The 53,610-nt window shown below is 70.6% G+C and carries 37 protein-coding genes and 2 pseudogenes; 23 read left to right on the forward strand and 16 right to left on the reverse strand.

Annotation, left to right across the window (positions count from 1 at the left end; translation table 11 throughout):
- The 3 genes and pseudogenes from IF78_RS46975 to IF78_RS0138100 form a co-directional block, all read left to right on the forward strand.
- Positions 1 to 385 (forward strand): annotated as a pseudogene (locus IF78_RS46975) (serine hydroxymethyltransferase); the annotation flags it as partial.
- A gap of 98 nt (positions 386 to 483) precedes the next feature.
- Positions 484 to 1,851, forward strand: coding sequence for an L-serine ammonia-lyase (locus tag IF78_RS0138095; RefSeq protein WP_031487115.1), 1,368 nt, complete (start codon positions 484 to 486; stop codon positions 1,849 to 1,851).
- A 689-nt stretch (positions 1,852 to 2,540) separates the two neighbouring features.
- Complete coding sequence (locus IF78_RS0138100) at positions 2,541 to 3,359, forward strand: S1 family serine peptidase (RefSeq protein WP_031487116.1); 819 nt, start codon at positions 2,541 to 2,543, stop codon at positions 3,357 to 3,359.
- Here IF78_RS0138100 and IF78_RS0138105 read toward each other — a convergent pair.
- Complete coding sequence (locus IF78_RS0138105; protein ID WP_031487117.1) at positions 3,337 to 4,059, reverse strand: septum formation family protein; 723 nt, start codon at positions 4,057 to 4,059, stop codon at positions 3,337 to 3,339. The genes IF78_RS0138100 and IF78_RS0138105 overlap by 23 nt on opposite strands.
- A 211-nt stretch (positions 4,060 to 4,270) precedes the next feature.
- Here IF78_RS0138105 and IF78_RS0138110 point away from each other — a divergent pair, with 211 nt between their 5' ends.
- From IF78_RS0138110 to IF78_RS44320, 4 genes are read left to right on the forward strand one after another with little or no spacing between them, the layout of a single operon-like run.
- The gene (locus tag IF78_RS0138110) at positions 4,271 to 6,949 is read left to right on the forward strand and encodes a dynamin family protein (RefSeq protein WP_158751619.1); all 2,679 of its coding nucleotides are present in this window, start codon (positions 4,271 to 4,273) and stop codon (positions 6,947 to 6,949) included.
- Positions 6,946 to 10,377, forward strand: a complete 3,432-nt coding sequence (locus IF78_RS0138115) for an acetate and sugar kinases/Hsc70/actin family protein (RefSeq protein ID WP_031487119.1) — start codon at positions 6,946 to 6,948, stop codon at positions 10,375 to 10,377. The genes IF78_RS0138110 and IF78_RS0138115 overlap by 4 nt, the downstream gene beginning before the upstream one ends.
- Complete coding sequence (locus IF78_RS0138120; protein ID WP_158751621.1) at positions 10,374 to 11,795, forward strand: hypothetical protein; 1,422 nt, start codon at positions 10,374 to 10,376, stop codon at positions 11,793 to 11,795. Before IF78_RS0138115 ends, IF78_RS0138120 begins: the two co-directional genes overlap by 4 nt.
- Positions 11,792 to 12,745, forward strand: a complete 954-nt coding sequence (locus IF78_RS44320) for a protein kinase family protein (RefSeq protein ID WP_031487121.1) — start codon at positions 11,792 to 11,794, stop codon at positions 12,743 to 12,745. Before IF78_RS0138120 ends, IF78_RS44320 begins: the two co-directional genes overlap by 4 nt.
- On the opposite strand, the gene IF78_RS0138130 is transcribed toward IF78_RS44320, so the two are convergent.
- The 6 genes from IF78_RS0138130 to IF78_RS0138155 all read right to left on the reverse strand — a co-directional run bounded on the left by IF78_RS0138130 (position 12,740) and on the right by IF78_RS0138155 (position 18,220).
- Positions 12,740 to 13,564, reverse strand: a complete 825-nt coding sequence (locus IF78_RS0138130) for a hypothetical protein (protein ID WP_158751623.1) — start codon at positions 13,562 to 13,564, stop codon at positions 12,740 to 12,742. The two genes, IF78_RS44320 and IF78_RS0138130, sit on opposite strands and share 6 nt — an antisense overlap.
- Positions 13,561 to 14,400, reverse strand: coding sequence for a vWA domain-containing protein (locus tag IF78_RS0138135; RefSeq protein ID WP_031487123.1), 840 nt, complete (start codon positions 14,398 to 14,400; stop codon positions 13,561 to 13,563). The genes IF78_RS0138130 and IF78_RS0138135 overlap by 4 nt, the downstream gene beginning before the upstream one ends.
- A gap of 64 nt (positions 14,401 to 14,464) precedes the next feature.
- A complete protein-coding gene (locus tag IF78_RS0138140) occupies positions 14,465 to 15,382 on the reverse strand; it encodes a M48 family metallopeptidase (protein ID WP_158751625.1) in 918 nt (305 codons plus the stop codon).
- An 83-nt stretch (positions 15,383 to 15,465) separates the two neighbouring features.
- Positions 15,466 to 15,987: a hypothetical protein gene (locus IF78_RS48710; protein WP_158751626.1), complete on the reverse strand. Its 522-nt coding sequence runs from the start codon at positions 15,985 to 15,987 to the stop codon at positions 15,466 to 15,468.
- Positions 15,988 to 16,025: 38 nt separating this feature from the next.
- The gene (locus IF78_RS0138150) at positions 16,026 to 16,898 is read right to left on the reverse strand and encodes a hypothetical protein (protein WP_031487126.1); all 873 of its coding nucleotides are present in this window, start codon (positions 16,896 to 16,898) and stop codon (positions 16,026 to 16,028) included.
- Positions 16,899 to 16,945: 47 nt separating this feature from the next.
- On the reverse strand, positions 16,946 to 18,220 hold the full coding sequence (locus tag IF78_RS0138155; protein WP_324617302.1) for a TRAFAC clade GTPase domain-containing protein: 1,275 nt from the start codon (positions 18,218 to 18,220) through the stop codon (positions 16,946 to 16,948).
- A gap of 104 nt (positions 18,221 to 18,324) precedes the next feature.
- Between IF78_RS0138155 and IF78_RS45225 the strand changes: the two genes are divergently transcribed.
- The 3 genes from IF78_RS45225 to IF78_RS0138170 all read left to right on the forward strand — a co-directional run bounded on the left by IF78_RS45225 (position 18,325) and on the right by IF78_RS0138170 (position 21,544).
- Positions 18,325 to 20,436: a CHAT domain-containing WD40 repeat protein gene (locus tag IF78_RS45225; RefSeq protein ID WP_031487128.1), complete on the forward strand. Its 2,112-nt coding sequence runs from the start codon at positions 18,325 to 18,327 to the stop codon at positions 20,434 to 20,436.
- On the forward strand, positions 20,429 to 20,923 hold the full coding sequence (locus tag IF78_RS0138165; RefSeq protein ID WP_031487129.1) for a hypothetical protein: 495 nt from the start codon (positions 20,429 to 20,431) through the stop codon (positions 20,921 to 20,923). Before IF78_RS45225 ends, IF78_RS0138165 begins: the two co-directional genes overlap by 8 nt.
- A 63-nt stretch (positions 20,924 to 20,986) precedes the next feature.
- Positions 20,987 to 21,544, forward strand: coding sequence for a glycoside hydrolase family 25 protein (locus tag IF78_RS0138170; protein ID WP_031487130.1), 558 nt, complete (start codon positions 20,987 to 20,989; stop codon positions 21,542 to 21,544).
- A gap of 124 nt (positions 21,545 to 21,668) precedes the next feature.
- Here the strand turns inward: IF78_RS0138170 and IF78_RS0138175 are convergent, their stop codons facing one another.
- Positions 21,669 to 21,887: an EF-hand domain-containing protein gene (locus IF78_RS0138175; protein ID WP_031487131.1), complete on the reverse strand. Its 219-nt coding sequence runs from the start codon at positions 21,885 to 21,887 to the stop codon at positions 21,669 to 21,671.
- Positions 21,888 to 21,944: 57 nt separating this feature from the next.
- Positions 21,945 to 22,771 (reverse strand): annotated as a pseudogene (locus IF78_RS44330) (helix-turn-helix domain-containing protein).
- 56 nt (positions 22,772 to 22,827) lie between these two features.
- Between IF78_RS44330 and IF78_RS0138185 the strand changes: the two are divergent.
- On the forward strand, positions 22,828 to 23,463 hold the full coding sequence (locus IF78_RS0138185; protein ID WP_031487132.1) for a GNAT family N-acetyltransferase: 636 nt from the start codon (positions 22,828 to 22,830) through the stop codon (positions 23,461 to 23,463).
- A 31-nt stretch (positions 23,464 to 23,494) separates the two neighbouring features.
- Here the strand turns inward: IF78_RS0138185 and IF78_RS0138190 are convergent, their stop codons facing one another.
- The 6 genes from IF78_RS0138190 to IF78_RS0138215 form a co-directional block, all read right to left on the reverse strand.
- Positions 23,495 to 24,166 (reverse strand): ADP-ribosyltransferase, encoded by a 672-nt coding sequence (locus IF78_RS0138190; RefSeq protein ID WP_031487133.1) that lies wholly within the window; start codon positions 24,164 to 24,166, stop codon positions 23,495 to 23,497.
- A 116-nt stretch (positions 24,167 to 24,282) separates the two neighbouring features.
- A complete protein-coding gene (locus IF78_RS0138195; RefSeq protein ID WP_031487134.1) occupies positions 24,283 to 25,470 on the reverse strand; it encodes a YncE family protein in 1,188 nt (395 codons plus the stop codon).
- A gap of 200 nt (positions 25,471 to 25,670) precedes the next feature.
- The gene (locus IF78_RS0138200) at positions 25,671 to 26,174 is read right to left on the reverse strand and encodes an ATP-binding protein (RefSeq protein ID WP_031487135.1); all 504 of its coding nucleotides are present in this window, start codon (positions 26,172 to 26,174) and stop codon (positions 25,671 to 25,673) included.
- A 366-nt stretch (positions 26,175 to 26,540) separates the two neighbouring features.
- The gene (locus IF78_RS0138205) at positions 26,541 to 27,308 is read right to left on the reverse strand and encodes an enoyl-CoA hydratase/isomerase family protein (protein WP_031487136.1); all 768 of its coding nucleotides are present in this window, start codon (positions 27,306 to 27,308) and stop codon (positions 26,541 to 26,543) included.
- 88 nt (positions 27,309 to 27,396) lie between these two features.
- Complete coding sequence (locus IF78_RS0138210) at positions 27,397 to 28,638, reverse strand: L,D-transpeptidase (protein ID WP_031487137.1); 1,242 nt, start codon at positions 28,636 to 28,638, stop codon at positions 27,397 to 27,399.
- A gap of 206 nt (positions 28,639 to 28,844) precedes the next feature.
- The gene (locus tag IF78_RS0138215; protein ID WP_031487138.1) at positions 28,845 to 30,086 is read right to left on the reverse strand and encodes a L,D-transpeptidase; all 1,242 of its coding nucleotides are present in this window, start codon (positions 30,084 to 30,086) and stop codon (positions 28,845 to 28,847) included.
- Positions 30,087 to 30,245: 159 nt separating this feature from the next.
- Between IF78_RS0138215 and glgX the strand changes: the two genes are divergently transcribed.
- The 10 genes from glgX to IF78_RS0138265 all read left to right on the forward strand — a co-directional run bounded on the left by glgX (position 30,246) and on the right by IF78_RS0138265 (position 48,404).
- Complete coding sequence (gene glgX / locus IF78_RS0138220; protein WP_031487139.1) at positions 30,246 to 32,498, forward strand: glycogen debranching protein GlgX; 2,253 nt, start codon at positions 30,246 to 30,248, stop codon at positions 32,496 to 32,498.
- Positions 32,499 to 32,593: 95 nt separating this feature from the next.
- Complete coding sequence (locus IF78_RS0138225; protein ID WP_031487140.1) at positions 32,594 to 34,024, forward strand: sulfatase family protein; 1,431 nt, start codon at positions 32,594 to 32,596, stop codon at positions 34,022 to 34,024.
- Positions 34,025 to 34,130: 106 nt separating this feature from the next.
- Complete coding sequence (locus tag IF78_RS0138230) at positions 34,131 to 35,966, forward strand: ABC transporter ATP-binding protein (protein WP_031487141.1); 1,836 nt, start codon at positions 34,131 to 34,133, stop codon at positions 35,964 to 35,966.
- Positions 35,963 to 37,819 (forward strand): ABC transporter ATP-binding protein, encoded by a 1,857-nt coding sequence (locus tag IF78_RS0138235; protein ID WP_031487142.1) that lies wholly within the window; start codon positions 35,963 to 35,965, stop codon positions 37,817 to 37,819. The genes IF78_RS0138230 and IF78_RS0138235 overlap by 4 nt, the downstream gene beginning before the upstream one ends.
- A 20-nt stretch (positions 37,820 to 37,839) precedes the next feature.
- Entirely contained in the window at positions 37,840 to 39,552 is a 1,713-nt protein-coding gene (locus IF78_RS0138240) for an ABC transporter ATP-binding protein (protein ID WP_031487143.1), read from the forward strand.
- 41 nt (positions 39,553 to 39,593) lie between these two features.
- Positions 39,594 to 41,438, forward strand: coding sequence for an ABC transporter ATP-binding protein (locus tag IF78_RS0138245; RefSeq protein WP_078662748.1), 1,845 nt, complete (start codon positions 39,594 to 39,596; stop codon positions 41,436 to 41,438).
- Between the two features lie 84 nt (positions 41,439 to 41,522).
- Entirely contained in the window at positions 41,523 to 43,568 is a 2,046-nt protein-coding gene (locus tag IF78_RS0138250; protein WP_031487145.1) for an NAD(+) synthase, read from the forward strand.
- A gap of 313 nt (positions 43,569 to 43,881) precedes the next feature.
- Positions 43,882 to 45,948, forward strand: coding sequence for a M4 family metallopeptidase (locus IF78_RS0138255; protein ID WP_037642264.1), 2,067 nt, complete (start codon positions 43,882 to 43,884; stop codon positions 45,946 to 45,948).
- A gap of 210 nt (positions 45,949 to 46,158) precedes the next feature.
- On the forward strand, positions 46,159 to 47,823 hold the full coding sequence (locus IF78_RS0138260; RefSeq protein ID WP_031487147.1) for a M4 family metallopeptidase: 1,665 nt from the start codon (positions 46,159 to 46,161) through the stop codon (positions 47,821 to 47,823).
- A gap of 71 nt (positions 47,824 to 47,894) precedes the next feature.
- The gene (locus IF78_RS0138265; RefSeq protein WP_031487148.1) at positions 47,895 to 48,404 is read left to right on the forward strand and encodes a DUF1990 domain-containing protein; all 510 of its coding nucleotides are present in this window, start codon (positions 47,895 to 47,897) and stop codon (positions 48,402 to 48,404) included.
- Between the two features lie 46 nt (positions 48,405 to 48,450).
- Here the strand turns inward: IF78_RS0138265 and IF78_RS0138270 are convergent, their stop codons facing one another.
- Positions 48,451 to 51,072 carry a glycosyltransferase family 1 protein gene (locus IF78_RS0138270; RefSeq protein ID WP_031487149.1) on the reverse strand — a complete coding sequence of 874 codons (2,622 nt, stop codon included), beginning with the start codon at positions 51,070 to 51,072 and terminating at the stop codon, positions 48,451 to 48,453.
- Between the two features lie 341 nt (positions 51,073 to 51,413).
- On the opposite strand from IF78_RS0138270, the gene IF78_RS0138275 reads away from it, so the two are divergent.
- Complete coding sequence (locus tag IF78_RS0138275; RefSeq protein ID WP_031487150.1) at positions 51,414 to 52,616, forward strand: S8 family peptidase; 1,203 nt, start codon at positions 51,414 to 51,416, stop codon at positions 52,614 to 52,616.
- Between the two features lie 271 nt (positions 52,617 to 52,887).
- The coding region (locus tag IF78_RS0138280) for a maltotransferase domain-containing protein (protein WP_031487151.1) at positions 52,888 to 53,610 on the forward strand (723 nt) is incomplete at its 3' end.

A 53,610-nucleotide genomic window follows, 5' to 3' on the forward strand; every position in this document is an offset into this window, starting at 1 on the left:
CCAGGGCGGGCCGCTGGAGCATGTGATCGCGGCCAAGGCGGTCTCCTTCAAGGTCGCCGCCTCGGAGGAGTTCAAGGAGCGCCAGCGCCGTACGGTCGAGGGCGCGAAGATCCTCGCCGAGCGGCTGACGGCCGCCGATGCCCGTGCGGCCGGGGTGAACGTGCTCTCGGGGGGCACCGATGTGCATCTGATCCTGGTCGACCTGCGCGAGTCCGAGCTGGACGGGCAGCAGGCCGAGGACCGCCTCCACGAGGTCGGCATCACCGTCAACCGCAACGCCGTCCCCAACGACCCGCGCCCGCCGATGGTGACGTCGGGCCTGCGCGCGGAGGCCCTGAAGGCCCGGGTCAAGGCCCTGGCCGACAAGCACCCGCTGTACCCCGGACAAGTAGTTCCTTTTTGTGGGGTGTCCCGCACACTGGTCAGTGAGCGAGCGGGGCACCCCGCAGAACCTTCTGCACCACCCCGTATTGAGGAGTCCCCGTGGCCATCTCGGTCTTCGACCTGTTCTCGATCGGCATCGGCCCGTCGAGCTCCCACACGGTCGGCCCGATGCGAGCGGCTCGTATGTTCGCCCGTCGGCTGCGCACCGAGGACCTGCTGTCCTCCGTCGCGTCGGTCCGGTCCGAGCTGTACGGCTCGCTCGGCGCGACCGGCCATGGCCATGGCACCCCGAAGGCGGTGCTGCTGGGCCTGGAGGGCTCCTCGCCGCGGACGGTGGACGTGGAGACGGCGGACGAGCGGGTCGAGGCGATCAAGTCGTCGGGCCGGCTCCGGCTGCTCGGCGAGCACGAGATCGCGTTCTCCTTCGACGACGACATGGTCCTGCACCGTCGTAAGGCGCTCCCGTACCACGCGAACGGCATGACGCTGTGGGCGTACGACGCCTCCGGGGCGGAGCTGCTGTCGAAGACGTACTACTCGGTGGGCGGCGGATTCGTCGTCGACGAGGAGGCGGTCGGCGCGGACCGGATCAAGCTGGACGACACGGTGCTGAAGTACCCCTTCCGCACGGGCGACGAGCTGCTGCGTCTGACGAAGGAGACGGGCCTGTCGATCTCGTCGCTGATGCTGGAGAACGAGCGGGCGTGGCGCACGGAGGAGGAGATCCGCGCGGGCCTGCTCGAAATATGGCGGGTGATGCGGGAGTGCGTGTCGCGGGGCATGTCGCGGGAGGGCATCCTCCCCGGCGGCCTGAAGGTCCGCCGCCGTGCCGCGATGTCCGCCCGCCAACTCCGGGCCGAGGGCGATCCGTTGGCACACGCGATGGAGTGGATCACGCTCTACGCGATGGCCGTGAACGAGGAGAACGCGGCCGGCGGACGGGTCGTCACGGCGCCGACCAACGGAGCCGCGGGCATCATCCCCGCCGTGCTCCACTACTACATCGACTTCGTGCCGGGCGCGGACGAGGACGGGGTGGTCCGCTTCCTGCTGGCCGCCGGCGCCATCGGCATGCTCTTCAAGGAGAACGCCTCCATCTCCGGCGCCGAGGTCGGCTGCCAGGGCGAGGTCGGCTCGGCCTGCTCGATGGCGGCGGGCGCGCTGGCGGAGGTGCTCGGCGGATCTCCCGAGCAGGTCGAGAACGCGGCGGAGATCGGCATGGAGCACAACCTCGGGCTCACCTGCGACCCGGTCGGCGGCCTCGTCCAGATCCCCTGCATCGAGCGCAACGGCATGGCCGCGGTCAAGGCGGTCACGGCGGCGCGGATGGCGATGCGCGGGGACGGCTCGCACATGGTGTCCCTGGACAAGGTCATCAAGACGATGAAGGACACCGGCGCCGACATGTCCGTGAAGTACAAGGAGACGGCTCGGGGCGGGCTGGCGGTCAACATCATCGAGTGTTGAACAGTCCCTGGGAAATCCCTTGGTTTGAGTGGCGCTGCTGGGGCTATGTGTCGGCCCATCCCGCAGTGTTCGAGTAGGACTCGTATGAGTAGCGGGTGCTGCGGTGCCACTCCTCACCGGTGAAGGGTCTGTATGCCTCATCTGGCACGTAGAGCAGGCTCTCCGAGGAAGCTGTCGCTCGACAGGTCGTGTCGGCCGGCCGTCGGCGCCGCGGCCCACGACCCGTTTTTCTGCATCGCCACGGACCTCAAGCCCAACCGTGGACCGCGGCGGTCCGGCGCGAGACCCTTGCGATCCAGCGACAAGGATCAACCGTCGTTGTCGCGCGGGGTGATGCGGAAATCAAAATATGCGCACCCAACTGGGACACACGGTGTTGGCCCGCAAACCCTGAGGCCCGTAGTCCACAGACAGCGGCCGGGCACAACGTCGTGCCCGGCCGCCCGAAGCAGCCGTGTGGTTGCCGCACCGATCCCCGTTCCTCCCTCAGCCACGACCACAACACGCTGATCCAGCGTGGGCGTTCGGCCTCCTGTCACTATCGGATTGGAGTTCAGCCGAGTACTTGTAGGGACGCAACAGACGTGACGAGTACAGCGGGCCGGCGAAGCGACCGAACGCCTATGTGGCGAGGTCCCTGGCCGTGACGCAAGTCGGGCTTGCCAAACTGAATCCACAGGAGGGGGCTCATGCGACGGTTCACGGTGAGGCAGGTGGCCGCTGATCTCAGGGCCGGTGCCGGGCCCCTCGTCCTGGTCTGCGCCGGTGTGTTCGCGGGGTTGGCGCCCCTGCTGGGGCTGGACAGCTGGGTCTCACCGGCCGCTGCGGCAGTGGCGCTGCTGTCCGGCGTCAACGTGATCCGATCCGACGTGCTCGCGCCGGCGCGCGCCCGGGGCGTCGCGCGCGCCGTCCATCCTCTGCACACGGGTGTCGAGGGGAGCGCCTTCCGCCCGGTCGCGAACGCCCTGCAGATCGCTGCGGGAGTGTGGGTGGCTCCCGCGCATGTGCTGCACGAAGGGGGCGGCTACCAGGTCGTTCTGCCCGACGGTGCCGCCCTCCGGCTGCGCCCGTTGCACCGCGAAGCCGGACAGGACCTGGCAGTGTTCGGTTCGGACACCGACTGGCCGTGGACGGCGAGACCGCAATGGTCCCCGCCCGAGCCGGGTGAGCGGATCACCGTGGTGGGATGGCTGCTGGGCAGCGCCGTGGCAACCGTCCAGGCGGCCACGGATCTCACCGCCCAGGAGAGCCAGGCGCCCGGACTGGTCACCATGCTCGGCCCGGCGCCGCCGGCGGGCTCGTCCGGTTCGGCCCTCATCGCCGCCCGTACCGGACGGGTGATCGGCGTCCTCACCGGTGTGGGCGCACTCGACCGACGGCAGAGGCCTCCGGGAGCGGGAGACTCGGGCATCGTCATCGGCGTGCTCCTGGCGACGGTTCCGGTCCGGTTCCGTTCGCGTGCCGCGGCTTCGACCGCACCGTCCGTCAGCCGAAGAAGAAGTCGCTGAGCAAGTCCTCCTCCAACGCCTCGCCGTAGTAGGACTCCACGAAGCACACGACCGTACGGTCCCCCACCTCCCAGGTCTCCTCGATCGGTACCGCCTTGCTCCAGTCGAGGCCCTCCTCCACCTCGGACGGCCAGTTCTCCGCGGCATCCCAGTAGGCCTCGTTGCACAGCGCGGAGGCTTCCTCCTCGATCACGTCGTCACCCGGGTATCCGAAGCCGTCCTCGAGTTCCGTGTTGGCCAGGGTCTGCATGTCGTGGGGACCGTCACACGGCACGATCAGGACGTGGGTGAAGCTCTCCGTCTCGTCGACGCAGTCCCCGACGGTGAGTTCGTCGATGTAGGTCTGATCGGATTCGGGCTCCGGCTCGGGCTCGGGTTCGGACGGCTCGGGCTCGGGTTCGGACGGCTCGGGCGGCTCGGGCGGCTCGTAGGTGTAGTCCTCGTTAACGCTGTTGGTGGACTCGGTGCCACCACCCTGCGTGAACAGCACAGCGCCCGTCGAGATGCCCACCACGGCGACCAGTACGGCCGCGGCCCGTAGCCACGGACGTCTGCGCCGGGGAGGTGGGGCGGGCTCCGAGAAGTCGCCAGCCGGCGCGACGGCGGAGGGTGTGTACGGCAGTTGCTCGCCGGGCCAGGGCCGGTAGGGCGGCTCACGGTCCGGCGGTTCCCCCTGACCGGGGGCGTCGGGCGATCCCATGGAGCCATCGTGCACAGCGGGCGGATCCCGTCCACCGTCAACGCCCAATAAATCATGACTAATTATTTAGTACTCCACCATCCAAGATTGTTTTTCTATTTGCCTTTCTTCGGGTATTCCGCACCTCTACGGTGGTGCCGCTTCCGCTCGGGGGCGGAACGTTCACCGGCCGTGTCGACGGCCGGTGCGGGCCGGGAGGTGAGCTGTGTCTTTGGGGGAGTTGGCACGCTGTGCGTCGGATGCGTCGGAACTGTCCGCGCTGCTGACACGGCATCAGCCGGGCGGCGTCGGATCCGATCCGGCCGTCCGCGAGGCGCATCGCCGGGCGCTCGAAGCGCTGCGCAGGGCGGAGGAGAGCGCGCAGGCGCCGTTCAGCATCGGTCTGGTCGGGGAGATGAGCGCCGGCAAGTCCCTGCTGCTCGGCTTGCTGTTGGGGTTGCCCGAACTCCTTCCGGTGGGTGAGGAGGCGGTGACCGGGAACGTCACCCTGATCCATGCCAAGGCGGGGCCCGACCGGGCGCGCGAGTCGTTCGAGTCGGCCGTCCGCGTCGAGTACTTCAGCCAGGCGCAGGCGCTCGACTATCTGCGCCACCTCAGGGACGAGCTGGCGAACCAGGCCCAGGGCAGCCTGTCGGCACAAGTCGTCGACCAGTTACGGCAGTTGCCGATCCGGGAGCCCGACTGCGGCGAGCTGCTTCACTTCCGGGACACGTATCTGACCGGCACGCCGGCCCAGTCGCTCGCTGGAGTGCTCCAGGAACTCGGCTCGCTGGACCAGGCGTTGACACGGATGCACGAGTCCGGCTTTCCGCTGCTCGGGCACACCGCGGAACTCGACGACGAACTCGCGCGCGCCGCCGTCGTCCTGCCGGGAGCGGACGCCGAGCGCGGCTCTGATCCCCGCACCCGCCCGTGGTCCGGCGCATCCGCCCGCTCCAGCCTCGGAGCGCCGCTCTCCGCGGGACTGCTGCGCGCGACGCTCCCTCTGATCCGCAGGGTCGTCCGGGAAGTGCGGGTGGCACCGTCCGTCTGGGACCTCGGTGACTTTCCCGGCGCGGAGCTTCGCTTTCTCGACTTCCCCGGGCTCAACAGCGACTTCAGCGCCGTACGGGACCAGTACGTGTGCGGTGCGGAACTGCACTCGGTGCACACCCTGTTGATGCTGCTCAACGCCGGCGGCGGTGCCAAGGACACACCGCAGCGCATCTTCCGGATGTGGCGCGCGGCGCAGCGGGCGGACTCCATGGAGGACGCCGTCATCGCGCTGATCAGCCGGTTCCACGACCTTCGCGTCGCCGACCCGGTGCTCGAGCCCTACCTGCGCGGCACCCAGCCGCTCACCAGGGAACTGCTGCTGCGCGGCATCCCGGTCCTGCGGGACCTGCTCGCCAGCGCCGATCGGCTGGTGACCCCACAGCATCCGGCCCCGGCGGCCATGGGGTCGGCCGACCGTGTGCTGCTCACCTCGGCCATGCGGGCGCTGAGTACCGGCGGCCGGCACGAGCGGGTGAGCAAGGAGTTCCGCGACAAGTGCGATCTCGACGCCCAGATGCAGAAGGCCGACGGGCGTGCCGCGGTCTGGGGCGAGATCGGCCGGCGGCTCAGCACCGACGCCCTGAGCGGCGGCCTGGACCGGATGCTCACGGACTTCGCGGACGACGGGGGTCTCGCGCGGCTGCGCCAACGGCTGGGCGACCATGTGACCCGTCACGGTGCCGCGCTCTGCCTGGACCAGTTCGCCGAACGCCGCAAGGAGGTCGTCCAAGCGCTGCGCGAGCTGTACACGGTCCTGGAGGCGTCGGGCGGACGCAGCCGGGTGGACCACCGCTCCGAGACGGCGGTGAAGCAGCGCCTGACCACGCTGACGGCCGTGTGGACCGCCGTACGGGACCGGGCGGCCGTAGAACTCCTCGACGCCCACCGGCTGTACGCGCGGCGGACCGGAGACACTCCCGGTCCGAGCCTCTTCACGGAGCTGGAACGGGACACCGCCGAGCGGGTCTACACCTGGCCGTCCTGGAACCGGCTGCTCGACACGGTCCATGAGGAGCATGTGGACCCGCGCCGGCTCCGGGGCGACCACCGGGTGCCCGTGCGGACGGACGAGTTCTTCGCGGAGTTCCGGGACGCGTGCCGCGAGATCGAGGCGGCCGGTTCGGCACGGCTGCTGGCCGCGGTGGAGGCCTGGCTGCTAGGTCATCAGCAGCGGGTCGGGGCAGCCGCCCACGAACTGGCGACGGTGATCACAACCGATGTCTACGACCTGCTGCGCTCCTCGGCCGACGGTGAGCGGCTCGCCGCCCGGCTGCCCCGCGCCGCGTCCCTGCAGTGGCTGCGCGACGAGGCGGAGAAGGCGCTGCGCGACACGGATCCGGCGGAACCGCAGGCGGACGACGAGCAGGTGCGCCAGCGCTTCCCGCTGCGCACCGGGCACATCCTGCCCTGGCATCCGGACAACCTCGTCGGTTCCGCGGCGGACGTCTCGTCCGGGCACCAGACCACCATCGCACGCCACCGGCGAGAGCTGACGGCGATGGTGCTCCATCAGGCGCTTACGGGACTCGCCCGTCGGCAGCGGCTGGTGGCAGCCCATCTGTGGAGCCAGGCCGACGCCTTCGTCACCGACCTGCGCGCGCCGGCGCTGACCGGCGCGCTGGTCACCGCGGTCGCCGGGGGCAAGGAGAGCGAACGCGGCCTCACGGGCCTCGCCGAGCAACTGCGCCTGCTCACGGCGGACTCGGCGTACTCCTGGCAGCCGTCCGAGTGGGATTCGCAGGCCGCCAATCCCTGGGGGTCCGGCGCGCCGTTCGACGGACGGCCCTTTGGCAGAGGGCCTGTTGGCGGAGGGCCCTTCGACCGAGGGCCCCTTGACGGGGGAGCCACGCCATGACGCTGGAGACCGTGCTGCTGGGTACGGACCCGGCCGGCACCATCGAGCTGCGCCCCGACGCGCAGGGCCGGTACACGCTGCCCACGGTCCGGCTGGTGCCCACGGATCCGGGCGCCGGTCCGGTGTGGGTGGAGTACTTCACCTGCCGGGCCGAGGGGCTGCCGCCGTACGCCCGGGACTGGGCCGCGCGCCTGGCCGACGTGTGGGAGGGGGCCGATCCACGCGGCCGCCGCATCGAGGGAACGTACGACATACGGCCGGCCCCGGTCCCGCATCCGGGCTTCGTGGACGCGCACGGGACGACGGCGCTGCGGCTGGTGGTCGACGTGGAGTACTTCCACATCGACCCGCTGACCGGCCGCGAGGTACGGGGCATCCCCTTCCGGAGCGGCGCCTACGGCACCGTGTCCTTCCTCGCCCCCGCCGCGGCGCCGCCCGACCCACGGACGCCCGCGGGGCCGGCGCCGACCCTGGCCGTGGACGTCCCCGAGGCGCCGCTGTCCACCGCCGAGCCGGCCGCTCCGGCCGCCCGGTCGCGCAGCCGCGTTCGCGACAAGGACGACGAGTACCTGGGGCACGCGGCGATCGACTACGGCACCTGCAACTCCACGGTGACGTTGTACGACGGTCAGTTCAAGGTGCGCGAGCCCTTCTCGCCGGCCCGGGTGGCACGGCTGCGCGCGGGAGTCCTGAAGCATGTGTTGGGCGAGCCGTACCCGGATCTCGTCAGGGACGAGTGGGAGTCCGTGCTGGCCCTGGCCCAGGCCGGGATGAGCGACGGTGAGACAGCCCATCCCCGGTCCCCGGCCGAGCTCATCGGGGCGGAGGCCGGGACGGCACTGCTGTTCCGGCTGTGTCTGCTCCTGGAGCAGCGGATCCCGGACTGCTCCCATCTGCTGCGCGCCGAGCTCGCGACGCGTCTGCACCGGTGTTACGACGCCGCGTTCGACGTGCCGCCGCTGGAACAGATGCGGCTGTTCCCGGTGGAGCTCGGCGATGGTACGGCGGAGGTGTCCAGCCGCCTCGAAGTGCTGTCCACCGCCCCGCTCACCGTGCGCCTCGGAGAGCCCGAGCGGCTGGCCGGCTCGGCCATGACGCCGACGGGCGGCGTCGCACAGGGACCCCTGGCCGCCGTGCGCGGGCTCAAACTGGCGCTAGGCAGGGAACATGTCCTGGACCAACTCCCCGGGAATCCGCCGCCCACCTCGGACCTGCTCATCCAGTCCGCCCTGGGACATCTGGTCGACCGTGCCGACCGCTACATCTCCCGGCAGGATCCCGGCCGCCTCGGCTCGGGCCGGCTCAACGACTTGGTCGTGACCTACCCGACGGTCGCGACGCCGGACGTGCGGCGCGCCCTCAAGGCGCTGGTGTCGGAGGGGCTCGGTGTCGACCGGGTGTCGATGCACTTCGACGAGGCCGTGGCCGCCGTCATGTTCTTCGTGATGCGGGACTTCGGCGGCGATCCGAGCCTGGGCGTGGAGGCGTTCCGAGCCCGCTCCCGTCGGCTGGGGTCCGGGCGCGCCTGGACGCAGAACGTCATGGTCTCCGATCTGGGGGGCGGGACTTCGGACCTGGCGTTGCTGACGCTCACCCTGGAGGACACGACCCCCGTCGAGGTGCTGAGGCACCCCCACGCGGAACGGCTCGGCCGCCACTACACGCTGACGCCCACCGTGCAGGGGTCGAGCGGCCACACCGGCCTGGGCGGCGAGCTGCTGACCCTCTCGGTGTTCCACTGGCTCAAGTCGGAGCTGGCGGACCGGCTGATCGCCGCGCACCCGGAGCGGTTCCGTTCGGAGCTGCAGGAGGCCAAGTTCGTCTATCTCGACGAAGCCGGTCACTATGTGCCGGGGAGACTGGCCCAGGATGCCCACTCGGCGCAGTCCGCACTGCGTTCCCAGGCCCGCAGGCTTGCCGAGGCAGCCGTGCCGACCTGCTGGCGGGCGGGCCCCGCCAGCGAAGTCCAGAGGATGCTCTGGACCTTCGAGCACCTGTGGAAGCTGGCGGAACAGGCGAAGATCCATCTGGGCGGCTCCGAGTCCACGTCGGCGAGCGGTCCGTCGCCGTACCGCTTCGGCGAGCAGGAGCTGTCGGGTCTGCTGGACAGTCTCGGCTGGGGCGGTGGCCCGCGCACCGGCGTCGAGTTCGAACTGAACGCCGCCGGCTTCCGGAACCTCGTCAAGGACCATCTGGAAGCCCTCGCCGCCCTAGCCGACGGCCTGCTCAGCGAGCGGCTGCTCGAGGGCGATCCGCTCGACCGCGTGATCCTGACCGGCAAGTCCAGTGCCATGCCGCTGGTGCGCGAGGTGCTGATACGGCGTCTCGGAAAGGGCCGCGAACTGGACTGGGACCCGGCCAACATCGAGGTGGAGCGGGAGTACGCCAAGACGGCGACCTCGATCGGTGCCGCCTGGGCCGAGCAGGTGCGGCAGACCTCCTTCACCTCGGAGGGGGCCGTGGACGCCCTGAAGGACGGACGCACCATCGTCCAGATCGACGTCGACAACCTGTTCTTCTCACTCCCCTGCCGCTTTGAGCTGGGAATGCTGGAAGGCGTCGGGGACCGCACTCTGTTCGGTGCCAACACGACGCTGCACCACCGTGTCCACACCGCAGGCGAGCCCCCGGTCCTGGCGGTGCGCAGCGCGAAGGCCGGGTCCATCCAGGAAGTCATCCGTGTCGTCAGGGTGCGCCAGGGCGCGGACGACATCACGTGGGGGCAGTTCAAGTGTCCCGGACCGCGCGGACAACGGGCGAGCGACCCGGCCGGAGGGTCCCCGGCCCGGATCTGGCCGGACAGGATCAAGGCGCGGTACGAGATCACCGTGGACCTCGACGTGTACGCGTACTTCTCCCAAGGAGCCCCGCACTACACGGTCGACCCCCGGGGCCCGTCGATCGACGTGTGGAAGAGGCTGGGCAAGTCCGGGCTGCTGAAACGCGGTGAGCGGTCGGAAGCCGTGCCGATGGCGATCTACGTGAACTACACGATCGCCGGTTCCGCCCAGGCGGGCAATGGGCAGCTGGTCTTTGCCGCCGACAGCGCGTTCACGGAGGTGTTCCACGACTCCGACGCGCCGGGCACTCCTGCCCGACGGGGGCTGCTCGGAGTGGAGCCGCTGCCCGAGTCACCCGCCTCCGGAGAGTGGGAGTTCGGTGTGACGATCCAGGACAGGGACAGCGTCCGCACGATGACCCTCGGACGGCTGCCCCGGCCCGAGACGGAGGCCAAGTCCCGGGCGCTCTTCGTCGCCTCGCTGGACGAACACGGGGCGCTGCGCGTGCACTTGGGAGGCGTGCCGTTCTGGAAGGCACGGGACATGGAGCATGTGGAGGACGAACCCGGGCGCGTACTGCGGCATCTGATGACCGTCCAGGACAAGGGCAGGGCCGATCAGGACGATCCCTTCGGAGGCCTGCAGTGACCGCTCGACCGACTCAAGGGTCCGAGGGGCGGATTCCGTGGGAGGACCTGCTGCGCACCGAGGGCTCCCTGCTCGCCTCGGTGGCGGCCGCGGGGCTCGACGGGCTGCGCGGCACCTTGCGCGCGGCACTCGTCGCCGCGCCGGCGGACCGGGGTGCGGACGCGTGCACGACGCTGCTGCACGCACTGGAACGCCTGCTCGCCGAGGCCTGGCAGGGCGAACCGGCGCGGCCCGGGGTCACTCAGGCCGGATCCCCAACGGCCGGGGTCCACCAGCCTGGTTCCCCACTGACCGAGGCCCACCAAGCCGGATCCCCTCCGGCCGGGGTTCCCCAGGCCGGGTCGCTACCGGCCGGGTTCGCCCAGGCTGGAGGCCTTCCGGCCGGGGTACACCAGCCTGGTGCCCCACTGACCCAGGCCCACCAAGCACGATCGCTACCGGCCGGGTACACCCAAGCCGTATCCCCAGCGACCGGATCCCCAACGGCCGTGGGCCCAACAGCCAGTGCCCCGCAGCAGGCCGACGACCCGAACGGCTCGGCCGGCCCGCGTGTTCCACCCCGCCCGGCCGCTCCCCCGCGCACCGCGGCCCCGGCGATCCTTGGGCTGGCCGCGGAGTTGGCCGGCTCCCCGGAGGTCGACGACTTCGCGATCGGTGCGGTGCCGCCCGCGGCGGACGGGCCGGGCGGCACGGACCGGGTCCGCCGCTGGTATCACCTCACGCTGCTGAGGCTGCCCGACCGGCATGCCGGCGTCTGGCGCACCCGCGCGGCGGAGGCCGACCCGGCGCCGCCGGAGCCATGGCAACAGCCGCTGCGCGGATGGGCCGACGAGATACTGCTGCCCCCTTCCGACGACGGGCGGCGTGGTATCCGCACCGTACGGACGAAGGTGACCGAGCCGTCCGACCTCGCCGGACTCGTGCTCGCGTTGCTCGAGCACGACGAGGCTCTGTGCCTCCTCCTCGACGGTGTGTGGACGGGCGGTTCCACCCGGTTGTCGGATCCTCAGGTGTCCCAGGCCTACCGCGGTGAGCTGGCCAAGCGTCTGAAGTCGCTGGAGCGCAGCCCACAGGGCGGCACCGAACGCCTTCGGGCCTCGGTGTCCGTGGACGAGGCGCTCTGCTCGGTCACCCATCTGCCACCGGGGGCGCCGGGCAGCTGGTGGAACCGGCTGGCGGAGGAGTCGCACGCGGTCCCGCTCGATCTGTGCCGTCAGCTGCTCGCGGCGGGCCGGAACGTGGAGGCCGTACTGCCGCCCCGGTCGTACCGCCAGGCCCGCCCTCACACCCGGGCCGGAGACGACATCCGGCTCGGTGTCGGCGGACGCCCGGGCGACACACTCGCCTGTCTGCGGCTGTGGTTGCGCGTCGACGACCAGGTGTTCCCGGGCCGGGTCGTCCACCGGGGGCAGGAATGACGTCCCCCGCCGCATGGCCGGCCAAGCCCCAGTACGCATCGGCGGTGCGCGGGCCCGCCGAGGTGTTCGGCGACCCGCGGCTGACCGGCTGCGAGATCCTGTTCGGGGCCACGGGGATGCCGCTCGCGTCCACCGGACGCAACGCGATCGTCTTCGCGGCCCGGACCCCGCAGGACGAACGCGTGGCCATCCGGTGCATGTCCCGTGAACCGGTCTCCGGCGGCGAGCGGTACCGCGCGCTGACCGCGCACCGGCACGCCCAGCCCGTCGACCACGGCACCCCCCTGGTCGAGGCCGAGTGGATCGAGCACGGCATCAGGCTGTCGGGGCAGTGGTGGCCACTGGTGCTGATGCCCTGGATCGAGGGCAGGTTGCTGGACGAGGCGGTGTCGGACCTGTGCGGGGACCATGCGGCGCTGCACCATCTCATCGGCAACTGGCGCGTGGCCATGGGCCAGTTGGCGTCGTCACAGATCTGCCACGGCGATCTGCAGCACGGCAACATCATCGTCGGCGACGATCTGCGGGTGGTCCTGGTCGACCTGGACGCCGTGTGGGTGCCGTTCGCCGCGCACCTGACCCCCGGCGAGTTCGGGCACCGCAACTACCAGCACCCGCACCGGGACATCGGTCACTGGGGTCCCGGTGCCGACGCCTTCCCGGCTCTGGTCATCCTGCTGTCGTTGCGGGCCGTCGCCGCGGACCCCTCGTTGTGGGAGACCCGGCCGGACGGGGAGCATCTGCTGTTCACCCGTGACGACCTGCTCGCACCCGGACGCACGAAGATCTGGAAGGGACTCGCGCGTTCACCCGACACCGCGGTGCGGCGACTGGCCGAGCGTCTGGCCGGCCTCTGCGCCGGTCCGCCGGACGCGGTGCCGCCGCTGGAGGACGTACTGCGCGGATCGGCAGCGGGCGGCCCTCCCCACGCGGCGTACGCAGCGTCATGACGCTTGCGCGGGCGTACGGGCGGCGGCCCGGGCGGTGGCGACCGCCCGGCAGCGCACCAGGGAGACGTCGTCCTCCTTCATCGCCCGCGAGGCGCGCAACTCCCGTACTCTGACGTCGAATTCGTCCCGGCTGGCATGCTCGAGGAACGTCCAGACCGTGCTGCCGCTCTCGGCAGCCGCCTCGAGCGCCCACTGCGCCAGCGCGTCGGTCATCAGCAGCAGGACGTCGTCCGGGCCGCAGGCACCCTCGGTGATCCGCAGCACCGGGGCCAGGGACTCCAGCACCTCCGCCCGGGTCGGCACCAGGTCTGGATGGGTGTCGAACCGGTCGGGCCGGTCCAGCGGGAACAGCACGGTCGGCCGGCCTTCGCGCAGGTGGAACAGACATGAGTCCCCCACGGCGAACGCCCGGTACTCCATCAGTGGTCCGGTTCCCGCACGGGTCGAGCTCACGTCCCGGGTGTCCACTCCGACGAAGGTCGCCGCCGAACCGCGCGCCAGGGCCCCGCGGATGTAGACGGGAACCTCGGCGGTCTGAGCGGTCTGCTCCGCCCACAGCCCGCGCGACTCGTGCAGCCAGCGGTCGAGCACCTGTGCCCCGCTGGGGTCCGGACCGTCGAGTGCGGTGACGAGGAAGGTACGCGCCAGAAGCGCCGCCCAGCGTCCCGAGGCGAAGGCTCGGGACGCGCCGTCGCAGACCGCGGCCCGGTGCGCGTTCCAGGCGTGGGCGTCCTCGCACTCCGCCGCCCTTCCCTTGGGCACGACGAGCGCCTCGCAGAGCAGCACGGCGCGCCCCGGGACCGGGCCGTCCTCACTCAATGCTCGCCGATCAGAGAGGTGGTGCTGGTCCCGATGCGCAGGAAGTCCATCAGGGCCGTCGCACCACCGTTGAACACGAACCCCCGGGCACCGGGCGCGATCCGGCCCCCGTACCCCGACGCCTGGACGAGCGAGCCCGGCAGGGCGCTCGACATTTCGAAGAGCAGCTCGGCCTGGGGCACCTCCGTCGGCGCCAGGACCGGGAAGGACATGGGCGTCCCCTGTGCCTCCGACAGATGCAGATTGAACAGCAGGATGCGGCCGTCGCCGGTCTCGAGGCGGGTGAGGCGCCGCGCCGGACCGCGCGGGTCCCCGTCGGTCGCCTGGCCGTCCGTGATGTTGAGGACGATCGGCGGGAAGGAGGAGCGGTGCTCCTTCACCCAGCCGCGCAGCACCTTGTACGCCATTCCCAGCGCCTCGCACATCGGTGTCCAGCCGAGGTTGAGGGGCTGGATCCACTCCGGGACCGTCGTCTGCTCGTGCTCGACACTGCCGTCCGCGCGGCGCAGCGTTCGGGAGTGCTCGACCGGACGTCCCGTGCCCGCGTAGGCGTGGACGGGAACGAGGGCGCGGCGGCGCGAGGTGCCGGGCAGCAGGGGCCGTACGCCGTTCCCGGAGTACCCGATCACCCCGACGTCGAAGTAGTGCCGCGGCAGTTCCTGGAAGTCCTTGGTGCATTCCAGTACGACCGCGTAGAGCAGTTCGTTGATCATCGCGGCCAGCGCCGAGGCCTTCGGCGCAGGGCTGCCGGATATCGGGGCGCCCATCGAATAGGACTGGTCGAGAAGGAAGAGGAAGCAGCCCGGGTTGCGTCTGCTGATCTCTTGCTCGTACACCTTGGCTTCCCCCTGCGGTGACGGTGGTCAGCTGTGCTTCTTCGCTGTGGCGGGCTTCAGGGCTTCACTGGGGCGGGCGGCCGAAGAAGCCGCGGGTGCTGTCACCCGCACGGCCGCCCAGGCGCCCCAGCCGGGTGCTGGTGGCTCCCTGGGCCGGGTCGAGGGGAGCCCGCGCCCGCCCGACGCCGTCGATGCCCTCGGCGAGCTGGGCCTTCACCGACGCCGACTCGCCGCGCAGCGGGTAGTCGCCCTCGTGGACGATCCGGCCGTATGCGCCCTCGCGCACCCAGCGGTCGAGTTCCGCGGCCCGGACCACCAGCAGGGGGTGGTCCGAGGAGGGCATCATCCACTTGACGATGCGGTTGCGCAGACCGGTGGCGTCCTGGAACTCGGCGGCCTGTTCCAGGAAGGCGCTGGGGTTCATCTCCTCGGTCTGCCGACCGCCCGCGAGCATCATCAGCGTACGGACGGCGACCTCCAGGTCCTGTCCCACCAGCAGGCCGGCCCGGTCCCCGGACAGCTCGGACTTGCGTCCCCAGTCCTGCAGGCCCAGCTCGATCCCCTTCAGCACCAAGGGTCCCCCGGGTATGCCGTGCAGGCCTCCCGCGCCGACGGCGGCCAGGAACCAGGCCACGCTCTGGTAGAGCGCGTGGCCCGAGATCGCGTGGCCCAGCTCGTGCCCGATGACGAAACGGATCTCGTCCTCGTTCATCGAGTCGATCAGATCGGCGCCGAGCACGATGAACGGCTTGTCGAAGCCGATGGTCACGGCGTTGAAGCCGATGCTCCGGTTGACGTAGAGACTCGGTGGCTCGACGACGTCCAGGGTGTGCGCGGCCTCCGCCATCACCTGGTTGAGCCGACGGAACTGGGTGTCGCCGACCTTCACCGCGCACGCGAGGTGGTGCATCCGCATCGCGGCCTCGCCCGGGGCGCCCATCACCTTCCTGAGTACGAGGTCGAAGCCCTTCGCCTTGCGCACGGTCGACAACGCGGCCTGAGCGAAAGGGTGTTCATAGGCTTCGGAGGAGATTCCCGGGAAGCGCACCCGGCGTGGGGATGTGGTCACGGTTCCTTGCTTCCTGACACCGGCAGGAGTACGCAGATCCCGCCGCTGTGCGGTTGATCGCATTCGGAACAGGGCACCGGCAGCTGCGCAACCGCCATGGTGGTGCCCGCTGCCGTACGCCAGACAGGCATCAGCAGGAGGTTCCATTCACCGGCCGGTGCCGGCCGGTCCTCGGACGGCCGAGCCGGGACGGCGTCCAGGCTCAGCAGGGCGCGCTGCGGGGTCCGGTCCAGGCCCGTTCCGCCTCCCCGGAGCCCGCTGCTCACGCCCAGCACGCCGCGCCACAGCCGGCCGGCGAGACGGCGCCGGGGCGGCTCGACCCACAGGCTTCCGGCCGCCAGGCCATGCCGGGTGAGCAGCGCCTCCCGAGCGCCGGTTGCATCGTGGGCACTCCAGATCACGTGCAGGCCGAACTCCCTGAAGCTGTCCGGCGACCGGCCGTCTCCCCCGCCATCCGGTGCGGCGGCGCAGCCGGGCGAGAACATGACCAGCGAGGCCGCCGATGGTGACCGGGGCATCTCCGGGCACTGCGGCGCGGACGGTGCGGGCCGCGGAGTCAGACGTTGCGGAGCGCGGGTCCGCGCCGACGCCTGCCGCACCGGAGCACGACGACCACCGCCCCCGCCGCCAGGGCTGCCCACACCAGCCGGCCGTCCACCCGGGCGGCCGGTGACCGCCCTGAGGCTTTTCCCCCGATGGCCACCGGCGTGCTGCCGAACCTCTCCTCGGGAGCGTCGGCGAGCACCACGAGGTGTTCGCCGGGGGCCGGCCTCGGCAACGCGTCGGGATCGTCGAGGCTGTTGAGAACCAGGGCACGTCCGGGGACCGTCCCGGCCAGCAGGGCACCGGCGTGGTCGACGAACGCTTCCCGTGCCTCTGTCCCGCCGATCCCCGCCACCCATGAGCCGGTGGGCGCGGACGGTGCCGGGATGCCCGCGGGGGCGGGGCGCGGCGGGCTCTCGGCGGCGTCCGCATGGCTGCGTACGGCGATGTCGACGAGGTCCTCGGCGCCCGCTCCGGGAGCGGGTGGGCCTGCGAACAGCGCGGCCACGGCGGACTCGTCGAAGACCTGGTCGAGCGCCCACAGGGCGCCCTTCTCCGCGGCCGCACCGGTCTCACCGCCCCTGCGCCGGCCGTGGACATGCTCCTCGACGAGCCTGGTCACCCAGTCCGTCTGCCGCCCCGGGCCGCATTCGCCGTCGAGGGCGAGGGAGAGCCGGATGGGGGTTCCGGTGACGTCCTCACGGGAGGTGGTCATGCCGCCGAGGTACGCGCGCCAGGACACCCCGTCGGCCTCCACGAGCAGCAACGGATAGTCGAAGTCGGCGTACTCGCCGTACCGCTCCCACCAGCGGTCTTCCGGAAACCGGGGAAAGAAGGTGTAGTCGTCCTGCCGCCGCCAACCCCGTGTCAGTACATGTGCTCGCACCGTCGTTTCCTCTCACGCCCGGCGGATGGTGATCGGTGGTGACGGGTTCACAGCTCGCGAATCCGGGGCCCCATGGGGCGCAACGCCAGATCTTCGAGCAGCTGCTCGAAGTACGCTTCCTGGTGGCGTGCCCGCCCGAGCTGACGGGTGGCGAACCGCCCTCTTTCGATGATTTCCAACCGCTCGCCGCTGATCACACTGCGCCACCGCTGGCGAAAGGTGAGCGGGCGGCTCCGTTCCTCCGCGATCTCGTCTCGGCGCCGCTCCCACTCCCGGGTCTTCTCCTGCTGTCCGGCGTGCCGGACCGCGGCGAGGTTCTGGCAGACGGCGATGAGGATCTCCTCGGCCCCCTTCACCGAGATCTCACCCGGGGGCCGCACCGCGAACTCGGCGCTGAGCTGGAGCCCGTCCCCGTCCGGCACCCAGGACTCCGCGCCGGTCAGCTCGACACAGCCGAGCGTGTCGAGCGGGCAGTAAAGGATCTGGGCATGCGGAGCGTTCGCTCTGACAACGTCCAAGGCGCGGCCGTAGATCTTCTCCACCTTCTTGAACAGGTGCCCGGATTCGTCCTTCGAGCCGCCGTTGTCATGGAAATAGCTCTCGCACTTCATCGGCACCAGCAGAAGGAGAGCGCGGTTTTCCGGTTCCGCTCCGCGCACCGTGGCCCAAGATTCGGCCACTTGTTCCACCTGGGCGATTTTCAGTAGTTCCGGAACCATCCGTTCATGCTCCGGATCGGTGGCCGACATCACGACCGTGGAATCCACCGGAACCAGCAGCACCGTGCTTCGGCTGATGAACTCGCGGCACTCCTGCCACTTGTCCTCGGGGCGTGGTGAGTTCTGTTCCGGGCTCAGCCATCCACCGGGAAAATCCAGCACGTTCAGATACACCGCGATGCCGGCGATCCCGGTTTCCAGCGCCAGTTTGTAGTACGTCATCCGCTCGGTGCTGCGCAGCGCCTGTTTGCGGAACGAGCCCGCGCGGACGGCTCCGCGCAGTTCGTTGAGCCTGCGGTCGACCGCGCCGGCCGTGTGCTGGTCATGAACGCGTAGCACCGCCGTCTTACCGGCCAGGATGCGTGGCGCGTCCTCGATCAACGACACGATCAAGGAAGTCTTTCCGACCCGACTGGGGCCTACTACACCTATTCCGAACCAGAGTTGTTCCTGTGACTGCTGCTGAAATCCACCCGTTGTCATGATCCCCCCGAACAGCGTCTCCAGCCGGCGATCCCATTCATGCGGCTGGAAACGGCAGGACGTCAGCATGGCACGACGTACGGCGCACGGACATGCCCTTTCCAAAATTGCTGTCGGCATGCTTGTCAAACCCCTGCTCGGGCCCGACGGCCGGCCGTACCATCAGGCACACATTCGCTCCCCCGGGGGGGTGGCGACATCAAATCGGTTCGGGGGGAGCGCACATGGGAGAGGTGCGAGAGGCGCTCGATTTCGACATCGCGCTCCACGCTGTGGGAGACGCGCAGATGGCGCACATGAGGACCCCCATCGGCAGCTGCCGCGTGGAGCGGCCACCCCTCACGGCACAGCCGCGTGCGAACGCGCTGCTGGAGCGGGTCGCCGACCGTGTCCGACTGTCGACGGACCTGCCGGGCCCTGCGACGGCGCTGGTCCGGGAGCTCGGTACCCTGATGTTCGGCTCCGTCTTCGACGAGACGGCCCGTGCACTGCTGCTGCGCTGCCGGGCGCAGGCGCAACACGAGCGGCGCACCCTGCGCATCAGTCTCAACGCCCACTCGGGCGGCCTCGACCGGCTGCCCTGGGAGTTCCTCTACGACCCCGCCGCGGGGGAACACCTCGCAGTGGACCACGCCTTCGTACGCGAGCTCGATCTGCCGGCCACGCGGGGCCCGTTGCTGGTCGAGGCACCGCTGCGCGTCCTGGGCATGGTCGCCCGCCCCTCCGACCTGGCCGAACTCTCGGTCGAGCAGGAGCGCGCGGAGTTGCACCGGGCTCTGCGCGATCTGATGGATGCCGGAGTGGTCGAGCTCGCGTGGGTGCCGGGCCAGAGCTGGCGCGATCTGCGCGAGGCCCTGCGGCGGACACGGCCGCATGTGCTGCACTTCACCGGGCACGGCGGGTTCGACCCCGGAACGGGCAGCGCCACGCTGGCCTTCACCGACCCGGGAACCGGCGAGAGTCACGACATGTCGGCGCCCGATGTCTCTCCGCTGATGAGCAACGGCACCCTTCGGCTGGTGGTCCTCAACGCGTGCGGGACCGACTACGCGCCCACGTCTGATCCGTTCTTCAGCCCCGCGGCCTCGATCCTGCGCAAGGGCGTGCCCGCGGTGGCCGCCATGCAGTTCCCGATCAGCGACCGGGCCGCCCTCGAGTTCGGCCGGGAGTTCTACACCTGTCTTGCGCAGAACGACGCGGTCCACGTGGGGGTGCAGAAGGCCCGGCTGGCCATGCGCACCGAGCTGAAGGGGTCGCTGGAGTGGGGGACGCCGGTGCTGTATCTGGGGTCCGGGACCGATCGGATCTTCGATGTGCACACCCGGCTGCCCGCCGCTTCCGCGTCGCCGACGGTGCACCCTCGTCCGGGCCCGGGGGCCCGCCCCGGGCCCGGCCGGGGAGTGAGCCTGGAGCGGCCGCGCGTACCCCGGCTGGGTCTCGTCCAGGAGCTGGCATCCCGCTCCGCGGTGCACTCGATCAGTTTCAGCCCCGGTGGTGAAGTCCTCGCCGTCGGAGCGGAGAGCGGCACCGTACAGATCGTGGACGTCGAGAAGGGCCGTACTGTGCACACCTTGTCCCTCGGCCTGCTCAACCACGGCCCGCGCACGGTCCGGTTCAGCCCTGACGGCACCCTGTTCGTCGCGGCCACCAAACACCGCATGCTCATTTGGCGGACCGCGAACGGGAAGGGGATCGCGGTGGACTTCGGGCGGGAGACGGTCACCGGCCGGCGCCGGCTGTGCTTCAGCCCCGACAGTGCACGCATCGCCACGGCCGGCTGGGCGGGGGCAGCCATCTGGCGGGCCGAGGACGGGCGGATCCTGCACCGTCTGCCGGTTCACCACACGGTGACGGACCTCGGCTTCAGTCCGGACGGCACACACCTGGTGACGGCCGACACCGAGGGCCGCCTGCTGCTGTGGGACACCCAGGGCAGGTACATCCCCGACCGCACCTTCACCCACACCGAGGCGCCGCGGGCCGTGGCGTTCAGCCGCCCCGAGGGGAAGCGCCTGATCACTGCGGGAGCCGACGGATTCGCCTGTCTGTGGGAACTGCCGCACGGCACACGGGTCCGCCGCATCCCCCATCGCGGCGCACTCAACACCATCGCCGTCAGTCCGGACGGCCGGTGCCTGGCCACCGGAGGCGACGACGGGAGGGTCTGCCTGTGGTCGCTGGAGAGCGAAAGGGTCCACGGGCGCCCTCGGGTCACACACCACCGCGCCTCGGTCACCGAGGTCGCCTTCAGCGACGACGGGCGCCTGCTGGCCGCTGCGGAAGCCGACGGACGCGTACAGATCTGGCGCCTTGAAAAGGAGCAGCACGATGACTGAACCGAACCCAGCCGCATCGGCCGCCGCCCACGTCTACTTCGCCCCCGGGACGACCGCGGAGCAGCAGGCGGCGCTGTACGAAGGACTGGCCGGACTGGGCGTACGGGGGGCGGCGGGTGCAGTCGTCGACAACCACCGCAGCGGCACGCTGACCTGGATGGTGCTCGTGGTGTTGCCGCTCAGCGGATTCCTTCAGGAAGCCGGCAAGAATCTCGCCCAGGACGCCTACCGTGCGGTCAAGGGCGTCATCGGCGGAGCCCTGGGCCGCAGCCCGGACACATCGACGCCACCGGACCCGGACCCGGCGGCCCCGGAGCGGGCGGCCGAAGACCCCGTACTGATACTCGAGGACACAGAATCGACCGTACGGCTCGCCTTCACACCGGATCTGCCGGACGACGCGTTCCGGCAGATCTTCGACCTGGATCTCTCGTCCTTCGAGGGCGGAACACTGCGTTTCGTCGCGGAACGCAATCGCTGGGAGTAACGCCACAGGCGAGAGGGCATCATCAACTCCCGTCCCCCCACTTCACCTTGAGGGATCCCCCACATGCTCCGTGGCATCGACGTAAGCGCGTACCAGTCCTCGTCCTACGACACCGACGGCCTCTCCTTCGTCTTCATCAAGGCCACGGAGGGCCGCTCCTACGTCAACCCCAAACTGACCGCCCAGACCAAACGAGCCCGCGACGCCGGCCTCGTCGTCGGCTTCTACCACTTCCTCTGGCCCGGCAACCTCTCGGCCCAGGCGGAGTACTTCGTCAAGCACGCCCCGGAGAAGGCGGGCGACATCCTCGCCGTGGACTGGGAGACGACGAGTGACGGGACGCATGCGAGCAACGCCCAGAAGGATCTCTTCATCCGGAAGGTGAAGGAGAAGCGCCCCAACAATCCGGTCGTTTTGTACTGTAATCGCAACTTTTGGCTCAACGTCGACACCACTTCCTACGCAGGCGACGGCCTGTGGATCGCCGACTACGTGACGGCGGGCAAGCCTCGCATCAAGGCGAAGTGGCGCTTCCACCAGTACACCGACAACCCGCTGGACAGGAACGTGGCGGACTTCGCGAGCAAGGCCGCGCTGCGGGAGTGGGCCGAGAACGCCTGACCGGTCGTGAGGGAGAGTGCGGCGCCGCGCGGCGGCCGGCATCCGCGGTGAACCGGGCAGCCGGTGAGGGAGATTTGTCGAAAGGGCGCCCTTCCCGGCGGGGAGGGCGCCCCTTCGCGGGGCGTCACTTGCTCAGGAAGGCCCAGAACTCGTCGAACGACAGGAGCTTGTCGCCGTTCAGGTCGCGGCTGTTGATGATCGCCTCGGCGACCGCCTCGGTGACGTTCCAGTCGCCGCCCTGGGCCAGGGCGGTCTTGAACTCGGCGGCGGTGATGGTGCCGTCACCGTCCGCATCGATGCGCTCGAACTGCTTGCGTGCTTCCTCGATGTCGATGTTCGCCACCGGTCCGCCCCTCTTCTTACGTCTGTCGTGTTGTGCCGGCTTGTGCCGCAGGTCAGATTAACCGCCCGCCCGCACCTCCAGCGCGGCGACCACCCAGGCGAACTCCGCGCGGTGCGCCGAGGCGGGCCCGTGTCCCTTCACGACGGCCAGCAGCTCGCGGTACCGGGAGCCCTTGTCGTTCGCAGTGGACCTCAGGCGTTCGAGTACGGCGGCCGGGTCGGCGTCGCCGAGCAGGTCCCGCAGGATCCGTGTTGAACTCGGCCACCGTGCGCATGTGCGCCCGGAACTCCGCGTCCTGGAGCAGCTCGGCCAGCTCCACCCAGGCGTCCACCTGCTCGGGCGTCGGCTCGTCCGGCAGGTCGACGGCCATGTTCCGCATCCGCTCACGGATCACGGGATCCGCGGTGTCCAGTCCGTGGAACATCTCGTCCACGAACTCCTCGAGGATCCGCCGCCGCTCGGCGGCAGACAGTCGCGCCAGCTCGGGGGGTCTGGGGGGTATCCCCCAGATGGCACAGCATCAGGGTCATCTCCTCCGCGGTCGAGCCGCGTCGCGCCACGGTCGACAGCACCGCACGGGTCACCTTCAGGGACCGGATCTGCGCGTCCAGCGCGGCGACGTGCATGGCCGCGACCGACGCCACGTCCTTCTCGCCACTGAGCACCTTCCGTACGTCGTCCAGGCACAAGCCGAGTTCGCGCAGGGTGCGGATCAGCTCAAGGCGGGCGACGGACTCGGCGTCGTAGAGCCGGTAGCCGCCGGAGGAGCGCGTCACCGGGTGCAGGACGCCCTCGTCGGACCAGTAGCGGATGGTGCGGACGGTCAGTCCGGTGGCCCGGGCCAGCTCTCCGATGGTGAAAAGTCCGGTGCCGTCTTCGATCATGTCTGCGAGTGTGGGCCTTCCAGTGGGTGGAGACTCAAGAGCGGAGGGTGGCCGCCGTGGCGGAGACCTTGCGGGACATTCTCGACGCGGCGGCGCGCGGTGTCTTCCCGCCCGCGGACGGCGGTACGACCGTCGTGCCCCAGCCCTCGCCCCGGCACGCCGGTGTCCTCTCCTTCACCGCGCACTCCTTCGTCGTCACCGACGAGGATCCCGACTGGATCTACGACACCCTGCGCGATGTGGACTGCGACGCGCTGGCCGCCACCCTGAACCCGCGGTTCCTGGCGGCCTTCATGGAGCGGACGGGGCGCTGGTCGGAGACCGTCGACGCGGTTCTGGTCGGCTCCCCGCTGCCGGGTGAGCCGCCGCTCGCGCTGACGGAGATCAAGGATGCCGGCCATCCCCGGATCGGCTACGCCCACGGACGGCGCGACGACGTGCGCGCGTGGACGGCGGAGGGGGGTGTGGTGGTCATGGGGCGCGGGGTCGCCGGGCGGCTGGAGGTGTCGGTCGAGGTGGACGAGACGGTACGGCAACGGGGGCTGGGGCGGCTGCTGGTGACCGCCGCCCGGCATCTCGTCACGGAGCCGCTGTGGGCGCAGATCGCGCCGGGGAACGCCCGCAGCGTGCGGGCGTTCCAGGCGGCCGGCTACCGGCAGGTGGGCGCGGAGCTGCTGCTGCACGCCCGGTAGGCATCGGTGCGGGGCGCTCAGTGCGGGGCGCTCAGTGCCAGGCCTCGAAGTGCGGGTTGCTCTGGCAGCCGCTCATGATCTCGACCTTGGTCGTCTTGTTCACCGGGCAGACGCCGATGATGTACTTCCGGTCGATGCCGCCGGGGAAGGCGACCTCGACCTGGTCGGCCCATTTGTGCGTGTCGCCGATGGTCTTGTTGACGTCGATGCCGCCGGGGGCGTCGATGTAGTAGTTCCAGCCCGACTTCCACCACTTCTTGTACAGGTCGTGGTCGTACGTCGTGGACACGTACGGGGAGGGCTGGTTGACCAGGACGTACTGCTCCAGGTCGTATTGGCCGGTCACGACGTCCTTGGGCTTGAAGCCCTCCTGGAAGACGATCTCCGGGCCGCGGCCGTCGGCCCGGTAGAGCGTGCCGCAGGTGGTGCGCCACGCCGGGTCGGGGGTGATGCGGTCGACGTCGACGCGGCGGTCGGCGGCGGCCTTGACCTTGTCGTCGTACTGGACGGGACAGGCCGCCGGGGCGGGGGCGGCCTTGGCCACGGGCGCGACAGCCGGGGCGGGGAGTCCGGCGATCGCGGCGGGGAGGTCGGCGACCGAGGCGCGGGAGGACTCGGGGGCCGTGGCGGCCGTCGTCGCGAGGACGGCCGAGAGGGACAGGACGGCGGCAGCGGCCCGCCGCCGCAGGCGAGTTGTGATCATGGGCGTACCATCCCGGGCCCACGGCGGTGGGGCGTGGAGCGTCACCCGTACGGCGGCGTGTCCGCTGACCGCCGGTCAACCACCTGTCGGCCAGGGCCTGTCCGGCGGATCAGGCCCTAGCGGAAGATGCCGGTGTGGCCGAGGGAGTAGCGGCCGGGCTGGGGATAGACGGCGAGGCCGTGCGGGCCGCTGCCGACCGGGATGCGGGCGAGCTGTTTTCCGGTGCGGGTGTCGATGGCGTACACCTCGGAGTCGTAACGGCCCGACAGCCACAGCACTTTGCCGTCGGCGGAGACGCCGCCCATGTCGGGGCTGCCGCCGTCGGGGAGGTGCCACTTCTTGGTGAGCTTGTTCTTCGTGAAGTCGAAGACGGAGACACTGCCTTCGCCGCGGTTGGAGACGTACATCTCGCGTGAGTCGCGGCTGACGTAGAGGCCGTGGCAGCCCTTGCCGGTGTGCAGGAGGGTGGGCTCGGTGAACTTGTCGCCGTCCAGCACCCACATGCCGTCGGCCATCATGTCGGCGATGTAGAACCTCTTGCCGTCCGGCGAGATCTTCACGTCCTGGGGCATCGCGCCGTCGAAGGGAAGCCTCTGCTGGCCGACGACCTTCATCTTCTCGGTGTCGACCTTGAGCAGTTCGCCGCTGAACTCGCAGGAGACGATGAAGTACCGGCCGTCGGCGGAGAAGTCGGCGTGGTTGACGCCGTAGCAGGTGACCGGCTCGGTCTTGATCCGCTTCATGGTGTGGGGGTCGCGGAAGACGAGTTCGCGGTCGAGGGAGGCCATGACGACGGCGTACTTGCCGTTGGGGGTGAAGTAGAGGTTGTACGGGTCGTGGACCTTGAGCTCCTTGCCCGCCTTGCCGGTCTTCGGGTCGATGGGGGTGAGGGTGTGGCCCCGGTTGTTGTTGACCCAGAGGGTCTTCATGTCCCACGAGGGCACGACGTGCTGGGGCTGGCGGCCGACGGGGATGGTCTCGATGATCTCGTACGTCTTCGGGTCGATGACGGAGACGGTGTCCGACTCGCTGTTCGGGACGTACACGCGCGACGGGAAGTCCTTGACGACCGGGGAGAGCTTGTTGGGGCGGTCGGCGGCGTAGACGTCCTTGGGGTCGAGGACGGGTGGCATGCCTGGGAGGCCGTCCACGGGTTTCTTCTTCGGTGGGGCGGGGACGGCGGCGGCCTGGGTGCCGGGGGACTCGGTGGCGGCGCGGTTTCTGTCCTTGACCGACTCGGTGCCGCAGGCGGCGAGCGCGAGGAGGCCGAGGCCGGCGAGGAGGGTGCGGTGGATGACGTTCATCGGCGGTTCTTCCGTGCGGCGGGGTGGGGGCGAGCTAGGGCACGGACTATTTAATGAGGAATGTGTCGAAAAACGCATGATTCACCCGATAGGCGGCCCACCACGGGTCGCACCCACCAGCTGTCATAGCCCCCGCCGCCATCCCAGGGGCTCCGCCCTCCCCTCAGGGCGGCGGCGTTTCGGCCTCCCCGCCCCGGCGGCTAGCGGTCCGCCACCCGCATCTCGAACCACGTCGTCTTGCCGCGCGGCAGCAGGTCCACGCCCCAGCGGTCGGAGAGTTTGTCCACCAGGAACAGACCCCGCCCGCTGACGTCCATCTCCTGGACCGGCATCAGGCACGGCAGCCCGCGTGAGGGGTCGCGGACCTCGATGCGGATCCAGCCCCGGCGGCGGCGCATGCGGAGGCCGAAGACGCGGGCGCCGGTGTGGCGGACGGCGTTGCCGACCAACTCGGAGACGAGCAAGACCGCGTCCTCCGTCATCTTCGGAGTCAGGCCCCACTGGCGCAGGACCACCACCTGCGCGAGCCGGCGCGCCGTTGCCGCGGACTCGGGGCGGGACGGGAGCGGAACCTCCGCCTCCGTGGGATTGCCGAACAGTTCAAGCGCCTTCGAGGCAGCTTCGTCCTCGACCCCCGGCGACCAACGCGCCGTAGTCGCACGGCCGTGTCCCCGCGGCTGTTCGATACCCTCCAGCCCCGCCATGCCCCCATCATGGCCGCCCAGGGCCCCCTCCGGGGCCGTTCCCGCGGAATACACCCCCCGGAATAGCTCATTCCGTGCGGCTCCAGCGGCATATGACAGTGGCAGTTCGGGGTCACCCGCAGCCCGCCCGACCTGTGACGACGGCTTCGCTGGAGGCAATCGACGGGCTCCCTCGACAAGCCAGGCTTAAGGTTGCCTTAAGGCTGCCATAAACCGCCCCATCGAGGGAACCGGATCAGACATCCCGTCAATTGCAAGTGATACGGCCGAGTTTCGGACCAGGGTTCCTGCCGTCGACCGGGGTTCCATGTCCTCGGCGGAACCCCGGAGTTGCCCACCGCGCAGGAGTCCCCGAGTTCCCCCGCTTCAGAGGAACTTGGCCTTGCCCGGCCCCTCCTCCACGAAGCTCCGCATCCCCCGCTCCCGGTCCTCCGTGGCGAACAGGCCCGCGAACCAGTTCCGTTCCACGGTCAGGCCGGTCTCGATGTCCGTCTCCAGGCCCGCGTCGATCGACTCCTTCGCCGCGCGCAGCGCGATGGCCGGTCCCTGCGCCAGCTTCGCCGCCCAGGCGTGCGCCTCGGCGTAGACCTGCTCGGCCGCGACGACGCGGTCCACCAGGCCCAACTCCCGCGCCTCGTCCGCCTTCACCATCCGACCCGTGAAGATCAGGTCCTTCGCCTTCGACGGGCCGACCAGCCGGGCCAGCCGCTGGGTGCCGCCCGCACCCGGGATCAGTCCGAGCAGGATCTCCGGCTGGCCCAGCTTGGCGTTGTCCGCGGCGATCCGGTAGTCCGCGCACAGCGCCAACTCGCAGCCGCCGCCGAGCGCGTAGCCGGTGACAGCCGCCACCACCGGCTTCGGGATCCGGGCCACCGCCGTGAACGACTCCTGCAGGGCCCGTGCGCGCAGGACCATCGCCGTGTGGTCCATGGCCTGCATCTCCTTGATGTCCGCGCCGGCCGCGAACACCTTCTCCCCGCCGTAGATCACCACGGCCCGTACGTCGTCGCGCCGTCCGGCCTCCTCGGCGAGCTCCTTGAGCCTGTCCTGGGTGGCGACGTCCAGCGCGTTCATCGGCGGACGGTCGAGGCGGAGGGTACCGACACCTTCGGCGACTTCGAGATTCACGGTCATGCGAGCAGGTTAACCGCCGCTAACGACCTCGGCCCCGGTGCCGTACCTCACATCGAGGCAGGCTCCGGGGCCGTACGTCATCGAAGGCTCAGGCCTTCCACTTCTCCCACGACATGTTCCAGCCGTTCAGCCCGTTGTCGGGGGCCACCGTCGCGTCGCTGGAGTTCTTCACGACCACCACGTCACCGATCATCGAGTGGTTGTAGAACCACGCGGCCGGCGTACCGCCGTCCCACGCGCCCTTGACGTCGCGCAGGCCGACGCAGCCATGGCTGGCGTTGTAGTTGCCGAAGGCGTCGCCGCCCCAGTAGTTGCCGTGGATGAAGGTGCCGGAGTTGGTCAGGCGCATGGCGTGCGGGACGTCCTTGATGTCGTACTCGCCCTCGTAGCCGACCGTGTCGCCGTTCATCCGGGTCTCGACGAACTTCTCGGTGATGACCATCTGGCCGTTCCAGGTCGCGTACCCGGGCTTGCCGGTGGTGACGGGGATGGTCTTGACGACCTTGCCGTCCTGCATGACCTTCATCTTCTTGGTCTTCACGTCGACGACCGAGACCTGGTCGCGGCCGATGGTGAAGGAGACGGTCTTGGACTGCTCGCCGTAGACGCCGGGGCGGCCCTCGACGCCGTCGAGGTTGAGGTCGACGGTGACCTTGGTGCCTTCCTTCCAGTACTTCTCGGGCCGGAAGTCGAGGCGGTCGTTGCCGAACCAGTGGCCCGCGACCTCGACGGCCGGCTCGGTCTTGATGGTGACCGCCTTCTCGACGTCCTCGGGGTTGGTGATGCCCCGGGTGAAGCGGAGCGAGAACGGCATTCCGACGCCGACCTCGGAACCGTCCTCGGGCGTGAAGTGACCGATGAAGGTGTTCTTCGGGGTCAGGGTGGTGAAGTCGGCCTCCTTGGTCGCCGCCAGGCCCTCGGAGTCCTTGGCGACCGCGTGCACGGTGTACTTCGTGGCGGCCGCGAGGTGCGTGGACGGCGTCCAGGTGCCGCCGTCGCCGGATATCTTCCCGGCTATCGCCTTGCCCTTGGCGTCCTTGACCTCGACGTCCGTCAGCTTGCCCTTGGCCGCGGTGACCTTGAGCGCACCGCTGGTCTCGACGGACTTCGCCCCGTCGCCCGGCGCTATGGTCACGACGGCCTGCGACTTCCTGGTCTCCGCCGTGGCGGAGTCCTCGCCCTTGCCGTTGCCGGCCCCGGCGTTCGACCCGCCGCCTCCGCCGCACGCGGTCACGGCGAGCAGCAGCACACCCGCCAGCGCCGACAGCCCCACGCGTCCACGCCTGGCGCGCGCATCAACCGACGCCCCCGATATCGGCCGCACGTTCAAGTCTTTCTCCCCTCCCCGGGCCCAACGGCCCTCGCCGGGCCCCGAGGCCCTGTCGGGCCTGGTCGGCCCACTCCCCCGCGCGCCCGCCGCGCGCATCGGCGCATATTAACCACAAGGTCATTGGCGTTGGCGCCGCGCGATTGTCACCGTTCAGTTCCAACATCGACAGATAGCCGGTTGGTCGAGCAACTCACCCCCCTGTCCTGTTACTTCACCGCACTCCCCGTCTTCCACTCCTTCCAGCCCATATTCCATCCTCCGAGGCCATTGTCGGGAGCGACCTTTTTGTCTTTGCTGTGGACGACCTCGACGACGTCCCCGACCAGGCTGCGGTCGAAGAACCAGCCCGCGGGCGTCTCGGAGCTGCCGCCCTTGACGTCCCGGAGCCCCACGCACCCGTGGCTGACGTTGGTGCGTCCGAAGATGTCGGCGTCCGCCCAGTAGTTGCCGTGCAGGAAGGTGCCGGAGTCGGTGAGGCGCATGGCGTGCGGGACGTCCGGGATGTCGTACTCGCCCTTGCCGTTGGCCTTCTTGAAGCCGACGGTGGCACCGTTCATCCGGGTGAGTTCGAGCATCTCGGTGACGACCATCTTGCCGTTGTAGGTGGTGTTCTTCGGGGCGCCCGCGGTGACCGGCACGGTCGCGAGGAGCTCGCCGTCGCGCCGGACCTCCATGGTGTGCTTGGCCGCGTCGACGACGGAGACCTGGTGGCGGCCGACGGTGAACGAGAACGTCTTGTGCTGCAGGCCGTACACCCCGGGCGACCCCTCGACGTCGCGCAGGCGCAGGGCGACGGTGACCCGGGTGCCGGGCTTCCAGGGGTGCTGGGGGCGGAAGTCCAGGCGGGAGGTGCCGAACCAGTGCGGGCGGATGTCCACGGCCGGCTCGGCGGTGACCTGGACGGCGCGTTCGACGGCGGCGCGGTCCTGGATCTCCCGGTTGAACTCCAGGGAGACGATCATTCCGGTGCCGACGGTGGAGCGGTGCTCCGGGGTGACGTATCCGATGAACCGCTCGTCGGGGACGTACGTGGTGAAGGTCGTGTGCCGTGCGCTGCGGCGTCCGTGGCCGTCGAGGGCCACCGCGTCGACCGTGTACCTGGCGGCCAGTGCGAGCCCGGGGTCGTCGGGCTCCCAGCGCAGGCCGTCCTCGGAGATGCGCCCGGACACCTCGGTGTCCTGCGCGTCCTGGGACTTGACGACCTTCACCGACTCGAGGCGCCCGCTGAGCACGCGGACGAGCAGCCGGTCGTCGGGGCGCGCGCCCTTGCTGCCGTCGTCGGGCAGCACCCGGATGACGTCCTCGGGAGCCGGCGGTTTGCCCAGCATCTCGTCGCCGTCGGCGCCCCCCGAGGTGCAGCCGGCCGCCCCGGCCAGCAGTCCTGCCCATGTCAGTACGGCGGCCAACACGGCCCCCGCGCGCCGCGCGCGCCCTTGTACGTGCCTCACGAAGACCCCAACGACCGGGGTGGGTCTGGGGAAACGTGAGTGCGAGCCATGGGGTGGGCAGAACATCAAGGAGGACGACGCGACGGGGAGCCGCGGACCGGGACACCGTGGGCTCTGCTTCCCCATGCGTGTGGTCCATGAGCCGTGGGAGGCCGTCAGGTGTCGAGCGCAGCCGAGCAGGAGGCGGTGGCCGCCGCGGTCGCCGCTGAGGAGGGGCGCCCGGCCGCCGTCGTGAACGGCGCGCGGCACAAGGCTCCCCCGGTGCCCGTGTGGCCGGGCACGCCCGTGCCGCTCGGCGCCCGCTTCCGGGTCGGCCCGGACGGGGTGGCGGGCACCAACTTCGCGCTGTGGGCGGGCGGGGCGGAGTCGGTCGAGCTGTGCCTGTTCGACGACCAGGGCAAGGAGACGCGGGCCAAGCTGACCGAACTGACGCACGAGATCTGGCACGGGTTCGTGCCGGGTGTCATGCCGGGTCAGCGCTACGGCTACCGGGTGCACGGCCGCTGGGATCCGTGGACCGGCGGCCGCTGGAATCCGGCGAAGCTGCTGCTCGACCCGTACGCGCGCGCGGTGGACGGCGACTTCAGCCTGCCGCCGGAGGTGTACGGGCACGTCCGCGACTGGCCCCAGCAGCATGTCGCGGACACCGTGCGCGACGACCGGGACTCGGCGCCGTACGTCCCGAAGGGCGTGGTCGTCCACGACGACGCCCCCGAGGACGAGTGGATGGATGACCGCCGGCCGAAGACGCCGTGGGCGGACTCGGTGATCTACGAGGTGCACGTACGGGGGTTCACGAAGCTGCACCCGGGGATTCCGGAGGAGCTGCGGGGGACGTACGCCGGCCTCGCGCACCCGGCGGCGATCGAGCACCTGGTCAAGCTGGGCGTGACGGCCGTCGAGCTGCTCCCGGTCCACCAGTTCGCGCACGAGGACCATCTGCTCCGCAAGGGCCTGCGCAACTACTGGGGCTACAACTCCATCGGCTACTTCGCTCCGCACGCCGCCTACGCCGCCTCCGGTACGACCGGTCAGCAGGTCGGCGAGTTCAAGCGGATGGTGCACGCGCTGCACGCGGCGGGGATCGAGGTCATCCTCGACGTCGTCTACAACCACACGGCGGAGGCGGGCGAGCTGGGCCCCACGCTGTCGCTGAAGGGGATCGACAACCGGGGGTACTACCGGTTGCAGAGCGATGCGCGGCGGTACGCCGACTACACCGGCTGCGGCAATACCCTGCACGTCGTCCAGCCGCACGTCCTGCGGCTCATCACCGACTCGCTGCGGTACTGGGTGACGGAGATGGGGGTGGACGGCTTCCGCTTCGACCTTGCGGCAGCGCTGGCTCGCTCCATGCACGACGTCGACATGCTCTCGCCGTTCCTCGCCGTCATCGCGCAGGATCCGGTGCTGCGGCGGGTGAAGCTGATCGCCGAGCCGTGGGACGTCGGCTCGGGCGGCTACCAGGTGGGCGCCTTCCCGCCGCTGTGGACGGAGTGGAACGACTGCTACCGCAATGCCGTACGGGACTTCTGGCGGGGTGCGCTGCCCGACGTACGGGATCTGGGGTACCGCCTGTCGGGGTCCAGCGACCTGTACGCGTGGGGCGGGCGGCGGCCGTACGCCTCGGTCAACTTCGTGACGGCGCATGACGGTTTCACGCTCCGGGACATGGTGTCCTACGAGCGCAAGCACAACGAGGCGAACGGCGAGGGCAACCGGGACGGTTCCGACGACAACCGGTCCTGGAACTGCGGCGCCGAGGGCGAGACGGACGACGAGCGCGTACGGGCGCTGCGGCGCCGTCAGCTCAGGAACCTGCTGACGACGCTGCTGCTGTCGACGGGCGTGCCGATGCTGGTCGCGGGCGATGAGCTGGGTCGGACGCAGCGGGGCAACAACAACGCGTACTGCCAGGACAACGAGATCAGCTGGCTCGACTGGCGGCTGCTTCAGGAGCCGGGCTGGAAGGCGCTGTTCGACCTGACGTCCCGGCTGATCGAGCTGCGCCACCGGCACCCGGTGCTGCGCCGCCGGGCCTTCTTCTCCGGTCGGGCACACTCGGCCGACGGGCTCCGGGACCTGGCCTGGTTCACCGCGCGGGGGACGGAGATGACGGAACGGGACTGGTACGCGCCCGCCGCCACGCTGGGCATGTATCTGTCCGGGCGGGACATCCCGGGCCGGGACGAGCGCGGGGCGCCGATAGTCGACGACAGCTTCCTGGCCGTGCTGCACGCCGGGGACCGGCCGGTGAGCTTCGTGCTGCCGGGGCCGCCGTGGGCGGAGCGGTACGAGCTGGTCGTCGACACGTCGCGGGAGGAGCAGGGGGAGGCGCCGGGGGTGGAGCACCGGGCGGGGGCGGCGATCACGGTGCCGGGGCGCGCGGTGCTGTTGCTGAAGGTCGGCTGAGTCGGCCGCGGGGTTCGTTGAGGTGGCGTTTCAAGCCCATGAACTCCGCGCCGGATTCCTGGCCATGGGATCGCGGTGCTGATCGACTGAGGCGCATGCCCGAGATATCCCGTCGTGCCTTCGGTGGCCTCGTCGGCGGCGGCGCCGTGACCGCCGTCGCCGGTACGGCCACCGCCGCCGAAGCCGCCACAGCCGTAGTAACCGCAGAAGCCGCGCCCGCCGAGCGCCCCTTCCGGGCCCGCCCCGCCGCGTCCGCAAAGCGCCCCAACGTCCTCGTCGTCCTGGGCGACGACCTCGGCTGGGCGGACCTGTCCTCGTACGGCGCCCCCCACATCAGGACCCCGAACCTGGACCGGCTGGCCCGGCAGGGGGTGCGGTTCACGAACGCGTACTCCGGCTCGGCGACCTGCTCACCGACCCGGTTCAGCCTGTACACCGGCCGGTACCCGGGGCGTACGCCCGGCGGCCTCGCCGAGCCCATCGCCGACAAGGCGCAGGGGCTGGACCCGAATCACCCCACCCTGGCCTCCCTGCTGAGGAGGGCGGGCTACGCCACGGCACTCATCGGCAAGTGGCACTGCGGCTGGCTCCCCGACCACAGCCCCACCAAGTCCGGCTGGGACGAGTTCTTCGGCAACTTCGGTGGCGTCCTGGAGTACTTCTCCAAGCTCGGCCAGCTCGGCGCGTACGACCTCCACGAGGGCGACGCCGAGTACAAGGACCTGCGGTACTACACGACCGTGCTGACCGAGCGGGCGGTCGAGTACGTCAGCCGTGACCACACCGCGCCCTGGCTGCTGAACCTCAACTTCACCACCCCGCACTGGCCCTGGCTCGCGGAGGGCGACGAGGAGACCGGCGCGGAGATCGCGGCGAAGATCCGGGCGGCCAAGAGCCAGGTGGAGGTCAGCGCGGCGCTGAACCACTACGACGGCGGCTCGGTCGCCAAGTACGCGGAGATGGTGGAGAGCCTCGACGCGGCCGTCGGCGAGGTGCTCGACGCCCTGCGCCACTCGGGTCAGGAGGACGACACCCTCGTGCTGTTCGCCAGCGACAACGGCGGTGAGCGCTACTCCTACAACTGGCCGCTCAGCGGCGAGAAGTTCGTCCTCCGGGAGGGCGGAATCCGGGTGCCGACGATCGTGCGCTGGCCCGCCCGCGTCGACGGCCGTCAGGTCAGCCACGAGCCGAACTTCTCCCCTGACTGGACGGCGACCCTGCTGGAGATCGCCGGCGCCCGCCCCGACCCGGCGTATCCGCTGGACGGCACCAGCCTCGCCGGCTACCTGCTGCGCGGCGAGGAACTGCCGGAGCGGGACCTGTTCTGGCGGGTACGGGCCAACCGGGCCCTCAGGCGCGGCGACTGGAAGTACTACCGGGACGCGGGCGGCAGGGACCACCTCTACAACCTGGCCGCCGACCAGCGCGAACAGGCCGACCGCGCCGCGGACGAACCGGGGTTGCTGGCTGACCTCAGGGACGCGTGGGAGAGGGTCGACAGCACCCTGCTGCCCTATCCGGGTTAGGCGCCGTCCAACCCCTCGAACATGCAGGTCGTAGGACCAGCGGCCGATTGCGGACCGGCCAAAACTCGGTGGGCAGTGTCAGTGGCGATCCGTAGGCTCGCTGCTGATGGTGACGACACGTGCAACCGCCGAGGACAGGGCCGAGCGATCCGCCGTACGTACGCTGCTGCGTCTGTGGCCGTATGTGCGGCCCGTGCGTTTGCGGTTGTTCACCGCCGCGTTCGTGGCGATCGTCGCGTCCTGTCTGACGCTGGTCATTCCGCTCGTTCTGAAGTGGATGGTGGACGGCCCCGTAGCCGACCGGGATCCGGCCGGGGTGTGGCTCGGGGCGCTGTACCTTCTGCTGCTCGGGGTCGCCGAGGCGTTGCTGTTCGGGCTCCGGCGGTGGCTGGTGGCGCGGCCGCTGGCGGGGGTCGAGGCGGCGATGCGGGCGGATCTGTACCGGCATCTGCAGCGGCTGCCGGTGGCGTTCCACGACCGGTGGGCGTCGGGGCAACTGCTGTCGCGGGGCACGACCGATCTCATGCTGCTGCGTATGTTCCTGGCGTTTCCGCTGACGTTTCTGCTGGTCAACGGCGTGACGATTTTCGTCGGCGTGATCATCATGCTGCTCCAGGACTGGACGCTGGGGCTGGTGATCCTGGTGCCGGCGGTGCCCGTGATCGTCACCTGCGTGACCTTCGAGAAGCGGTACGCCGCGGTGGCGCGCCGCGCGCAGGACCAGGTGGGCGATCTGACGACGGTCGTCGAGGAGAGCGTGCTCGGGATCCGGATCATCAAGGGGTTCGGGCGGCATCGCAGCCAGGCCCGGGCTTTTCGGGAGCTGTCGCGGACGCTGCGCGGCACGGAGCTGCGCAAGGCCCGGCTGCTGGCGACGATCTGGGGTGTCATCGTGACGCTGCCGGAGGTGGCCATCGGGGCGGCGCTGGTGCTGGGTGCGGTGCAGGTGGCGGACGGGGCGTTGTCGGCGGGGACGCTGGTGGCGTTCCTGTCGACGGCACTGGCGCTGCGGTGGCCGGTGGACTCGATCGGGTTTCTGCTGGCGATGAGCCAGGAGGCGGCTACGGCGACTGAGCGGTACTTCGAGGTGATGGACGCATCACCGGAGCGGGACGCGCCCCGTAGGGGCGCGGGACTGTATCAATATGCGGCTCCGCCGCGGGGCGCGAGCAGCCCCCACCGGCCCGCAGCCGGCAACGACGGCCTCCGTTTCCACAACGTCCGGTTCCGCTACCCCGACGCCCCCGCCGACTCCCCACCCATCCTCGACCGCATCGACCTCCACATCCGCCCCGGCGAATCCATGGCCCTCGTCGGCGCAACCGGAAGCGGCAAGACGACCCTCACGGCTCTCGTCCCCCGCCTCCACGAGGTGACGTCCGGCCGCATCACGCTCGACGGCAAGGACATCGCCGAGATGCCCAGAGACACGCTGCGCGAACTCGTCGCCGTCGCCTTCGAGGAACCCACCCTCTTCTCGGCCAGCGTCGCCGACAACGTTCTCATGGGGGCCCCGGACGAGGCCGGGGAGCCCGAGTTGGAGCGGGCGCTCGGCGTCGCGCAGGCGGATTTCGCGCACGCCCTCCCCCACGGCACCGACACCCAGGTCGGCGAGCAGGGCCTCAGCCTCTCCGGCGGGCAGCGGCAGCGACTGGCACTCGCGCGGGCCGTCGTCGGCCGGCCCCGGTTCCTCGTGCTGGACGATCCCCTGTCCGCCCTCGACGTGCACACCGAGGCCGCGGTCGAGGCCGCCCTGCGCGACGTGCTCGCGGAGACCACCGCGCTGATCGTCGCCCACCGCCCGTCCACCGTGCTGCTCGCCGACCGCGTCGCCCTGCTGTCGGGCGGCCGTGTCGCCGCCGTCGGCACACATCAGGAACTGCTGCGCACGAACACCGAGTACGCCCACCTCATGGCCGGAACCGAGGAGGCCGACCGATGACGGCGACCACCCCCGCACCGGGCAAGGAACAACCGGCCGAGGAACCGGAATCCGCCAGGCCGGGCGACCCCTTCGACCGCGACGTCCTGCCCACTCCCCCGGGCGCCACCGCCGCCCTCCTGCGCTCGCTGCTCGCCCCGATGAAGGCCCGCGTCGCCGTCACCACACTTCTGCTGCTGCTCCAGCAGGCGGCCGTGCAGGCGGGCCCGCTGCTGGTGGCGTACGCCATCGACACGGCCGTACCGGCGTTCCGGCGCGACGACCTCGGGCCGCTGATCGCCGTCGCCGTCGGCTATCTGCTGTGCGCGGTCGCCTCCGGATCGCTGCAGTACGCGTTCATCCTGCTCTCCGCCCGCGTCAACCAGGACGTGCTGCTCGACCTGCGCGGCCGTATCTTCCGCCATGCCCAGGCCCTGAGCGTCGACTTCCACGAGCGCTACACCTCGGGCCGGCTCATCTCCCGTTCCACCACGGACGTGGAGTCCCTGCGCGAGCTGCTCGACGAGGGTCTGCAGGAACTCGTCACCGTCATCCTGTCCTTCGTCTACATCTCGGCGATGCTGCTGTGGCTGGATCTCGGTCTGGGCGCGGTCGCCGTGGCCTCCTTCGTGCCGCTGTACCTCCTCGTACGGCTCTACCGGCGGCGGGCCGCGCGGGTGTACACCGTGCGGTCCACCGCGATCGCCGCCGTGATCGTCAAGTTCGTCGAGACGATGAACGGCATCCGCCCGGTGCGCGCCTTCCGCCGCGAGGCCGCCAACGACGCCGACTTCCGGGTCCTCAACACCCGGCACGAGCGGACCAACGGCGACGCGCTGCTGGAAATGGCCCGTTACGTCGTCGGCTCACGGCTCGTCGCCAACACAGCCGTCGCGGGGATCGTGCTGTGGGGCGCCCACCGGGTCGCCGGCGGCACGCTGGCGCTCGGTGTGCTGGCGGCGGCCGTGCTCTATCTGCGGCGCCTGTACGACCCGATCGACCGGCTCGGCATGTTCCTCAACTCCTACCAGTCGGCGGCGGCCTCCCTGGAGAAGATCGCCGGGCTGCTGGCCCAGACGCCGTCCGTCCCCGAGCCGCGGACACCCGGGCAGCTCCCGGCACTGGAGTCGGAGCACCCCGGCCGCGAGGTCGTCTTCGACGGCGTCCGGTTCGCCTACCGCACCGGCGGCGAGGTACTGCCCCGCTTCGACCTGACGATCCCGGCCGGGCAGACGGTCGCGGTCGTCGGCTCGACGGGCGCGGGCAAGTCGACACTCGCCAAACTGCTCGCCCGCTTCTACGACCCTTCCGACGGCCGCGTCCTGCTGGACGGCGTCGACCTGCGCGAGCTGGCCGTGCCCGAGTTGCGGCGCGGGGTGGTGATGGTGACGCAGGAGGCGTTCCTGTTCTCCGGCACGGTCGCCGAGAACATCGCCATCGGGCGCCCGGACGCCACCCGCGAGGAGATCGAGCAGGCCGCGAAGGCCATCGGCGCGCACGACTTCATCACCTCGCTCCCCGACGGCTACGACACCGACGTACGCAAACGCGGCGGCCGTATCTCCGCGGGCCAGCGCCAACTCGTCGCGTTCGCCCGGGCGTTGCTCGCCGACCCGGCCGTGCTGATCCTCGACGAGGCGACCAGCTCCCTCGACATCCCCGGCGAACGCGCCGTGCAGCGCGCGATGTCGACGGTCCTGCACGGCCGTACGGCCGTCGTGATCGCGCACCGGCTGTCCACGGTCGAGATCGCGGACCGGGTCCTGGTGATGGAGCACGGCCGCATCGTCGAGGACGGCACACCGGCCGAACTCGTCGCCGGGACGGGCAGGTTCGCGGATCTGCACCGGGCGTGGCGGGACAGTCTGGCGTGAGCCTTCCAGGGGGACGACAGGTGATCGACGCGTACGAGGATCCGGGCACGCCCGACTGTCGCGGCGGCTGGCGGTATCTGCTGTGGCTGGTGCTGCGACAGCCGTGGCGGTCGGCGGCGGGGGCGCTGCTGGGCAGCGTGTGGATGGTGCTGCTGGCGGCGACGCCCCTGCTGATGGCCCGGGCCGTGGACGAGGGCCTGGAGAAGGACGACATGGGCGCCCTCGCCCTGTGGACGGGGCTGCTGGTCGTGGTCGGGGCGTTCAACGCCTGGCTGAGCATCATGCGGCACCGCACGATGACGCGGGTGCGGATGGACGCCAACTTCCGCACGGTCAAGGTCGTCGTCGGACACGCCGTACGGCTGGGGGCCGCGCTGCCACGGCAGGTCAAGGCCGGGGAGATCGTGACGATCGGCGTGGGCGACGTGCAGCAGATCGCCTCCGCGCTCACGGTGATCGGTCCGGGGGTCGGCGCGATCGCCGCCTACCTCGCGGTCTCCGGCCTGCTGCTGACCGTCTCCGCCGAGCTCACCGTGGTGGTGCTGCTCGGGATGCCCCTGATCGCCCTGCTCGTCGGGCCGTTGATGCGCCGGCTGCAGGGCACGGAGGCGGAGTACCGGGAACGCCAGAGCGTCCTCACGGCCCGGATCGGCGACCTCGCGGGCGGCCTGCGCGTCCTCAACGGCCTCGGCGGCAAGGGCCTGGTCGCCGACGCCTTCCGCCGCGACTCGGCCCGCCTGCGCGAGCAGGGCTACCGGGTCGGCTCGGTGACCAGCTGGATGCAGGCCCTCGGCGTCGGACTGCCGACGCTGTACCTCGCGGTGGTGACCTGGATGGCGGCCCGCATGGCGGCCCAGGGGACCATCACCGTCGGCGAGCTGGTGTCGGTCTACGGCTATGTCGCGGTCCTCGTCCGCCCGGTGTCGTACTTCGTGGACTGGGGCTACCAGCTCGGCCGGGGCGTGGTGGCCGCCCGCCGCGTCGTACGGCTGCTGCGCCTGGAGCCGGAACCGGACACGGGCACGAGCGAGCCCCCCGCCGAGCCGTCGGTGCTGTACGACCCGGAGTCCGGCGTACGGGTGCTCCCGGGCCGCCTCACCGCCCTGGCCGCCGCTCTCCCGACGGACGCCACGGCCGTGGTGGACCGCCTCGGCCGCTACACCCCGTCCACGGCGACCTGGGGCGGCGTACCCCTGGCCGACATCCCGTTGCCGCAGCTCAGGGCACGCATCCTGGTCGCCGACCACGAGGCGGACCTGTTCGCGGGCACGCTGCGGGAGCTGGTGGCCGGCCACGCCGACCGGGACGAGTCGGCGATCACTCAAGCGGTGCACACGGCGGTCGCCGAGGACATCGTCCGCGGCCTCCCCGACGGCCTCGACACCCCCATCGACGCCCAGGCCCGCAACCTCTCCGGCGGCCAACGCCAGCGCGTCCGCCTGGTGCGCGCATTGCTGGCCGACCCCGAGATCCTGCTGGCGGTGGAGCCGACGTCGGCCCTGGACGCCCACACCGAGGCACGGGTCGCCGAACGCCTGCACGCGGCACGGCAGGGGCGTACGACGGTGGTGACCACCACGTCGCCGCTGGTCCTGGACCAGGCGGACACGGTCCACTACTTGGTCGACGGCAAGGTGGCGGCAACGGGCACGCACAGCGAACTGCTGGACAGGGAGCCGGGCTACCGCGCTTTGGTGGCGCGGGACGAGGACGCCGAGGAGATTGTCAGGTGACGGAAGCCAAACGCCGATCAGGGGCGCGGGGCTGTATCCATATGCGGCTCCGCCGCGGGGCGCGACAAGCCCCATCGCACCCGCACCCGCACCCGCACCCGGCAGACAACCCCAAGTCCCGAGCCAGTAGCCGCACATCCCTCCCCATCGCCGACCCCAAAGACGTACGACAAGCCACCCTCCGCCTCATCCGAGCCGACACCAAGGCCTTCACAGCCGTACTCGCCCTGAACTCCCTCGCAGCGATCGCCGGCCTCGCAGCCCCCTGGCTGGTAGGCCGCATCATCGACGAGGTCCGCGCCGGCCACGGCGTAACAACCGTGGACAAACTCGCCCTGGCGATCCTGATCGCGGCAACAGCCCAGCTGCTGCTGGCCCGCTGGGCCAGATACGCCGGCCACCGCTTCGGCGAACGCACCCTCGCCCGCGTACGCGAGGAGTTCGTCGACCGAACCCTCGCCCTGCACGCGTCTGTCGTGGAACGCGCCGGCACCGGCGACCTGACGGCCCGCGGCACGGCCGACGTGGCCACAGTCGGCACCACGCTCCGCGACGCCGGCCCCGAGATGCTGATCAACATCGTGCAGGCGCTGTTCCTGCTCGCGGCGGTCTTCGCGATCGACCCGCTGCTCGGCGCGCTGGGGGTGTTCGTCCTCACCCCGATCTGGTTCGTGCTGCGCTGGTACCTGCGGCGGGCCCGGGACGCGTATCTCGCCGAGGGCGCGGCGAACTCGGAGGTCGCGGAGATCCTCGCGGCGACCGCGGCCGGCGCCCGCACGGTGGAGGCGTTCGGGCTCCGGGAGCACCGGGTCGCGGTCAGCCGTGCGGCGCTGGAGGAGTCCCGGCGCAGGCGCTTCCACACCCTGTTCCTGCGCTCGGTGTTCTTCCCGGTGGTGGAGGTGTCGTACCTCTTCCCGGTGGCGGGCGTGCTGCTGATCGGCGGGATCCTGCACGCGCAGGGGGCGATGAGCCTCGGCGCGGTGGTGGCGGCCGGGCTGTACTTCCGGCAGTTCGAGGGGCCGCTCGACGAGCTCCTGGTCCGGGTCGAGCAACTGCAGAGCAGCGGCGCGTCGTTCGCCCGCGTTGAGGGGCTGGCGCGAGCTCCCAGGGCCACCGACACCGGCTCCCCCACCCCGGCGAACGACCTGATCGAAGTGACCGGCGTGCGCTACGCCTACGACCGCGGCGGCGAGGTCCTCAGCGAGGTCGACCTGACCGTACGGCCGGGCGAGCGTCTCGCCGTCGTCGGTCCCTCGGGCGCCGGAAAGACGACCCTGAGCCGGCTCCTGGCCGGCGTCGACGCGCCGACCGCCGGCTCGGTGACGGTCGGCGGCGTACCCGTCGTCGCCCTCGGCCCGGAGCAGCTGCGCCGCCAGGTCGTCCTGGTCACCCAGGAGCACCACGTCTTCCTCGGCACGGTCCGCGACAACCTGCGTATCGCCGACCCGTCGGCCACGGACGAGGAGTTGTGGGCGGCCCTCACCGCGGTCGGCGCCGACACCTGGGTACGGCGGCTGCCCGACGGCCTGGACACGGCGCTGGACGACGGCGGCTGCCGTACGGACGGCTCACAGGCCCAGCAGCTCGCCCTCGCCCGTGTCGTCCTGGCCGACCCGCACACCCTGATCCTCGACGAGGCGACGGCCCTGCTCGACCCGACGACGGCCCGGCACACCGAGCGCGCCCTGGCCGCCGTGCTCCAAGGCCGTACCGTCATCGCCATCGCCCACCGCCTGCACACCGCGCACGACGCGGACCGCGTGGCCGTGATGGAGAACGGCCGCCTCACCGAGCTGGGCACCCATGACGAGCTGGTCGCGGCGGACGGGGCGTACGCGGCGCTGTGGCGGTCCTGGCACGGGGAGCGGCCCGGGGCACCCGCCTGAACAGGCGATCTATGCTCGTTGCTGTAGGAGCTCCCTGGCACGCTGAAGAAGCCACAGCAGAAGACAGTAGAAAGCCGCGGTCCATTGAACTTCTGGTCGATCTACCAGCACGGCTTCGCGCGGGTCGCCGCGTGCACCGGCCACACCGTCATCGCCGACCCGCACGCCAACGCGGAAGCGGTTCTGCGGCAGGCGCGCCGGTGCGCGCGGGACGGGGTCGCGGTCGCCGTCTTCCCGGAGCTGGGCCTGACCGGGTACTCGATCGAGGACCTGCTGCTCCAGGACGCGGTGCTCGACGACGTCGAGGAGGCGCTGCGGACCGTGGTGGCCGGGTCGGCGGACCTGCTTCCGGTGCTGGTCGTCGGCGCCCCGCTGCGCCACCGCCACCGGATCTACAACTGTGCGGTGGTCGTGCACCGGGGCCGGATCCTCGGCGTCGCTCCCAAGTCGTACCCGCCGAACTACCGCGAGTTCTACGAGCGCCGGCAGATCGCGTCCGGTGAGGACGAGCGCGGCGGGACGATCCGGATCGGCGGCGAGGAGGTCCCCTTCGGCGTGGACCTGCTCTTCGAGGCGCAGGACGTCCCGGGCCTCGTGCTGCACGCGGAGATCTGCGAGGACATGTGGGTGCCGGTGCCCCCGAGCGCGGAGGCGGCCCTCGCGGGCGCGACCGTGCTGGCCAACCTCTCGGGCAGCCCGATCACGGTCGGCCGGGCCGAGGACCGCCGGCTGCTGTGCCGGGCGGCGTCGGCGCGCTGCCTGGCGGCGTACGTCTACTCGGCGGCCGGTCTGGGCGAGTCCACCACGGACCTGTCCTGGGACGGGCAGACCATGATCTACGAGAACGGCGCCCTGCTCGCCGAGACCGACCGCTTCCCGCTCGACGACCAGTACGCGGTGGCCGACGTCGATCTCGACCTGCTGCGGCAGGAGCGGCACCGGATGGGCACGTTCGACGACAACCGGCGCGCGCACGCCGGGCGGACCGGCGACTTCCGGCGCGTCGGGTTCCGGCTCGACCCGCCGACGGTCGACCTCGGGCTCAAGCGCCGCGTCGAGCGGTTCCCGTTCGTGCCCGCCGACGCCGAGCGCCTCGCCCTGGACTGCTACGAGGCGTACAACATCCAGGTCGCGGGCCTCCAGCAGCGGCTGGGCGCGATCGGCGGCCCGAAGGTGGTCATCGGGGTGTCCGGCGGCCTGGACTCCACGCACGCGCTGATCGTCGCCGCCCGGGCGATGGACCGCGCGGGCCGCCCGCGCAGCGACATCCTGGCGTTCACCCTGCCGGGCTTCGCCACCAGCGACCACACCAAGGACAACGCCCACAAGCTGATGAACTCGCTCGGCGTCACCGCGGCCGAGCTGGACATCACGCCGACCGCACGGCTGATGCTCAAGGAGATGGGCCACCCGTTCGCGTCCGGCGAGCCGGTGTACGACGTCACCTTCGAGAACGTGCAGGCCGGTCTGCGCACCGACTACCTGTTCCGGCTCGCCAACCAGCGCGGCGGCATCGTGCTCGGCACCGGCGACCTGTCGGAGCTGGCGCTGGGCTGGTCCACGTACGGCGTGGGCGACCAGATGAGCCACTACAACGTCAACGGCGGGGTGCCGAAGACGCTGATCCAGCATCTGATCCGCTGGGTCATCGGCAGCGAGCAGTTCGACGAGGAGACCGGCAAGACGCTCGCCGCGATCCTCGACACCGAGATCAGCCCGGAGCTGGTGCCGGGCGAGGAGATGCAGTCGACCGAGTCCAAGATCGGCCCGTACGCGCTGCACGACTTCACCCTCTTCCACGTCCTGCGGTACGGCTTCCGGCCGTCGAAGATCGCCTTCCTGGCCTGGCACGCCTGGCACGACGCGGACGCCGGCGCCTGGCCGCCGGGCTTCCCCGAGGCCAAGCGGGTGGCGTACGACCTGGCGGAGATCCGGCGCTGGCTGGAGGTCTTCTGCCGTCGCTTCTTCGCGTTCGCACAGTTCAAGCGGTCCGCGATGCCGAACGGGCCGAAGGTCTCGGCCGGGGGTTCGCTCTCCCCGCGCGGCGACTGGCGGGCGCCGTCCGACGGCAACGCGGCTGCGTGGCTGCGTGATCTCGCCCGGATCGACAAGGCGGGCGCCGAGGAGTAGCCGGGAGGTGGGCCCACACCCTGTGGGCCCACACCGTTCCGGTCCGTATACCGAACATGAACTCCCGGACAACGAACCATTTCCGGCCAAGTTTCTGACGCGCTCCTGACAGAAAGCGCGGTCAGCTGGCACTCTTCCCACGGCCGCGACACAGCAACCCCACAAGACCGTCACACGACGGTGCCGTTTCCCCGCGGCTGAACTCCCGCACGCGCACGTCGTTCTGCGTACCACCCCGATCTGCCCGGACGGCCCACCCGCCGGCCGGTCTCCCCTGGCCGCGTGATCCGCGGCCGCGCAGAAGGAGTCAGTGTTGAGAGACAGTTCCTCCCACAGACGCACCCCCCACACAGCGCGTCGTCACAGCACGCACCGCCGGGCCGCCGCCGTCGCCCTCGTCGGCGTCTCCGCCCTGATCGCCGCGGCCGTCCAGTCGGGCGCCGCCACCGCAGCCCCGGCGAAGGCACCGTCGGCCGCGGACAAGGTCATCCCGGGCGCGGAGTCCGTCAAGCTGTCCCCCGCCCAGCGCGCCGCGCTGATACGGGAGGCCAACGCCACCAAGGCGGCCACCGCGAAGGACCTGGGTCTGGGCGCCAAGGAGAAGCTGGTCGTCCGTGACGTCCTGAAGGACGGCAACGGCACGGTCCACACCCGCTACGAGCGGACCTACGACGGTCTGCCCGTCCTCGGCGGCGACCTGGTCGTCGAGACCGCGAAGTCCGGCGAGACCGAGGCCGTCGTCAAGGCCACCCGCGCCGCCATCAAGCCGGCCACCACCACGGCCGCCGTACCCGCCGCGAAGGCCGAGAAGCAGGCGCTGGCCGCCGCGAAGGCCGAGGACGCCAAGAGCCCCGACGTCAACAAGGCGCCCCGCAAGGTGATCTGGGCCGCGAACGGCAGGCCGACCGTGGCGTACGAGACGGTCATCGGCGGCTTCCAGCACGACGGCACCCCCCAGGAACTGCACGTCATCACGGACGCCACCACCGGCGAGAAGCTGTACGAGTGGGAGGCCATCGAGACCGGCACCGGCAACACGGTGTACTCCGGCACGGTCAACCTCACCACCACGCAGTCCGGTTCGACGTACAACCTCACCGACGGCGCGCGCGGCAACCACAAGACGTACAACCTCAACCGCGGTACCTCCGGCACCGGCACCCTCTTCTCCGGCCCCGACGACGTCTGGGGCAACGGCAGCCCGTCCAACCTGGAGTCCGCGGGCGCCGACGCGCACTACGGTGCCGCGCTGACCTGGGACTACTACAAGAACGTGCACGGGCGTTCCGGTATCCGCGGTGACGGCGTCGGCGCCTACTCCCGCGTCCACTACGGCAACAACTACGTCAACGCGTTCTGGTCCGACAGCTGCTTCTGCATGACGTACGGCGACGGCTCGGGCAACGCCAACCCGCTGACGTCCATCGACGTGGCCGCGCACGAGATGACGCACGGGCTCACCTCGAACACGGCCGGCCTCAACTACAGCGGCGAGTCGGGCGGTCTGAACGAGGCCACCTCCGACATCTTCGGCTCGACCGTCGAGTTCTTCGCGAACAACTCCTCCGACGTCGGTGACTACCTCATCGGCGAGGAGATCAACATCAACGGCGACGGCACACCGCTGCGCTACATGGACAAGCCCAGCAAGGACGGCTCGTCGAAGGACGCGTGGTACTCGGGCATCGGCTCGATCGACGTGCACTACTCGTCGGGCCCCGCGAACCACTTCTTCTACCTCCTGTCGGAGGGCAGCGGCACCAAGACCATCAACGGTGTCACCTACAACTCGCCCACCTCGGACGGCCTTCCGGTCACCGGCATCGGCCGGGACAAGGCGGAGAAGATCTGGTTCCGCGCGCTGACCACCAAGTTCACCTCCACCACCAACTACTCGGGCGCCCGCACCGGCACCCTCGCGGCGGCCGGTGAGCTGTACGGCACCACGAGCGCCGAGTACAAGGCGGTGCAGGACGCCTGGGCCGGCGTCAACGTGGGCGCGCGCTCCGACGGCGGGGGCGGCGGTGGCGGTACCTCCTTCGAGAGCGGCACCGACGTGTCGATCCCGGACAACGGGGCGGCGGTGACCTCCCCGATCACGGTCTCCGGCCGGACCGGCAACGCGCCGTCCAACCTCCAGGTCGCCGTGGACATCGTCCACACCTACGTCGGTGACCTCAAGGTGGATCTGGTCGCCCCCGACGGCACGGCGTACACGCTGAAGGCGTACGGCACCGGCGGCAGCTCGGACAACCTCAACACGACGTACACGGTGAACGCGTCCTCCGAGGTCGCCAACGGCGTCTGGCAGCTGCGGGTCCAGGACAACGCGGCCGTCGACACCGGTTACATCAACAGCTGGAAGCTCACCTTCCCGTAGGCCGGTTGACGGTCCGTCCAAGACAGGGCGCCGTCTCGGTGGGTTCAACTCCCGCCGGGACGGCGCCCGTTTACATTCCCGAAACGTTTACCGGACAGTCGACTTCCGGCCAACATCACCTCAGGGTCCTGACATGTACGCGCCCCTGGTGTCACTCTTCCCTCACCCGCCGCACAAGCACCGTTCGAACTTCCCCACATAGGAGCTGGTGTGACCCCCCTCTACGCGCGTCGCAAGCGCACCACTCTGGCCGTCGCCACCGCCGTGGCGGCCGGAGCCCTGCTCACCACCGGTCTGGCCACCGGCAGTTCCGCCGCCGAGGACCAGGCACAGGGCGGCAGAAAGGCGAGCCCGCTCGCCGTCCCGGTCGCACTGGCCCCCGCCGCGCGCACCGCGCTCATCAAGGACCAGCAGGCCGAGGCCGCCGAGACGGCCGACGCGATAGGTCTCGGCGCCCAGGAGAAGCTGGTCGTCAAGGACGTCGTCAAGGACGCCGACGGCACCGTCCACACCCGCTACGAGCGCACCTACGCCGGGCTCCCCGTCCTCGGCGGCGACCTGGTCGTCCACGAGTCGGCGTCCGGTGCGACCAAGGGCGTCACCAAGGCTACGAAGGCCACCATCAAGGTCGCCTCGCTCAAGCCGGCGATCACCGCGGCCAAGGCCGAGAGCCAGGCCGTGAAGCTGGCCAAGGCGGCCGGCTCGGAGAAGACCGAGGCGGACAACGCGCCCCGCAAGGTGATCTGGGCCGCGAACGGCAAGCCGACCCTCGCCTACGAGACGGTCGTCGGCGGCCTCCAGGAGGACGGCACCCCGAACGAGCTGCACGTCATCACCGACGCGGCCACCGGCAAGAAGCTGTACGAGTACCAGGGCATCGAGACCGGCACCGGCAAGAGCGTGTACTCCGGCACGGTGACGCTCGGCACGACCCTGTCGGGTTCGACGTACCAGCTGTACGACACGACCCGCGGCGGGCACAAGACGTACAACAAGGCGCGCAGCACCAGCAGTTCGGCGGGCACGCTGTTCACCGACGCGGACGACACCTGGGGCACCGGAGCGGCCTCCAGCTCCTCCAGCGACCAGAGCGCGGCCGTCGACGCGGCCTACGGCGCCCAGACGACCTGGGACTACTACAAGAACACCTTCGGCCGCAGCGGCATCAAGAACGACGGCAAGGCCGCCTACTCCCGCGTCCACTACGGCAACGCCTATGTCAACGCGTTCTGGTCCGACAGCTGCTTCTGCATGACCTACGGCGACGGCGAGGGCAACGTCAAGCCGCTCACCTCGCTGGACGTGGCGGGCCACGAGATGACCCACGGCGTCACCTCGAACACGGCCGGCCTGAACTACAGCGGTGAGTCCGGCGGCCTGAACGAGGCCACGTCCGACATCTTCGGCACGGCGGTGGAGTTCTTCGCGGCGAACTCCTCCGACCCCGGTGACTACCTCATCGGCGAGAAGATCGACATCAACGGCGACGGCACCCCGCTGCGCTACATGGACAAGCCCAGCAAGGACGGCAACTCGGCCGACTACTGGTCCTCCTCCCTGGGCGGCCTGGACGTCCACCACTCCTCGGGCCCGGCGAACCACTTCTTCTACCTCCTGTCGGAGGGCAGCGGCTCGAAGACGATCAACGGGGTGACCTACGACTCCCCGACGTCCAACGGCTCGACGGTCACCGGCATCGGCCGCGCCAAGGCCGCCCAGATCTGGTACAAGGCCCTCACCGAGTACATGACGTCGACGACGAACTACAAGGGCGCCCGTACGGCGACCCTGAGCGCGGCGTCGGCCCTGTACGGCTCCGGCAGTACGGAGTACAACGCGGTCGCGGCGGCGTGGTCGGCGGTCAACGTCAGCTGACGTACAGGTAGTTGGGCGGGGCGGCACCCGGGACGAAGGCATCCCCGGGTGCCGCCCTACTCTTGGGACCCATGTCCTTCACGTACGACCACGTCGGCGCGACCCGGGAGACCGGCTTCTGCCCACCCGGCTTCCACCCTCTGCACGTACGCACCCGCATCGGCGAGGGCGAGGAGGTCTTCCGCAGAGCCGCCGAGGCGGTCATGACCTGGGAGATGCACCGCGCGATGGGCGTCGGCATCGACGCCTCGTCCGACCGCGCGGCCCCCGACGTCGACGTCACGGTCTCCCTCGCCGGCGTCATCAAGGCCCCGTGCCGGGTGGTCTGGACGGTGGAGGAGTACCGGCGCATCGGCTGGGCCTACGGGACGCTTTCCGGCCATCCGGAGTGCGGCGAGGAAGCGTTCGAGGTGGAACGCACGGGGGACGGCACGGTGTGGCTGACCGTGCGGGCGTTCAGCCGGGGCGCGAAGTGGTATGCGCGGGCGGGCGGGGCGGCTACCCGGGGGTTGCAGCATGCGTATGCGCGGCGGTGCGGGGCGGTGTTGCGGAGGTTGTGCGCGCCGGTGCAGGAGATCTGATACAGGCGCCCGGCAGGGGCTTCCCGGCCGGGCGCCTTGGCGCAGGTCACCGCAACAGCACTCCCGCCCCCTCCCCCACATCCTCCGAAGGCACCACCACCAGCCCCAGCTCCGCACTCGAAGCCAGCAACCGGTGCGCCGGAAGAATCCGGACCGTGTACCCGTACGGCCCCGTCCGGTCCAGGGACAGCGGCCCCTCGTACACCCACCGCCCCTCCGCGTCCGGACTCCCCACCGGCTTCAGCGGCACCGTCGAGGCATCCGCGATGCGATCCTCCGAGTCGACACGACCCGAGACCGCCTGGACCTCCACGTCTTCCGGCCCCAGGTCGCCCAGGCCCACCCGCACCCGGAGACTGAGCGTGGACCCGAGTTCGGCGGTGGGTGTCGCCGCCGACGTCTCGACGTGGTCGACCGTGACGCCGTGCCAGGCCGAGCGCACCCGCGCCTTCCAGCCCGCCAGCTCGCGTGCCGCGTCCGGTGTCATCGCGCGGTGGGCGTGCGCGGCCGGGGTGTAGAGGCGCTCCACGTATTCGCGGACCATCCTGCCCGCCAGGACCTTCGGGCCGAGCAGGGTCAGGGTCTGGCGGACCATCTCGATCCAGCGGTCCGGCAGACCGGCCTGGCCGCGTTCGTAGAAGCGGGGCGTGACGCGCTGCTCCAGCAGGTCGTACAACGCCGCCGCCTCGATGTCGTCGCGGTGGTCCGGGTCGGTGCCGGTGCCGTCCGCCGTGGGGATCGCCCAGCCGAAGTCGGGCTGGAACCATTCGTCCCACCAGCCGTCCAGGACGGAGAGGTTGAGACAGCCGTTCAGGGCCGCCTTCATGCCACTCGTCCCACAGGCCTCCAAGGGCCGCAGCGGGTTGTTCAGCCAGATGTCGCAGCCGGGGTAGAGCTTCTGCGCCATCGCCATGCCGTAGTCCGGCAGGAACACGATCCGATGCCGTACGCGCGGGTCGTCCGCGAACCTCACCAGCTCCTGGACCAGGCGCTTTCCGCCGTCGTCCGCCGGGTGCGCCTTGCCCGCCACCACGATCTGGATCGGCCGCTCGGGGTGGAGCAGCAGGTCCATCAGGCGGTCGCGGTCCCGGAGCATCAGCGTCAGTCGCTTGTACGACGGGACCCGGCGCGCGAATCCGATCGTCAGGACGTCGGGGTCGAGGACCCCGTCGATCCAGCCCAGCTCGGCCGTTCCGGCGCCGCGTTGCCGCCAGGAGGTGCGTAGGCGGTCCCGTACCTCCGTCACCAGTTGCTCGCGCAGGTTGCGGCGCAGGTCCCAGACGTCCTGGTCGGGGATCTCCGCGACCGCGTCCCAGCGGTCGGAGCCGCCGACGGTCATCGCGTCCTCGGTGCGCTGGGCGCCGATCTGGCGGGCGCCGAGGCGGAAGACCTCGGGGGCGACCCAGGTCGGGGCGTGGACGCCGTTGGTGACGGAGGTGATGGGCACCTCGTCGGGGTCGAATCCCGGCCACAGGCCCGAGAACATCTGGCGGCTGACGTTGCCGTGGAGGAGCGAGACGCCGTTGGCGCGCTGGCCCAGGCGCAGGCCCATCACCGCCATGTTGAAGAGGTTCGGTTCGCCGCCCGGGTACGTCTCCATGCCGAGCCGGAGGATGCGCTCCACGTCGATGCCGGGGAGTTCGGCGTCGGGACCGAAGTGGTGGGCGACCAGCTCGCGGTCGAAGCGGTCGATGCCGGCCGGGACGGGGGTGTGGGTGGTGAAGACCGTGCCGGCGCGGACGGCCTCCAGCGCGGAGTCGAAGTCCAGGCCGCCCTCGGTGTGGAGTTCGGCGATCCGCTCCAGCCCCAGGAAGCCCGCATGGCCCTCGTTCGTGTGAAAGACCTCGGGGGCGGGGTGGCCGGTCAGCCGGCAGTACGTCCGCACCGCCCGCACCCCTCCTATACCCAGCAGCATCTCCTGCAGCAGCCGGTGCTCGCTGCCGCCGCCGTAGAGCCGGTCGGTCACCCCGCGTTCGCCGAGGTCGTTCTCCTCGACGTCCGAGTCGAGCAACAGCAGCGGCACCCGGCCGACCTGGGCCAGCCAGATCCGGGCGTGCAGCGACTTGCCGCCGGGGAGGGCGAGGGAGACCTGGGCGGGGGTGCCGTCGGACTCCTTCAGGAGCGTCAGGGGCAGCTCGTTGGGGTCCAGCACCGGGTAGTGCTCCTGTTGCCAGCCGTCCCGGGACAGGGTCTGCCGGAAGTAGCCGTGCCGGTACAGCAGCCCGACCCCGATGAGGGGAACGCCGAGGTCGCTGGCCGCCTTGAGGTGGTCGCCGGCGAGGATGCCGAGGCCGCCGGAGTACTGGGGCAGGGCGGCCGTGATGCCGAACTCGGGTGAGAAGTAGGCGACGGCGGCGGGGAGTTCGGCGGACTGGTCCTGATACCAGCGCTCGCCGGTGACGTAGTCGTTGAGGTCACCGGCGACCGCGGTCAGCCGGCGCAGGAACCGACGGTCCTCGGCCAGCTCGGCGAGCCGCTCGGGCGGGACGCTGCCCAGCAGCCGTACGGGGTCCTGGCCCGAGGCGGTCCAGCGCTCGGGGTCGACGGACTGGAAGAGATCGCGCGTCTCCGCATGCCAGGACCAGCGCAGATTGCGCGCGAGGTCGCTCAGCGGCCGGAGGGGTTCGGGGAGGACAGGACGGACGGTGAATCGACGGATCGCCTTCACAGTTCCACCTCGGGCAGGGCGTGGCAGGGGGCCCACGGCGGTGTGGGTCCCGTCATCGACCCCGACGGTATCGGTATGCGGGGCTTCGTAACCACAGCGCGTTTTGCGACCGTCAAGCAGGTGGGCAGAAGACCCCGCGGACAGAAAAGAGCACCTTCGTCCGAAAGCAACCGCAACCTTTACAGGTCCCCCATGGCCGATATGGCCGATTCCGCCCCCGTAGGCGTCCTTGTGGCGACTTCTCACATCACGAGAGGGTGACAGTGGCGCACCGGTCCACGCCAGGTGCACCCGGTGCTCCAGGGCCGCCGTGCGCCGAGTTGAGGAGGGGAACTCACACCATGGCACGGACGCGCATACGGCGTCTGCGCTGGGCCGGTGGTCTGACCGCGGTGACCTGTGTCGCCGCGCTTTCGGCCACGACCATGCCCGCGCACGCCGCACCGGAGGGGCAGATACTCGGCGCCGGGGAACCCGGCGCCGTCAGCGGCAGTTACGTGGTGACACTCAAGGGGGGAACGAAGGCTCCGTCGGCGGCGGGAAAGAGCCTCGCCGAGAAGTACGGGGCGAAAATAAGCCACACGTACGGCACGGTCCTCAACGGCTACGCCATACATGCCAATGAGAGACAAGCCAAGCGGCTCGCGGCGGACTCACGCGTCGCCTCGGTCGTCCAGGACACCCGCGTGACCCTGGACCACAGCCAGAAGAATCCTCCGTCCTGGGGACTCGACCGCATCGATCAGGCCAACCTGCCGCTGGACAACAGCTACACCTGGCCGGAGTCCGCGGGCAGCGGAGTGACGGTCTATGTGATCGACACCGGCATCCGCATCTCACACAAGGACTTCGGCGGCCGGGCGAGCTACGGCTGGGACTTCGTCGGCGACGACGCGGCCGCGAGCGACGGCAACGGCCACGGCACCCATGTCGCCGGCACGATCGCCGGGAAGCAGTACGGCGTCGCCAAGAACGCCAAGGTCGTCGCCGTGCGGGTCCTCGACAACGCCGGCGCCGGCACCACCGCCGATGTCATCGCGGGCATCGACTGGGTGACCAGGCACGCCAAGAAGCCTGCGGTCGCCAACGTCAGCCTCGGCGGCTACCGCAACTCGCAGCTGGACGCCGCCGTACGCAACTCCATCGCGTCCGGCGTCACCTACACGGTGGCGGCGGGCAACGACGGGCTGCCGGCGAGCCTCTACTCCCCCGCCGCGGTGCGGGAGGCCATCACCGTCGGCGCCACCGACAAGCGGGACGCGAAGGCGGGCTTCTCCAACTTCGGCTCGGCCCTGGACCTGTTCGCCCCGGGCGTCGCGATCACGTCGGCGTCGTACGCGAGCGACACGGCCAGGGCGACCTTCTCGGGTACGTCGATGGCGTCGCCGCACGCGGCGGGCGTGGCCGCGCTGTATCTGGCCGGACATCCCAAGGCGCGGCCCGCACAGGTGTCCAAGGCCCTGGTATCCCAGTCCGTGTCCGGCAAGGTGTCCGGGCGTGGGCTCGGTTCGCCGAACAAACTCCTGCAGGTACCGGGCTCGTAGCTGCCTCCTCACGGCGAAGTGCGGGCACCGGCCCCGTTCCTGAGGAACGGGGCCGGTCTTGTGCGTAGACATACGCGTGGGTAGTTAACAAAGTGCCGGATTGCCCACCCGAATAGGGTGGGAAGGCTCCAGCGGTACGCCCCACCCGTGTGCGCCCGGGCGCACCACGGAAAACACCCCCGCGACACCCCGCAACACCAGGCACCACCCCGCAGGACCCACCTCCCCACAGCCATTCCGCCCACCCTCGTTGACGCGGACAGGAGCGGTCATGCCCGCCATGCACCACCAGTCGTCCTCACCCCCGACGCCTCGCACCGAAGCACCCCCGATTCCCCGCGCCGGCACCGCCGACACCGGACCGCCCACGCCGGAGCGACCCTCCGCGTACGACACGGCCGGCGGCGTCGGGCGCATACCCGTCCTCGACGTCCGCCCGGTCGTCCAGCACGGGCGCAGGCCCGCGAAGGCGGTGACCGGCGAGACCTTCGAGATCTCGGCGACCGTGTTCCGGGAGGGCCACGACGCGGTCGCCGCCAATGTCGTACTGACCGACCCCGACGGCCGCCCGGGCCCGTGGACGCCGATGCGTGAACTGGCCCCGGGCACCGACCGCTGGGGGGCCACCGTCACCGCCGGCGCGCCCGGCCACTGGACCTACCGGGTCGAGGCCTGGGGCGATCCGGTCGCCACCTGGCGGCACCATGCTCAGATCAAGATCCCGGCCGGGATGGACACGGACCTCGTGCTGGAGGAGGGCGCACGGCTGTACGAGCGTGCGGCCGCCGGAGTGCCCGAGGGCCCGGGGCAGGAGGCGATCCTCGCGGCCGTCGAGGCGCTGCGGGACGAGAGCCGTCCGGCCGCGTGGCGGCTGGCGGTCGCGTCGACGCCCGAGGTGGACGCGGTGTTGGGGCGGTATCCGCTGCGGGACCTGGTCACCGCCTCCGATCCGCTGCCGCTGCTGGTGGAACGCGAGCGGGCCCTGTTCGGCTCC

This window comes from Streptomyces bicolor (assembly GCF_000719285.1).
GTDB lineage: Bacteria > Actinomycetota > Actinomycetes > Streptomycetales > Streptomycetaceae > Streptomyces > Streptomyces bicolor.

Excerpts from the sequence above, each read along its gene's own strand:
- IF78_RS0138100 (WP_031487116.1), top strand. The coding sequence starts at position 2,541 with ATGCGACGGTTCACGGTGAGGCAGGTGGCCGCTGATCTCAGGGCCGGT.
- IF78_RS0138105 (WP_031487117.1), bottom strand. The coding sequence starts at position 4,059 with ATGGGATCGCCCGACGCCCCCGGTCAGGGGGAACCGCCGGACCGTGAG.
- IF78_RS0138115 (WP_031487119.1), top strand. The coding sequence starts at position 6,946 with ATGACGCTGGAGACCGTGCTGCTGGGTACGGACCCGGCCGGCACCATC.
- IF78_RS44320 (WP_031487121.1), top strand. The coding sequence starts at position 11,792 with ATGACGTCCCCCGCCGCATGGCCGGCCAAGCCCCAGTACGCATCGGCG.
- IF78_RS48710 (WP_158751626.1), bottom strand. The coding sequence starts at position 15,987 with ATGCCCCGGTCACCATCGGCGGCCTCGCTGGTCATGTTCTCGCCCGGC.
- IF78_RS0138155 (WP_324617302.1), bottom strand. The coding sequence starts at position 18,220 with ATGCCGACAGCAATTTTGGAAAGGGCATGTCCGTGCGCCGTACGTCGT.
- IF78_RS45225 (WP_031487128.1), top strand. The coding sequence starts at position 18,325 with ATGGGAGAGGTGCGAGAGGCGCTCGATTTCGACATCGCGCTCCACGCT.
- IF78_RS0138165 (WP_031487129.1), top strand. The coding sequence starts at position 20,429 with ATGACTGAACCGAACCCAGCCGCATCGGCCGCCGCCCACGTCTACTTC.
- IF78_RS0138170 (WP_031487130.1), top strand. The coding sequence starts at position 20,987 with ATGCTCCGTGGCATCGACGTAAGCGCGTACCAGTCCTCGTCCTACGAC.
- IF78_RS0138190 (WP_031487133.1), bottom strand. The coding sequence starts at position 24,166 with ATGATCACAACTCGCCTGCGGCGGCGGGCCGCTGCCGCCGTCCTGTCC.
- IF78_RS0138195 (WP_031487134.1), bottom strand. The coding sequence starts at position 25,470 with ATGAACGTCATCCACCGCACCCTCCTCGCCGGCCTCGGCCTCCTCGCG.
- IF78_RS0138200 (WP_031487135.1), bottom strand. The coding sequence starts at position 26,174 with ATGGCGGGGCTGGAGGGTATCGAACAGCCGCGGGGACACGGCCGTGCG.
- IF78_RS0138205 (WP_031487136.1), bottom strand. The coding sequence starts at position 27,308 with ATGACCGTGAATCTCGAAGTCGCCGAAGGTGTCGGTACCCTCCGCCTC.
- IF78_RS0138225 (WP_031487140.1), top strand. The coding sequence starts at position 32,594 with ATGCCCGAGATATCCCGTCGTGCCTTCGGTGGCCTCGTCGGCGGCGGC.
- IF78_RS0138230 (WP_031487141.1), top strand. The coding sequence starts at position 34,131 with ATGGTGACGACACGTGCAACCGCCGAGGACAGGGCCGAGCGATCCGCC.
- IF78_RS0138235 (WP_031487142.1), top strand. The coding sequence starts at position 35,963 with ATGACGGCGACCACCCCCGCACCGGGCAAGGAACAACCGGCCGAGGAA.
- IF78_RS0138245 (WP_078662748.1), top strand. The coding sequence starts at position 39,594 with ATGCGGCTCCGCCGCGGGGCGCGACAAGCCCCATCGCACCCGCACCCG.
- IF78_RS0138265 (WP_031487148.1), top strand. The coding sequence starts at position 47,895 with ATGTCCTTCACGTACGACCACGTCGGCGCGACCCGGGAGACCGGCTTC.
- IF78_RS0138275 (WP_031487150.1), top strand. The coding sequence starts at position 51,414 with ATGGCACGGACGCGCATACGGCGTCTGCGCTGGGCCGGTGGTCTGACC.